Genomic DNA, 56,575 nt, shown 5'->3' with positions numbered 1-56,575 from the left:
TCGGCTCGTTAGGTTAGCCTAACCATCTCACTCGGTCGAAGGACCGGTCGTACCCCCCAGAAAGACTTGAAGATGAAGTACTCGCAGCTTTCTTTGTCCCGTCGTGGCCTGCTGGCCGCGGGCGGCGCCGTCGGTGCCGGCGCCCTGCTCGCCGCCTGCGGTGGCAACGAGGAGACGGGTTCGTCCTCGTCCTCGGCCGCTCCCGCTGCCGCCGCCGGCCCCTGGTCGTTCACCGACGACCAGCCCAAGGAGCTCAAGGCCGACAAGACCCCCTCCAAGATCGTCGCCTTCACCGGCACCGCAGCCGCCCTCGCCGACCTGGGCCTCCAGGACAAGATCGTGGGCGTCTTCGGCGAGACCAAGAAGGCCGACGGCACCGCCGACCCGCAGGCCGGCACGCTGGACATCGACAAGGTCCAGATCATCGGCAACAAGTGGGGCGAGTTCTCCGTCGAGAAGTACGCCGCGCTGCAGCCCGACCTGCTGATCACCCACATGTACGACCCGGGCGCCTACTGGTACCTGCCGGACGAGAGCAAGGACCAGATCCTCAAGGTGGCCCAGGCCGCCACCATCACCGTCGGCCGGGTTCCGCTCAACAAGCCGATCGAGCGGTACGCCGACCTGGCCAAGTCGCTGGGCGCCGACCTCAGCGCGCCGAAGGTGACCGAGGCCAAGGCCCGCTTCGAGAAGGCCGTCGCCGACCTGAGCGCGGCCGCCAAGGCCAGCGGCGGCATCAAGGTGCTGGCCGGCTCCGGAGCCGCCGACATCTTCTACGTGTCGAACCCGAAGGTGTCCGCCGACCTGATGTACTTCAAGGAGCTCGGCGTCGACATCATCGTCCCGGAGAAGACCGACGGCGGTGACTACTTCGAGTCGCTGAGCTGGGAGAACGCGAACAAGTACCACGCCGACATCATCTTCCTCGACTCCCGGGCCGGCGTCGCCCTGCAGCCCAACGACCTGGCGTCGAAGCCGGGCTGGAGCGCCCTGCCCGCCGTCAAGGCGAACCAGGTCGTCCCGTGGCAGTCCGTCCCGATCTACTCGTGGGCCGGTTCCGCCCCGCTGATCGAGGCGCTGACCGAGGCGATCAAGAAGTCCAAGAAGCTCGCCTGACCTCAGGGCGGTGACGGCCCCGTTCCCGGCCCGCGCCGGGGCGGGGCCTCGCACGCCCCCCTCCGGCGGCCGGTTCCGTGGCAGCCTGCCCCGGCATCGTTCCGGGACAGGTCAGGAGTGGTGGGGCGGGCGGAACCCGGCGCCCGCGGGCAGGTCGATGCCGAAGTGGTCACGGTAGGCGGTGAGCAGGGGCGCGCCGGACTCCAGCGGGGTCTCCGAACGGCCGTCGCCGGTGGTGACGATCAGGGTGCGGTCGCTGATGGTGACCCGGCCGTGCGCGGTCAGCCGGGTGCAGACGGTCTTGCGGGTGAAGTGCGAGTCCGGCGACGTCTGGTGGTACCAGCACATGGTCTCGAAGAAGGCCAGGCCGCGGGCGCGGGTCTCCAGGCGATACTGCAATCTTCCGTCCCGGAGCACGTCCACGTCCCCGTCCGGAGTGTCGGCGAGCACGAAGCGGCCCGCCGGATCGTCCTGATCGGCCCGCGATGTGAGATCCAGCGGGTAGACGCTGTGATCACCGAATCCGACGTCGGCCAGCCACCGGCTTCCGGATTCGGCGGGAGCGGAGACCACCAGGGCGAGGTGCGACGGCGGACCGAGACGCGCACCGTCCGGAACCCGGGCCGCGACCCGGTCGACGCGGTAACCCGATCGCTCCAGAAGCAGCGCGAACAGGCCGTTGAGCTCGAAGCAGAAACCGCCGCGGCCACGCCGTACGACCTTGTCGAAGAGATCCTCCGGGGCGAGTGAGAGCCGTACGCCCCGGTGGATGTCGAGGTTCTCGAAGGGAACCGTGGTGAGGTGCGCGTGGTGGAGCGCGCGCAGCCGGGCCAGGTCAGCCGATCCGGTGCGCGGCGCCCCGATCCGGTCGAGGTAGGCGTTGACGTCCATGCGCCCAGCATCGAACCTCAAGTTCGGTTCACGTCAAGCGCCGACCTCGCCCGGCGTCGTCCAGTAGACGAGCAGTTCCTCGCCGGTCATGCGCCGGTGTACGCCTTGAACGTGTTCTCCGCCTGCGCCCGGGCGCGCGACGGCTCGGTGCCGAACGCGATGTCCGCCTCGGCCCACGCGTCCGCGCTGAGCCGCATGAACGCGATGCCGTCCGGGGAGGCCGCCCACGCCATCGCCGCCTCCGGGGTGATCGGGGCGTCCGGAGTCGCGAGGTGATTGGCCAGACCCCAGAAGGCGCCCTCCCAGCCGAGGCCGACCGCGCCCGGGCCGTACTGCTCCCAGTGCTCGTCGTCGACGTGCGCCACGTGCTCGAGCTCGAACCGGGTGCGGCCGTCGCCCTCCGGCGTGAGCCGCACCTCGACCCAGCTCATCCCGCCGTTGAACTCCCAGGTGGCGGCCACGGCGCGGGGGCGGTCGCACTTGGTGATCGTGCCGCCGGCGTTGCCGTCGAACTGGTATCTCCCGCCCTCGCGCAGGTCGCCGGAGATCGGCAGGAACCAGCGGGGGATCCGTTCGGGATTGGTGACGACGTCCCACAGGTCGTCCACGTCGGTGTCGTAGGCCTGGCTGATCGTCATCACCCGGGCCTCACCGGCCTCGAGCGTCCGGGCGCCGATCGTACGGCGTACCTCACTGATCTGCTCTTTGACGTCGATCATCGCGCGCTCCTCAGGTCGGGATGCTCCTCGCCGGCGGCCAGGCGCCGCAGGCGCTTGCCGCGGGCCACCTCGGTGGCCATCGCGGCGAGGTGCGGCGCCCAGAACCTCCGGAACGGCGCCAGCCACTCGTCCACCTGCCGCAGCGCGGTGTGATCGACCGCGTAGAGACGGCGCGCCCCATCCGGGCGCACGGTGGCGAAACCGTTGTCGCGCAGCACCTTGAGGTGCTGGGACACGGCCGGCTGGGTGATGCCGAACTCCGTGCGGATGACGGCGGTCACGGCGCCGGAGGTCTGCTCGCCCTCGGCGAGCAGCTCGAGGATCCGGCGCCGGACCGGATCGCCGAGTACGTCGAACGCATGCACGAGGGCACCCTATCAGAATACGCTTATATAAGTATGGGCTATCAATAAGTGATTCCGGTGCTGAAACGAAGAGCCGGGCCCGCCCGGTGGAAGGGAGGCGGACCCGGCGGCTTCATCAGGCGCGCAGGCGGTTCCGGAGCAGCGCCCCGGACTCGGTCAGCGAACCCGTCCCACTGAACGTGCCGGCGTTGCAGGTGCCCGGCTTGAGTGCCGCGCTGCCCTCGTTCGCGTCGGAGAACGTCCAGTTGGCGTAACCGATCTGCAGCCGGTCCAGGAGGTTGAACCAGGCGTTGCTGCTGGCCGTGTCGACCGCGCCGTCACCGGTGTAGGTGACGGTGCCGAACTCGGTCACGAACAGCGGCAGCGAGGCCGCGGCCCGCTCCACCTCGGCGCGGTAGTTGTCCTTGTGGGACGCCGCGTAGTAGTGGAAGGTGTACATCACGTTCGAGGCGTTCACCGGGTTGTTGACGATCTCCGAGGAGTTCGAGCCCTCCGAGACGCCCAGCGACGACCAGCCGCGGGTGCCGACGATCACGACGGCGTCCGGGTCGTTGGCCCGGATGACCGGGATGACCTGCTCGGCGTACGCCTTGATCTGCGCCCAGCTCACGCCGTTCGGCTCGTTGGCGATCTCGTAGATCACGTTCTTCTTGGCGGCGTTGCGGGCCGAGACCTCACGGAAGAAGGTCTTGGCGCGCTCCAGGTTGTAGGCCGGGTCGCCGGGGTTGAGGATGTGGAAGTCGATCATCGCGTACATGCCGCGCTCGGAGGCCTCGTCGACCAGGCTGTTCACCCTCGCGGTGAAGGCGGCCGGGTTGGTCTCGTAACCCTGCTCCTGCACGTACATGGCGATGCGGAACAGGTCGGCGTTCCACTCGTTGGCGAGCACGTCGAGGGAGGCGTCGTTGTAGCAGTTCGGGAACCACTGGAGGCCGTGCGTGCTCATGCCCTTGAGCTGGACGACCTTGCCGCTCTCGTTGCAGAGCTTGGTGCCGCAGACCTTCAGCTGCCCGTTGACCGCCACCGGGGTGCCGGTGGCCGGGGGAGTGCTGGTGGACGGCGAGACCGACACCGACGGCGAGACCGACGCCGACGGTGAGACCGGCACCGACGGGGAGACCGACGCCGAGGGCGAGGCCGGTACCGACGGTGAGGCCGAGGACGGCGACGTGGTGGGGCCGGTCGGCGTCGTCGTCCCGGTGCAGGCCTGACCGTTGATCAGGCAACTGGTCGGGCGGCCGTTGCCGTTGACGATGAAACCGAAGCTGGTCGACGCGCCGGCCCCGATCGTCGCGTTCCAGCCGGCCGGCGTGAACGTGTAGGTGTTGCCGGAGGTGGCGAGCGTCGAGTTCCACGCCTGGCCGACCGACGAGCCCGCGGGGAGGGTCAGTTCGACCTTCCACGTGGTGATCGCCGACGACGACGTGTTGCTGACCTTGATCTCGCCCTGATATCCGCCGTTCCACGTGTTGGCGACGGTGAACGCCGCCGTCTCCGCGTTCGCCGGAAGGGCGAAGAAGGCAGCGGTCGACGCTGCGGCCACGGCCAGGGCCGTGGTTAGGATTGCTGCTGTTCGGCGTTTCACGAGTCATCACCTCAAGGGATGGGCACGGGCCGCCGCTGGGGAACGGCAGTGGGGGAACCCGTGCTGGGAGCGCTCCCAGGGTCTCCGACTGTAACGCCTGCGCTAAACCCCGTCTATCCGAGGGCGACCGGCTGCCGCAGGAGGCGAGGGGCCCCGTCCGCGTCCCCCTGGCGGGAGGGGCGCGAACGAGGCTCGACCGGACAGTGTCCGGTGATCTACCAGAGGTTGCCTCAGTGTGACCTGGATCTCATCCGGCTCTCCCGTCGGGCACGCGCCCGTCCTGTCGCGGTCCCGGCCCTCCAGGTTCTGCTCGGCCTGGTGTCACCGCTTCCGAGCGTGCGGCGGTACGGCTGACCCGTGTGCCGTTTCGGCCGTCGTGCGCGCCGTGGGCCCACAGGTGGGTGCGGTTGTCTCGCGCCGGCGATCCACCCGCGGCCGGTTTCAGGCGAGCGCGGGGCGGCTGCGGTCGGTGGCCAGCTTCACCGCGATGACGCCGAGCACGCCGCCCATCAGGTACCGCTGGATCCGCAGCCAGGCCGGGCGCCGGGCCAGGAACACCGCGATCGCGCCGGCCGCCGCCACGATCGTCAGGTTGACGGCCAGGCTGACGGCGATCTGCACCCCGCCGAGCAGGAAGCCCTGCGCGATCACGTGACCGTTCTCCGGGCGGACGAACTGGGGGATCAGCGACAGGTAGAGCACCGCGGCCTTCGGGTTGAGCAGGTTCGTCAGCAGGCCCATGGTGAACAGCCGGCGCGGTGAGTCCGGCTCCAGCGGGCGCGGCTCGAAGACCGACGCGCCGCCCGGCCGCAGGGTCTGGAACGCGAGCCACGCCAGGTACGCCGCTCCGGCGATCTTGATGGCCTGGTACAGCTCCGGGACGGCCACGAACACCACCGACAGCCCCAGGTTGGTGGCGGTCAGGTAGACCAGGAACCCGAGTCCCACCCCGGCCAGCGACACCAGTCCGGCCCGGCGTCCCTGGGTGATGCTGCGGGACACCAGGTACATCATGTTCGGGCCGGGGGTGAGGACCATGCCCAGCGCCAGCGCGGAGACGGCGAGGACCGATGACAGCGTGACCATGCCTGCGAGTCTCGCCGCCCGGACCGGGCCCGGCGAGGGCCAATCAGTCCCCGGCGGCCTCCAGCACCTGCTTGAGGCGGGCCAGGTCGGCCTGGACGCTCTCCGCGTCACGGTCGAAATCCTCGTCGGTCATGTCCGGCAGGCGCCGCAACGTGAACATGATCTCGGAGCGGTCGCCGTCCGGGATGACCCGCATCGGCGCGTACACCTCGGCGCCGCCGGGCGGCCGCACCCAGTGGTCGAGCACGCCCAGGTCGTTGCGCGGCGTGAAGATCAGTTCGGCGCCGTCGTCGCCGATGACCCAGCGGTCGTCCTCCCTCGTCACCGTCGTGGCCAGGCCGGACGCCCACCGGGGCAGGTTGGCCGGGTCGGCGGCGAACGCGTAGACCGTGTCGGCGGGGCGGTCGATACGCTCGCTGAGATAACGGGATGCGGAAGTCACCTCGGCATCCTCGCAGAAATTCCGGCCCCTTGACGGCGTACCCATTGATCGACATAGTCCGTATCCATGAATGTGACATCGTTCCGTCATCGGAAACGATCGGCGACGGTCATCTCGGTCACCGCCCTGGTCACGGCACTCGTCACGCCGCCCACGGCCGCGCCGGCCGCCCCGGCCGCAGCCGGTCACGGGTTCGCTGATCACGGGGTCGCCGGCTACGCCACGACGATCAACGGCGACAGCGCCGACGTCTACCATCCGCGGTACGGCAACCGGCTCAAGGTCGCGCTCGTGCTCCAGGGCGCCAACGTCGACAAGTCGTGGTACTCCACCTACGCGAGGAAGCTCGCCGCGTACGGCTTCGTCGTCGTCGTGCCCAACCACTCCCGCACCATCTTCGGTCGGAGCGGCCTCTTCCCGGAGGGCGCGCAGGCCCGCTGGACCGTGGACTGGGCCGCGGCCGAGGACGCCGACGCCACCTCCCCGCTCCACCAGCGGATCAGCGAGGACGAGCTGGTCATCGCCGGCCACTCGTTCGGCGCCGCGGCCGCGCTCAGCCTGAGCACCGGCCGCTGCGCCATCCCGTTCTGCACGGTTCCCGAGGCCGCGCCGAGCGAGCTCGAGGCGATCGTCACCTACGGCGGCAACAACGTCCCCACCGGCGGCACGGTCGCCCTGCCGGTGGCCAACACGGTGCCGGTCGGCTACATCCAGGGCCTCGCCGACGGCGTCGCGACCCCGGCGGAGGGCGAGAGCACCTACCGGGTGACCACCGGCAGGCCGAAGGCGCTGATCGAGGTCGCCGGCGCCAACCACTACGGCATCACCGACGTCCAGAACCCGGCCGGCGCCGCGCCGGACACCTCGCCGCAGACCCTCCGCCAGGCGGTCGGCGTCGAGACGGTCGCCCGCTGGTCGGCCCAGTGGCTGCTGGCCCAGACCGGCGACAGGGCCGCGAGGTGGTACGTCTACGGCGTGGGCGACGCCATCGACCGCACCGTCACCGTCACCTACGTCAGATAGGTACCGCCTCGGGCCCCGCGGGTGCGTACCGGAAGACGGTCCTGATCGTCAGGTGCGCCCGCGGCGGCCGCGCCTGACGCCGCGCGGCGGGGGAGGGGCGGCCGTGAGATCGGCGGGCCAGGTGGCGCGGACCGTGCCGGTGGCCTCGAACTCGGCCGACATGTCGGTCAGCAGGCGGACGGCGCCGGTGACCTGGTCGCCGGTCCACGGGAAGCCGTCGGTCTCCCGGGAATCCCAGGCCTTGCGGGCCAGGGGCAGCGCCTGATCCGGGACGCCTGTCTCGACCGCGTGGTGGATCACGCCGGCGAGGGCCTCGGCGACACTCAGCGCGTGCTTGTTGGCGTCCAGGATCAGTTTGCTGCGGGCGGCCGCGTCGTGGCGCGGATGGCCGCTCATCAGGCGCATGTTGGAGAAGACCGCGCCGGCGGCGATCGAGCCGAAGACACCGCCGGGCATCCCGAGCGTGCGTTCGGTGGCGAAGTGGGCCAGATCGTGCGGCACCCGGTGCCTCCGGTCGTAGCCGGGCAACTGCAGCACCACGCCGTCGCCGCGGTGCAGGGTGGCGACCGTGGAACCGGTGCCGCTGTGCGCGAACACGACCAGCATGCCGCCATCCTGCCATCCGCTGTGGGGCCGGAGAACCGTCCGGACGGGCGACCCTAGGGTGCGGTCGCGACCACCAGGAGATGCGAGCCGGCCGCGATCAGAGCCGGCTCGGTGCTGTAGAGGCGGGCCATCTCCAGCGCGGCGGTCAGCAAGGTCTCGTCGGACGGGCATAGGCCCCCGGCCCGCCGCTGTCGTCTCGTCCACGGTGGACTCCTGGCTCACCGGGGCAGTGGCGGAAAGCGATTTCTCAGCGCAGGCCCTCCCGGGCGCGGGCCTCGGACGGAGCGTTGCAGGCGGTCAGCGTACGGGCCGTGTCGATCAGCGGGACGTGGCTGAACGCCTGCGGGAAGTTGCCGACCAGGCGGCCGGCCTCGGTGTCGTACTCCTCCGACAGCAGGCCCACGTCGTTGCGCAACGCCAGCAGCCGGGCGAACGTCTCCCGCGCCTCGTCCTGCCGGCCCATCAGCGCGTAGTTGTCGGCCAGCCAGAACGTGCAGGCCAGGAACGCGCCCTCGCCCGGCGGCAGACCGTCCACGTCGACGTCGTGCCGCTGCGTGTACCGCTGGACGAAACCGTCGACCAGCAGGTTCTCCTCGATGGCGGCGACCGTGCCGGCCACCCGCTCGTCGCCGGCCGGCAGGAAACCGACGAGCGGCACCATGAGCAGGGCGGCGTCGAGTTCGGCCGAGCCGTAGTACTGGGTGAACGTGCGGCGCTCCGGGTCGTACCCCTTGGTCAGGATGTCCTCGCGGATCTCGGCGCGCAGGTCGTCCCAGCGCTCGCGCGGGCCCGGCAGCCCGAACTCGTCGACCGCCTTCACCGCCCGGTCCGCGGCCACCCACGCCATCAGCTTCGAATGGGTGAAGTGCCGGGGCTCGCCGCGTACCTCCCAGATGCCCTCGTCCGGGTCGCGCCAGTGCTCCTCGACGAACTCCATCAACTGGACCTGCAGACCCCAGGCCGGGTCGTCGGCCTTCAGACCGGCCCGCCGGCCCTGGTGCAGGGCGTCCATCACCTCGCCGTAGACGTCCAGCTGGAACTGGTCGGCGGCGGCGTTGCCGATCCGGACCGGGTTGCCGTCGTAACCGGTGAGCCAGTCCGCGACGTACTCGTCGAGGCGGCGCTCACCGGCCACCCCGTACATGATCTGCAGCTCGTCCGGGTTGCCGGCGATCGCCCGCAGCAGCCACTTGCGCCACGCCTTCGCCTCGCTCTGGAACCCGGAGTACAGCAGCGACTGCAGGGTGATCGTGGCGTCCCGCAACCAGCAGAACCGGTAGTCCCAGTTCCGCACGCCGCCGAGCCTCTCCGGCAGGCTGGTGGTGGCGGCCGCGACGATCCCGCCGGTCGGCGCGTACGTCAGCGCCTTCAGCGTGAGCAGCGAGCGGATCACCGCGTCGCGCCACTCACCCTCGTACGTGCACGCCGACACCCACCCACGCCAGTAGCCCTCGGTGACCCCGAGCTGGTGCACCGGGTCGATCGTCTCCGGCGGCGGCAGGTGCGACGGGCGCCAGGTGAGCACGAACGGCACCCGGTCGCCCGCCTTCACCCTGATGGTCGCCCTGGTCGACAGGTTCTCGCCGTGCAGCCGTGCCGGCGTGTGCAGCCAGGCCGAATCCGGCCCGGCGACCGCGACCAGGGCGTCCTGCTCGCGGTAGACCCACGGGACGACCTTGCCGTAGTCGAACCGCAGCCGCAGCGTCATCTCCAGGTCGACCTGACCGCGGACGCCCTCCACGATCCGGACCACCGACGGCGACTCGGTCCGGTCCGGCGTGGCGGTCCGGGGCGGCATGAAGTCGATCAGCCGCACCACACCGCCGCCGGTCTCGAACTCCGTCTCCAGGACCATCGTCTCGTCCCGGTACCACCGTCGCACCGTGTGGTCGCCGGCCGGCGCGATCGTCCAGTGCCCGTTCTCCGCGTCACCCAGCAGGGCCGCGAAGATCGCGCCGGAGTCGAATCGTGGCACGCAGAGCCAGTCGATCGACCCGTTGCGCCCGACCAGCGCACACGTCTGCGTGTCCGCGATGATCGCGTAGTCCTCGATCGGGAGGGCCATGGTCCCGGTCAGCCCGGGATGGTGTCCCCGTCGCCGGTGCGTTTCTGCGCCTCGTCGACACCGCGGTCCACGTGCTGCGAGTACTTGCCGCCGGTGCGGTCGTCGATCTGGTCGCCGCCCTTCTCCAGAGCCTGGTCCACCTGCTCGTCGTGCTGGTCCGCGAACTCTTTCGCCTTGCCGAGGAAGTCACTCATGCACCGGTCATGCCCGCTCCCGCGCGGGTCAAACGAGAATGCCCGTCGAACGGCGCAGGTCCGCCTCCACCCGGACCGCAGCGCGCGGAGCCTTCGTCATGAACGGCGCCCACACCACATGGCAGGGGATGACCTCGTACGTCTCCTCACCCCGGAACACCCGTAGGAAGAACCGGCGGCCCGCCTCGTCCATCTCGATGCCGGTGATCTCGTCCAGCGGGATCCGGTGACTCCTGGTGACCCAGAACTGGCTGACGGCCTCGTCGTCGATCACCGTGCGAACCCGGAACTGACCCGCCACGAAGAACAGGAACAGGGCGATCGGGACCAGGAACAGCATCGCCTTCACCCAGTACTCGTAGGTGCCCTCGTCGATCGCCCGATCGATGATCGTCGCCGCCGTCCCGCCGGCGAACAGCAGGACCAAGGCGCTCACGACGAGCCACGGCACGTGCCGGTAGGTGCGGATCGACATGCGCACATGATGCGATGCCGTGTCACGCTTGGTTCATCCGACCCCGTCGAACGCGGAGGACCTGATGACCGACGCGAGTTTCGCCCGGCCGCGTGCCGAGACCTTCGAGCACGCGGGCGCCACCGTCGAACTGGTCGACGCGTCCACCCTGCTCGCCGCCGCCCGGGTCAACCCGGTCGAGCTGCTGCGGCGGGCCTCCTGGCCGCCACCGGTGCAGCGGGTCGACCTGACCGTCGACGGGACCGGCGGGCCCGAGCACGTCTTCACCGCCCGGATCACCGCGGTGCCGTCCGCCAGCCAGGCGCAGAAGATGATGCGCGGCTTCGTGCTCAACATCGACCCGCTCGGCCCGATGCTGGCCCGCCGCATCGCCGACGGGGACCAGGTGGTGACCCGTCTCGTCGACGGCGTGGGCACGGCCGCCGCGGCGGCGTACCGGAAACTGGGTTTCGACAAGCCCGTCGATCGCGAACCGGAACTGCTCGCCGACGCCGCCGCCGGGATCGAGGCGACCGTGACCTACGAGGCGGGCGTCGCCACCCTGCACAGCCGGGTCCCGCGCGACGAGGTCGGCGCCGCGCACCTGCGGGCGTTCGTCACCCTCACCCTGCAGGTGGTGACCGAGCTGGCCGGGCCGGACGCGCTGGCCGGGCGGCACTACGTGATCAGCCGGGAAGGCTTCGCCAAGACCCCGGCCACCACCCGGACCGTCACCCTCGACATGGTCGGCGGGCTCACCGACGTCGTCGCCGAACTACGCCAGATCGCCGTCTCGTTCCGGCATCCGGAGGCGATGGCGCGGTGGGGCGCGCGGCGCCCGCAGGGACTTCTGATGTACGGGCCGCCCGGCACCGGCAAGACCATGCTGTCCCGGGCGCTCGCCAACGAGATCGGCGCCGACTTCCGGGAGATCCGCACCCCGGAGATCCTCGACAAATGGCTCGGCGGATCCGAACGCAACATCAGACAGATCTTCCGGGACGCCCGCCGGTACCGGACGCCGACGCTGATGCTGTTCGACGAGTTCGACTCGATCGTCAGTTACGCCGGCATGGGCGGGGACGCGGCCAGCCAGGCGCTCAACGCGGTCGCCGGGATCTTCAAACAGGAGATGAACGACCTCATCGAGGAGAACCCGAACGTCATCGTCGTCGCCACCACCAACTTCCCGCAACGGGTCGACGAGTCGCTCATCCGATCCGGCCGCTTCGACGTGAAGATCAGTGTGCCGCGGCCGGACGAGGCGAGCCGCGCGGAGATCTTCCGCAAGATGATCCGCGGATTGATCAGCGCGCACGAGACCTCGGGATTCCGGATGTTCGGCGACGATCTCGATCTGCCGGCCCTCGGCGTCGCCAGCGGCGGAATGACCGGGGCGGACATCAAGGAGGTGCTGCGCCGGGTGCAGCTGGCCAAGGCGATGCAGGACGCGCGGGGCGGCCCGGTCACCCCGATCTCCCAGCACGACCTGATCAAAGCCATCGAAGCCCTCCGCGGCAGCTGATCCGCTCCGGGCCTCCCGTCCGGCGATCTCCCGTCCGGCGGCCTCGTCGTCCGGCGGCTGATCTAGTTTGGACACATGACGATCCTCGAATTCCCCGAGCCGCCCGCACCGAACGGATTCAGTCCCGCCGTCGTGGTGGCGGCGGGCAGCCGGATCGTGCACACCTCCGGGCAGGTGGCGATCGGCACGGACGGCGTGGTGCCGGACGGCTGGGAGGAGCAGACCCGGCTGGTCTTCCGGAATCTCGGTGCGGTTCTCGCGGCGGCCGGGGCGACCTGGGCCGACGTGATCAAACTGACCTACTTCGTGACGGCGACGACCGACCTGCCGACCCTCCGCCGGGTCCGCGACGAGTTCGTCGACGTGACCCGCCCACCGGCGAGCTCCCTGGTCCGGGTCGCCGGCCTCTTCCGCGACGACCTGCTGATCGAGATCGAAGCCGTCGCCGCCATCCCCTCCTGACGACCGTCTCTCGCCTCCGGCCGTCGCGTGGTCAGTGTCGCGGCGGGACAGGGCGCCCGTCTCCCGCCTCCGGCCGTTGTGCGGTCAGGTCGGGTGGCTCGCGGCCGGCCAGGGTCACCGCCTCGGCGCCGGTGGCCGCCGACTCCACGGTGAAGCCGGCGAACCGGAGGGCTTCGGAGAGCAGCTCGCGGACGGTCGCCTCGTCGTCCACCACCAACAGTCGCTGCATGCCTGCGAAACCAGCGTCCACCCCCGCCATTTCCCGGCTTCTCTGGGAGAACTCTCAGAGACGTGGTCTCGTGACATGGTCGATCGACCGTGGCGTGAGCACACCGACCGGGAGCGGGAGGCGTTCGGCGCCCGGTTTGCGACGGTGTTCGGGATCGCTCCGCCGGAGGACGACGACGAGCACGACCACCCCGGGCGGCGCGGCGTTCACCACGCGCCCGGGCTGGGACGACGACTCTCCGCTGGAAGGGCTTCCGGGAGCGATCGATCTGATGAAGGGTGTGCGGACGGCTAGGAGACGGCGCGCCGCTCCAGGAAGTCGTACACGTCCCGGTTGTCGACGCCGGGGAAGGTGCCCGGCGGCAGGGCGGCGAGCAGGTGCGAGTGCACCCGGGCGCTGGGCCAGGCGTTGCCCGCCCAGCGATCCACCAGGCCGGTGGGCGGGCGGCGGCAGCAGTCGGGGTCGGGGCAGTTCGAGGTGGTACGCCCGGACACGTCCCCACCGCGGAACCAGCGGGCGTGCTCGTACGGCGTGCCCACGGTCACCGAGAACAGCCCGGAGCTGGTCGCCTCGACGTGGACGGTGCACCAGTACGTCCCCGCGGTCGTGTCGGTGAACTGGTAGAACGACGAGTACGGGTCCTCGGCCTCGAAGACGGTCCGGGACGCCCACTTGCGGCACACCGGCTGTCCCTCGATCGCCCCGGTCACGTCCGACGGGAAGCGCACGTTGTCGTTCTCGTACGCCTTGTAGACGATCCCGCTCTCGTGCACCCGCGCGAAGTGCACCGGGATGCCGAAGTGGTGGGTGGCCAGGTTGGTGAACCGGTGGGCGGCCGTCTCGTACGACACGCCGAACGCGTCCCGGAAGTCGTCGATGGCCAGGGCCCGGTCGGCCTTGGCCTCGGCGAGGAAGTCGACGGCGAACTTCTCCGGCATCAGCAGCGCCGCCGCGAAGTAGTTGACCTCGACCCGCTGCCGCAGGAAGTCGCCGTAGTCGGCCGGGTCGGCGTGCCCGAGCACGAAGTGCCCGAGCGTCTGCAGCACCACGGCCCGCGGGTCGTGACCCTTGCCGCTGGCCACCTGGGGCAGGTAGATCCTGCGGTTCTTCAGATCGGTGACGGACCGCGTCGACGTGGGCAGGTCGTTGACGTAGTGCAGGCTGAACCCGATCTGCGCGGCGATGTCGAGGATGCCGCGCTGGGACAGCGGGCCGGTGGTGTGGCGTACCGATTGCAGGACCTCGGCCGCCGCCACCTCGATCTCGGCGAAGTAGTTGTTGCGGCGCCGCATGTCGGCGCGCAGCTGGGCGTTGGCGCGCCGTGCCACCTCGGGGGTCGCGCTCTGCTCGGTGAGCACCCGGTTGATCTCGCGGTGCAGGCCGATCAGTGACTCCAGGGCGTCGGCCGGCAGGCGCCGCCCGGCTTTCACCACCGGCAGGCCGAGCGCGGTGTAGGTGGGGTTCTGCTGGAAGTGGGCCAGTTCGATCTCCAGGGCGGCGCGCCGGCTCGGCGCCTCCGGGCGCAGAAGATCCTGCAGGGGTACGCCGAGCGCGCTCGCGATCGCCTGGAGCACCGACAGCTTCGGCTCGCGTTTGCCGTTCTCGATCAGCGAGAGCTGGGAGGGCGCCCGGCCGACGGCGTCGCTGAGCTGGTCGAGGGTCATGCCGCGGGTGCGCCGGAGGTGTCTCAGGCGCTGCCCGAGGGTCACCAGGTCGACAGCGGGATCGTCAGAAGGTGAAGCGGTCACGGGTTTTACGGTAACAGAATTTTCGCGATTCTTTCCTCGACCTACCCCTTCATTGGGGCTGGTGGGATCCGTGAGAGTGAAGTTCTTCCACGAGGAAGAACGCGGAAGAAAAGCGACAGGGCAGGAAAGGGATCTTGAGATGACTGAGTTCGAGAACCGGGGCGGTACCGCTGAGGACCTCACCCGGGAGTGGGCCAGTAACCCCCGCTGGGCCGGCGTCAAGCGTGACTACACCGCGCAGGACGTCGTGCGGCTGCGGGGCACCCTGCAGGAGCGGCACACCCTCGCCGAACGGGGCGCCGCGAAGCTGTGGGACCTGCTGCACACCGAGGACTACATCAACGCTCTCGGCGCTCTCTCCGGTGGCCAGGCGACCCAGATGGTGCGCGCCGGCCTCAAGGCGATCTACCTGTCCGGCTGGCAGGTCGCCGCGGACGCCAACCTCTCCGGCCACACCTACCCGGACCAGTCGCTCTACCCGGCGAACTCGGTTCCCGCGGTGGTCCGGCGGATCAACAACGCGCTGCTGCGCGCCGACCAGATCGACACCTCGAACGGCAGGTACGAGCGTGACTGGTTCGCCCCGATCGTCGCCGACGCGGAGGCCGGCTTCGGTGGCCCGCTCAACGCGTTCGAGCTGATGAAGGGCATGATCGCGGCCGGCGCCGCGGGTGTGCACTGGGAGGACCAGCTGGCCAGCGAGAAGAAGTGCGGCCACCTCGGCGGCAAGGTGCTCATCCCGACCCAGCAGCACGTGCGCACCCTGAACGCCGCCCGCCTCGCGGCCGACGTGGCCGGGGTGCCGACGCTGGTCATCGCCCGGACCGACGCGCTCGCGGCGGACCTGCTCACCACCGACGTGGACGAGCGGGACAAGCCGTTCGTGACCGGGGAGCGTACCTCCGAGGGCTTCTTCCGGGTCACCCCCGGCGACGACGCGGCGATCGCCCGCGGTGTCGCCTACGCCGAGTACGCGGACATGCTGTGGGTCGAGACCGGCAAGCCGGACCTCGCGTTCGCCCGCAAGTTCGCCGAGGCCGTGCACGCCAAGCACCCCGGCAAGCTGCTCTCCTACAACTGCTCGCCGTCGTTCAACTGGAAGAAGAACCTGGACGACGACACCATCGCCCGCTTCCAGAAGGAGCTCGGCGCGATGGGCTACAAGTTCCAGTTCGTCACCCTGGCCGGCTTCCACGCGCTCAACCACTCGATGTACGAGCTGGCCCGCGGTTACGCCCAGACCGGCATGAGCGCCTACGTGAAGCTGCAGGAGGCCGAGTTCGCGGCCGAGGCCGACGGCTACACCGCGACCAAGCACCAGGCCGAGGTCGGCACCGGTTACTTCGACGCCGTCTCCACCGCCCTGAACCCGGACAGCTCCACCACGGCGCTGTCGGGTTCCACCGAAGCCGAGCAGTTCTAGTCAGGACGGGACAGAAGACCATGGGCGCCGAAGAGATCACCATCACCGGTACGACCGCAGGCCGTTACTCCGAGATCCTGACCGCTGAGGCTGTCGAGTTCATCGTGGCGCTTGACCGCGAGTTCGGCGCCCGCCGGGTTCAGCTGCTGGAGCGCCGCCGGCGCCGCCGGGCCACCCGTACCACCGACCTGGACTTCCTCACCTCCACCCGGCACATCCGGGACGACCTGTCCTGGCAGGTCGCCCCGGCCGCGCCGGATCTCCGTGACCGCCGGGTCGAGATCACCGGCCCGCCGGAGCGGAAGATGACCATCAACGCCCTCAACTCGGGCGCCAAGGTCTGGATGGCCGACTTCGAGGACGCCACGTCCCCGACCTGGGACAATGTGATCCTCGGCCAGCTCAACCTGCGTGACGCGCTGGACGGCACGCTCGATTTCACCGCCGCCGACGGCAAGCGGTACGAGATCGGCGCCGGCACGCCGACGATCATGGTCCGGCCGCGTGGCTGGCACCTGCCGGAATGCCACCTGCGCATCGGCGGCCGGGCCGTCTCGGCCTCGCTGTTCGACTTCGGCCTGTACCTGTTCCACTGTGGGCAGCGGCAGATCGACCGGGGCAGCGGACCGTACTTCTACCTGCCGAAGATGGAGTCGCACCTGGAGGCCCGCCTCTGGAACGACGTCTTCGTCTTCGCCCAGGAACACCTCGGCATCCCGCGCGGCACGATCCGGGCCACCGTCCTGATCGAGACGATCAACGCGGCGTTCGAGATGGAAGAGATCCTGTACGAGCTGCGCGAGCACTCGGCCGGCCTGAACGCGGGCCGCTGGGACTACCTGTTCAGCATGATCAAGAACCGTCCGGACGTGGTCCTGCCCGAACGGTCCCAGGTCACCATGACCGCGCCGTTCATGCGGGCGTACACCGAACTGCTGGTCCGCACGTGCCACAAGCGCGGCGCCCACGCGATCGGCGGCATGGCCGCCGTGGTCCCCAGCCGGGACCCGGTCGCCGCGAAGCGGGCCCTCAACCAGGTCCGCCAGGACAAGCGGCGCGAGGTCGGCGACGGCTTCGACGGCTCCTGGGTCGCGCACCCGGGCCTCGTCGAGACCTGCCGTGAGGTGTTCGACCAGTGGCTCGGCGACGAACCGCACCAGATCGTGCGCAAGCGCGAGGACGTGCGGGTCACCGCCGCCGACCTGCTCGGCATCAAGAACACCACGGTCACCGTCAGCGAGGTCGCGCTGCGGACCAACGTCAGCGTGGCGCTGCGCTACACCGCCGCCTGGCTCGGCGGCCGGGGCGCGGTGGCCCTCGGCGGCCTGATGGAGGACGCGGCGACCGCCGAGATCTGCCGGGCCCAGCTCTGGCAGTGGATCTCGACGGGTACGCCGACCGACTACGGCGTGCCGGTCACGGCCGCCATGGTCAACCGGATGCTGCGTGAGGAACTCGACGTGCTCAGCGAGACCGGCGCCCTGGACGAGGAAGGGGCCCGCTGCTTCGGCCAGGCGCGCACCCTGCTGAGCGTGTTGCTCTCCGAGCGGACCTGCCCGGAGTTCCTGACCCTGCCGGCCTACCTTCGGCACCTGTCCGGCGGGACGGCGGCTCCGGTCACCGAACAGGCTACTGTCGCGGCCTGATCGGTGAGAGGCGGGGCGGGGTGGTCTCGGTCCACCCCGCCCCGCTTCGCCATGCCCGTTCTCAACCGCGCTCCTGCCAGGTGCACAGGCACACCCGGTTGCCCTCCGGGTCGGCGAGTACCCAGAAACTCGGCGCCGCCTCGTCGCTGACCAGCGTGCCGCCGGCGGCCAGCGCAGCGTCGATCCGGGGCTGCACCTGCGCCGGATCCAGCCACAGGTCGGGGTGCCAGCGCTGGCGCGGCTCCTCGCTGCCGGACTCCTGGAACCAGACGGTCGACAGCCGTCCGGCCGGATCGACGACCTCACCGGACCGTTCCTCCCCGGCCAGCAGGGCCCGCCAGAACGGCAGCACCTTCGACGACTCGGGCGTGTCCAGCGCCCACTCCAGCAGCACCGCGCCGGCCGGCTCGAGGGCGACGCCCGCCGCGGCCGCGAGCTCGTTGACCGTCGCCGCCAGCCGCAGATCCCGCCCGGTGATCCCACCGACGTCGTGGCTGCTCAGCGTGACGTCCAGATAGGTGTAGCGCAGATCCAGGTCGGGGTGGTGATCGGCCTTCTCGGCGGCGGCGCCGATCGCGTTCACCAGCTCCAGCCCGGCGGCGAAACCCCCGGTCCGCAGCCGGGTCCGCAGCATTCCCGGCAGCGCGACCCAGCCCTGCGGCGCCCGTTCCGCCGCCTCCCGCACAGTCAGCTTCGTCATACGCCCATGCTGCCGGGAACCCGATCAGCCGGCCAGCTTGATCGGGAAGCCGCCGCCCTTCGGCGTGACGATCCACGTGATCGGGTCGCCGTCGGCCTGGCGCAGCCCGGCGACGGGGTCGACGCGCAGGGTCCCGGCCCGGAACGACTCCGGCACGTCGATGTAGACGCCGTAGGATTCCAGGCCACCGAGCGCCTCCGCCTCGACGGACGCCTTCTCGGCGGGATACCGCTTACCGTCGGCCGTCGAGACGGTGAAGAACCGGTGCGTGTAGACCTGGTAGCCGATCACCGACCCGATCGCGCCGGACACCGACCTGGTCGAGTCGAGCCCGGTCCCCGGACTCCTCGGCGGGTTCCCGGCGAGGGGGTGACCGCCACGCCGGTCCGGAGCTGTCCGCCCGCCCGTGCCGGCCGGCAGCGATCCGGGCTCCGGGGGCGCGGAAACGGAAGCGGGCTCAGGGGTGCGGTGGGCGGATGCGGAACCCGCCGTCGGGGGCGGCAGGCGGGCGGGAAGCGGGCCGGTGAGGGGCCGGTGAGCGGGGGACGGTCGCCAGGCGGGCGGTGAGCCAGCCGCGCAGGTGGTCGGCCTCGGGGGCGGCGAGCCGGAGGCAGAGTTCGAGGAGGGCGGGGAAGGCCAGGCAGAACGCGGTGATCACCAGCATGACGACCGGAGCCTGCCAGGTGAGCCCGCGGGAGTGCAGCGAGCCGATGGCGAGGATGGTGACGGCGAGCCAGGAGCCGGCCGCCGTCAGGAGCAGGACGGCGGCGAGGAGCCGGTACCGCAGGCGCACGCCGAAGTGCCCATGGAGCCGGCTGCCGGAGCCGTCGGGCGTGATGTGGCCGATCAGATGTGTTCGGAAGTCGTTGCCCACGTGCGGGCGGGCGGCGGTGATCGCCATGCCCCGGTCGTCGGCACGGCCGATGATCACGAATTCGGCATCGGCGAAGAGGGCCTGCGGCACGCGCCGGCGGTGGCGGGCGTCGATGCCGGCGCGGAGGTGGCGCAGCAGGGCGTCCGGGGGCGCCGGTGAGCTGAGGGTGATCCGTTCGGTGCGCCAGGCGGTGACCCATCGATGCACGTGGACAGTGTCCCGCATTCCGGCAAGTACCTTTACTCCTATCGGTTCGATGGATAATGTGCGACTGCACTTCCACGATCCACAGGAGATGACGTGACCAACCGTGGGACCACCAGGCGTGGTGTCTTCGGCGCCATCGCCGGCGCCGCCGCCGCGACCACCCTCGCCCCGGAGGCGGCCCTCGCGGGCGGCGACCGGCAGGGGCAGGAGAAGCCGTTCAAGGCGCATCCGGGCAGCTCGAAGCGCCCGAACATCCTGTTCATCCTCGCCGACGACCTGGGCTGGGGTGACCTGAGCAGCTACGGTTCGCCGCTGATCAGGACGCCCAACCTGGACCGGCTGGCCCGTGGCGGGGTGCGGTTCACCAACGGCTACTCGGCGGGCGCGGTCTGCTCGCCCACCCGCGTCGCCCTCTACACCGGACGGTTCCCGGGCCGCACGCCCGGCGGCCTGCCCGAGCCGATCAGCGCCGCCAACGCCACCGACGGCATCCCCTCGTCGCATCCGACCCTGCCGTCGCTGCTGAGGTCGGCCGGATACACCACCGCCCTGCTCGGCAAGTGGCACGGTGGCTTCCTGCCGCACTTCAGCCCGCTGCGGGCCGGATTCGACGAGTTCTTCGGCAACTACTCCGGCGGCCTCGACTACTACTCGAAGATCAGTGGGAACGGCCACGATCTGTACGACGGCGAGACGCCGGTGGAGTCGGACCAGTACTACACCGACCTGATCGCGGACAAGGCCGAGGCGTTCGTGCGCCGTTCGCACACCAAGCCGTGGCTGTTGCACCTGAACTTCACCAGCCCGCACTGGCCGTGGGAGGCGCCCGGCGACCGGGCGATCAGCGCGGAGATCACCGCCAAGGTGAAGGCCGGTGACGGCCGTGCGCTGTTCCACTACGACGGTGGGTCGCTGGAGACCTACACCAAGATGGTGGAGAACCTGGACACCCGGATCGGGCAGGTGCTCGACGCGCTGCGCAGGACCGGCCAGGAACGCGACACCCTGGTCATCTTCCAGAGTGACAACGGTGGCGAGCGGTTCTCGTACAACTGGCCGTTCACCGGCAACAAGGCCAGCCTCAGCGAGGGCGGCATCCGGGTTCCCGTGATCGTCCGCTGGCCCGCCCGGATCCGGTCCGGCCAGGTCAGCCACGAGCCGGTGGTCACCCACGACTGGACCGCCACGCTGCTGGAGATCGCCGGCGCCAAGCCGCACGCCGACTACCCCCTGGACGGCGCGAGCTTCGCGGGCTATCTGTTGCGCGGGGCGGCCGCGCCCCAGCGGGATCTCTTCTGGCGTACGCGTTCCGGCCGCGCCCTGCGCCGCGGAAAGTACAAGTACCTGCGCCTGACCACGGGCGGCGCCGACGCCCTCTACGACGTCGAGGCCGACCCGCGCGAGCAGGCGAACCTGGCGGCGAAGAAGCCGGAGCTCGCCGCCGCGCTGCGGCAGCGCTGGGAGGAGATCGACGCCCCCCTGCTGCGTTACCGCTGACCGAGGGGGCGGGCGGCGGCGCCCGTCAGCCGGCGACGTTCTCCGGGACGCGCCGCCGGCCGGCGAGACGCTGGAAGACGGCGAGCGACACCACCACCACGGCCACGCCGAGGAGCAGCCCGGCGACGACGTCGCTGGTCCAGTGCACGCCGAGGACCACCCGGCTGATCGCGGTGCCCACCGGGATCACGACGGCGGCCACCCGGAGCGGCAGGCTGTGCGGGAACAGCACCAGGAAGATCGCGATGCCGAGGACGCTGTTCAGGGCGTGACCGGACGGGAAGGCCTGGCCGACGGCCGAGGAGACCGGCTCCAGCAGCTCCGGGCGGTCCCGGCCGACCAGGAGTTTCAGCAGGCCGCCGAGCAGGCCGCCGGCGATCATCGTGACGGCGACCCAGACGGCCGGGCCGCGGTTCCCGTTCCGGACCAGCCAGATCACCAGGCCCAGGGCGGCCAGCCGGAAGACGTTGGGCTGGAAGATGTTCGTCCACCAGGTCATCGCCGTGGTCAGGGCGGGATGGTCCAGGGCGGCTCGGTTCAGGCTGTCGGTGACCGAGCGGTCCAGGTCGTGCAACGGCGCCCAGTCGCCCGCCACCAGGGCTGCGAGCAGCACGAACGGAACCAGGAGCAGGATCGCCACGGCGGCCGCCGCGCCCGCCCGTACCTCCGGAAGATCAGACCGCATCACCAGCCATTACCCCATATCGGTCAGAACAACTCCATCTCGGTGTCCGTCGATGCGGCCGGCCCCTCGGTGAGACGGGTCCGGTCGGCGGAGAAGTCGTCGATCTGGCTGATCGCGGTGCGGACCTGATCGACCAGGCCGCTGATGGACTGGTGCTGGGCGTCGGCGACGGTACGGACCTGGCTGATCGCCTCCCGTACGCTCGCGATCGTGTCCGTCATGGTGGCCACCGCGCCGGACACGTCGGTCGCCGTGGTCGTCAGCGTGGCGAGGGTCGCGGTGATCCGCTCGGTGGACTCGGCGGTGTCGTCGGCGAGTTTGCGCACCTCGTCGGCGACCACCGCGAAACCGAGACCCGCGTGCCCGGCCCGGGCCGCCTCGATGGTCGCGTTGAGGGCCAGCATCCGGGTCTGCCCGGCGATCGAGGCGATCATCGCCACCATCTCCCGGGTCGCCGGCAGGCTGACGGTGAGCGCCTCGGCGGCCTGATCGGCGCGGGCCGCGTGGCCGGCCATCAGCTCGGTCGCGGAGTGCGCGGCGGCCGCCCCCTCGTTGATCTCCTGCACCGAGGTCTTGACCGCGTCGACGCCGCGGACCGCGTCGCCGAGCTGGTACGCCACCCCGCCGATGATCTGTTCCGACTCGGCCTCCACCCGGCGTAGCGTCTCCTCCCGCCGTTGTTCCTGCTCGGCCAGCTCGCGCATCCGCTCCTCCTCCTGCTCGGTGCGCATCTCGACGAGCTCGACGGCGTGCCGGGCGATCGAGGCGAGCATCTCGTTGATCGCCTCGCCGATCCCGTCGATGTCCGGATCCCCGGACGGCGGCATCCGCAGCGCCAGGTCACCCGACTTGCGGATCCGTTCGGTGGTACGCCGCAGCGGCTGCACCCGGCGGCGGACGGCACGGCGCATCGCCACGCTGATCGCCACCCCGGCGATGATCACCGCGAGGACCACCACGATGCTGAGCTGGAGCAGGGTCGTCTGGGCCTGGCCGCGGATCGGGCGGTCGTTGAGCCCTTCGAGGGTGACTGCGGCCCCGTCCACGCCGGTGATCGTGCAGGCGACCGCGATCTTGTCGCCGACGGCCGCGGTGGTGACCTCGATCGTGCCGAACAGGCTGTCCAGCGAGCCGTGCGGCTGCGCGCCGGCCCGCGGCCGGTCCCGCAACGTGATCTCGTCGTCGGTCTGCCCGGCCAGCGAGGCCAGGCCGGGCCCGTCCAGGATCCGCAGCAGGATCAGCGACCCGTTCGGCGAGCCCACCCCCTCGTCCTGGTAGACCGGGAACGAGCAGAACTCGGCCGGGGTCCCGGTCACGCTGGTGAGCCCGCAGTACGACTCCCCGGCCCCGGCTCCGTCCCGGAGGTACCCCCGTAACACCCCAGGGTCGTCCAGCGGCGCCGGCAGGGCCGTGTACCGCGAGCCGTCGATCAGGCCGCCGCCGCGTACCCGCCCGTCCGGGCCGGCGATCACCGCCGCCGAGATCTGGTACTGCTTCACCAGCAGCGCCGGAGGCACGTCGACGGCGAACCGTTTCCCGTCACCGGCGGCGACGTCCTCGTACAGGGCGGTCCAGATCGAGTTGGTGACGCCGAAATCCGTCAGCCGTTGCGCCTGGGCGCTGATCGCGACCCGCAGCTCCTCGGCCTCCCGGCTCAGCTCGGAGCGTTCCAGCCGGTCGAACGCGGGAACCGTGATCAGGTAGACCGGCACGCCGAGGAGCAGCAGCATGACCGCCACCAACCCCAGTGCGGGCAGCAGTTCACCCTGACGCAATCGCCCCACACGGAATGGTTCGGCATTTTCCCGGACGTACTGAGCCCGTCGCCTCAACTGCGGCCGGGCCCGGTCGATGGCGAAGAACGTGCTGACGAGGGTGTCGTTGTGGGCGGGCTGGCTGGCGGTGGCGGTCGTCGCCGCCCTGTGCTTCCCGCTGTTGCCCGACGACTCCCTGCAAGCCAAGATCTACGTCAACGCGGTGGGGCTGTCGTCGGTCGCCGCGATGCTCGTCGGCGTCCGGCGCAACCGGCCGGAACACCGGGGCGCCTGGCTGCTGTTCGCGGCGGGGGTGCTGACCTTCGTCAGCGGGGACATCACGTACGACGTGACCGAGTCGCTGCTCGGCGAATACCCGTACCCGTCCTGGGCCGACGCCCTGTACCTGGGCGCGTACCCGCTGCTCTGGGCCTCGCTGGCGAGACTCGGCCGCGGTCACGGCGACCGGGAACGCGGCGGCCTCGTCGACGCGGCGATCATCTCCACCGCCATCGGCCTGATCTTCTGGGTCTCGGTGGTCGGGCCGACCCTCGCCGACGCCGGATCCCCGCTGCTGGAACGGCTCGTCACCATCGCGTACCCGCTCGCCGACGTGCTGCTCACCACCGCCGTCGCCCGGATGCTGACCCGCCCGGAGAACCGCACCCCCAGCCTGCGCCTGCTGTCGATCGGCGCGATCCTGATGCTGACCTGCGACCTCGTCTACACGACGATGTCCAGCACGGCCGAGTACACCGGCGGGTTCATCGACTCCGGCTTCCTGGTGGCGTACGCCTGCTGGGGCGCCGCCGCCCTGCACCCGTCGATGCGGCAGCGGCCGGACACCGCCCTCGGCGCGGACGGCATCGGCCGCTCCCGTCTGACCACGCTCGCCCTGTTCACGCTGATCGCCCCCGGCCTGCTCTTCCTCCAGGGCGCCACCGGCCCCGCGCAGATCGCGTGGGTGTCCCTCGGCTCCGGCGCGATGGTGCTGTTCCTGCTGGTCGTGCTCCGGATGTGGGGTCTCGTGCAGCAGGTCCGGGCGCAGGCCGTCCGGCTCGGTGACCTGGCCATGCACGACGAGCTGACCGGGCTGGCCAACCGCCGCGCCTTCGAGGAGCGGCTCGCCGGCGCCGTCGCGACGGGCTCGCCGACGGTGCTGCTGCTGGACCTCGACGGGTTCAAGGCGATCAACGACCGGTTCGGGCACGCCGTCGGCGACGATCTGCTCGCCGTGGTCGCCGAGCGGATCCGGGCCGAGGTGCCGGCCGGGGCGGTGGCGGCCCGGATGGGCGGCGACGAGTTCGCCGTGCTGCTGCCCGCCTGCGCCGTCGCCGGCGAGGACCTCGCGGTCCGGCTGCGGTCGGCGATCCACCGGCCGGTCCACGCCGGCGGGCACGACCTGCTGGTCGGCGCCAGCATCGGCATCGCCGACGGCGGCGACCGGGTGGAGATCCTGCGCCGTGCCGACGTCGCCATGTACGCCGCCAAGGCCGACGGCGGCCGGCACCGCCGGTACGCGCCCGGCCTCGACGACCGCACCGACGAGGAGGCCCGTCTCGGCGCCGAGCTGCGCACCGCCCTCGACCGGGGCGAGTTCCACCTGGTCTACCAGCCGATCGTGGAGCTTCCGCACGGTGACGTCGCCGCCGTGGAGAGCCTGATCCGCTGGTGGCATCCGGAACGCGGGTACGTCAGCCCGGACGTCTTCATCCCGGTCGCCGAACGCAGCGGTCTCATCGTCGAACTGGGCGAGTGGATCCTGCGGACCGCCTGCCTGCAGTATGCCGACTGGTGGCGGCACGGCGTCGCCCCCGAACGGTTCGGCGTCAACGTGTCCGCCCGGCAGCTCGCCGAACCCGGCTTCGCCGCTCTGGTGGCGGCGGTCCTGGCGGAGACCGGCGTGCACCCGGCCCGGCTCGTCGTCGAGGTCACCGAGACCGCCGTCTTCGGCGGCGGCGCCGCCGTCCGGGCCGTCCAGGAGCTCAGCGACCTCGGCATCGCCATCGCCCTCGACGACTTCGGCACCGGCCACTCGTCACTCGGCCTGCTGCAGACCCTCCCGGTCCGCGTCCTCAAGGTCGACAAGTCCTTCGTCGAGAACGTCACGATGGCCGGCCGGCACGCCGTCATCGCCACCTCGCTGATCCAGGTCGCCAACGGTCTCGGCCTGGTCGCCGTGGCGGAGGGCGTGGAGACGGCCGAACAGGCGGCCGAGCTGTACCGCCTCGGTTACCGCCGCGCCCAGGGTCACCACTTCGGCCGCCCGGCCCCGGCCCGGCCCACCTCGACCGTTGAGGTCTCACGCGTCTGAGAGCTCGATGGTCACCGACGCGGTGTCGCCGGCGGTCAGGGACTCGGCGGTGCGGATCGCGCGTTTGACGGGCAGGACGTAGGCGTCGCGGGCCTTGTCGGGGAAGATCGACGTCGTCCAGGAGCTGCCCCCGATCGAGGCGCGGACCCGCACCGAACCGAAGCCGCGGGTCAGCCCGCTGGTCAGATGCCGGATGTCCTCGGACACGTCCGCCGGCAGGCTGACGAACGTCCACGTCTCGTCGCGGCGTGCGTCCCAGATCCACAGCTCGCTCTCGAACTTCACCTTCACGAGCGCAGCATGCCATCCGGGTACGACAGATCAGGCGGGACGCCGGCGCACGGGTCCATGGACACGGGACGAGCCTGAGCGTGCGGCAACCCTAAAGAATCCTTAACACTGTTTACAGTTAGGTGTCTTTAATTTACGTTGGTGAACACGTCCCCCTGATGCGGTCCTGGACAAGGAGCAGTTCATGCGACGCAGGTTCACACTTCCCGCGCTGACCGTCGCGGCGGTCGGCGGATCCCTGATGGTGGCCGTCGCCCCGGCGTCCGCCCACGGCTACGTCTCGTCGCCGCCCAGCCGGCAGGCCAACTGCGCCAGCGGCGCGGTCTCCGGCTGCGGCGACATCGTCTACGAGCCGCAGAGCGTCGAGGCCCCCAAGGGCTCTATGCAGTGCAACGGCGGCACCAGCCGGTTCACCGTGCTCAACGACGCCGCCAAGAGCTGGCCGGCGGCGAACGTCGGCACCAGCGTCACCTTCAACTGGGTGCTGACCGCCCGCCACTCCACCTCGACGTGGGAGTACTTCATCGGCAACAGGCTCGTCGCGTCGTTCAACGACGGCGGGGCGCAGCCGGGGGCGACCAAGTCGCACACCGTCAACCTGTCCGGGTACAGCGGGCGGCAGACGGTGCTGGCCCGGTGGAACATCTCCGACACGATCAACGCCTTCTACTCGTGCGTGGACCTCAACATCGGCGGCACCGGCGGCAACCCGACCCCGACCCCGACCACCCCCACCCCGACGCCGACCACCCCCGGCCCCACCCCGACCGTGACGCCGACCAGCAACCCGACCCCGACGCCCACGGCCACGTCCGGCACGACGACGTGGGCGGCGGGCAAGGCGTACCGGGTGGGCGACCGGGTCACCTACAACGGCGCCTCCTACCAGTGCCGGCAGGCGCACACCGCGCTCGCCGGCTGGGAGCCCCCGCACACCGCGGCGCTGTGGGCCGCCGTCTAGCACCCTTCGGCGTGGGGAGTTCGGGCGCGCCTGGCGGCCGAACTCCGCACGCCGGTCTGCGGTTCGTCCTGGTGTGCCTGCTGGTGCTGCTGTCGGGGGCATGTGGCACCCCGGCGGCGGACGCCCCGCACAACGACACCGACGTGATGTTCCTGCAGATGGGGCTCGCTCAGATCGCCGAGGGGGAGCGGCTGGCCGGGATCGCCGAGGCCGGGGCGGGGAACACCGAGATCCGTACGATCGCCGCGGAACTGCGGACCCAGTGGAGCGCCGAGGCCGCGACGATGCGGGACTGGCTCCGCGGCTGGGGCCGCCCGGAGGCCGCCGACCCGTCGGCCGGGGCGCACGCCGGGCACGGCGATCTGCACGCGCTGCGCGAGGAGGACTTCCAGGGGCTCAGCGGGCATCGGGGCGCCGACTTCGACCGTGCGGCCGTGGCGCTGCTGCTCGGCAATCTGCACAACGGCATGGAGACCATCCGGATGGAGGTCGCCGGTGGTTCGTACCCCCGGGCGGTCGATCTCGCCGAACGCATGCGCGCGGCGCGGCAGAAGCAGATCCAGCGCCTTCTCGCGCTCGCCGCGGGCTGACCGTCACGCCGCGGTCAGCGGGGCGGCGGGCAGCGCGCCGACGGTCTCGTGCAGCATCCGCAGCAGGGTCCCCACCAGCGGGTCGGTGCGCCGCCGGCGGCTGGTGGCGACGCCCACGTAACGGCACGGACCCGGCGGCAGCAGGCGGGCCGCGGTCAGTCCGGACGCGTCGGCGGTGAGCGCCACCTCGGGGATCATCGAGATGCCCACGCCGGCCCGGACCAGCGACTGGGCGAACTGGTAGTCGGTGCCCCGGCACGCGGTCCGCACCGGGAAACCGGCGAGCGCCGCGTAGTGCTCCAGCATCTCGCCGACCGACAGACAGCCGTGCACCCAGCGCTCCCCGGCGAGCTCGGCGAGGGTCAGGTGGTCGCGCCCGGCGAACCGGTGCCCGGCCGGCAGCACGATCCACATCGGGTCGTCGGCCAGCGGCGTCCACTCCACCCCGGCCGGCATCGGCAGCGGCCCGGTCTCGAAGTGGTAGAGCAGCGCGAGGTCGGCGGCGCCGGCGCGCACCAGCGGCAGGCTGTCCTCCGGCTCGCTCTCGACGACGGTCAGCTCCACCTCGGGGTGCTCGGCGGTGAACCGGGTCAGCGCGGGCGGCAGGATCCGCTGGCCGCCGCTGGTGAAGGTGGCCACGGTGAAGCGCCGGGCGGCGGCGAGCCGGGCGATCTCGCGTTCGGCGGTGAGCAGTTCGGCGGCGATGGTGTCGGCGGTCTCGGTGAGCACCCGGCCGGCCTCGGTCAGCTCGACGCCGCGGGTGCTGCGCCGGACCACGGCGGTGCCGACGGCCCGTTCCAGGGCGCTGATCTGCTGGGAGACGGCGGACGGGGTGAGCCGCAGCTCGGCGGCGGCGCGGTTGAAGCTGCCGTGCCGCGCGACAGCGGCGAGCGCCTGGAGACGACGGCTGTCGATCATCAGTTCTCCTTAACACGGCATCAGTAGGTGACCGCTTCCGCTTACTACCGTACGCGGGCAGGCTGACAGCGTGAATCGTCAAGCTTGGCTCCTGTTCGCCGCGGTCTCGTTCCTCTGGGGCATCCCGTACCTCCTCATCAAGATCGCGATCGACGACCTGTCGCCGGTCCTGGTGGTCGCCGGGCGCGTCGCCATCGCCGCCGCCGTCCTCATCCCGGTCGCCCTGCTGCGCGGCACCCTCGGCTCGCTGCGCGGCCACCTCCGGGTGGTGGCGCTGATCTCGGCGGTGCACATCATCGGGCCGTTCCTGCTGATCACCTACGGCGAGCAGCACATCACCTCGTCGCTGACCGGCATCCTGATCGCGGTCGAGCCGGTGGTCATCGCGCTGCTGCTGTCGAAGACCGAGCCGCTGACCCGGATCCGGATGGCCGGGCTGGTCGCCGGGTTCGCCGGGGTGGTCGTGCTGGTCGGCCTGGACCTGGGCGGTGACGCGTACGGCCTGCTCGGCGCCGCGATGGTGCTGGCCGCCGCGGTGAGTTACGCCTACGCCACCATCCTGGTGCAGCGCCGCGCCTCGGACCTGCCGCCGGAGGCGCTGACCGTGGGCACCACCGTGATCACGTCGCTGGTCCTACTGCCGGTCAGCCTGCTCGCGCTGCCCACCGAACCGGTCAGCGGTCGGGCGTGGGCGTCGCTCGCGGTGCTCGGCGTGTTCTGCACGGCGGCCGCGCTGCTCGCCTTCTACCGGCTGATCGCGCTGGTCGGGCCGAACCGGGCGGGCCTGGTCACCTACGTCAACCCGGTGGTCGCGGTGCTGCTCGGCGTGATCCTGCTGAACGAGCCGATCGGCCCCGGCACGATCGCCGGATTCGCGCTCGTGGTCGCCGGGTGCTGGCTGTGCACCCGGCCGGCACGAACGGCGCAGAGGCGGGGAGACCGGCTCGAAGACCGGGCCGATCTCCCCATCTGATCGGCTCTGACCAGGACCTTTGTATAACGGATCACGAAGCTTCGGGGGTGATAGGGCAAAAGATCCCCCATCAGGAGACCAAACGGCGTTCCCAGGCCCACGCCGCGATCTCCACCCGGTTCCGGGTGCCGAGCTTGCCGTGGATGCTGCCGAGGTGGGTCTTCACGGTGCCGACCGAGATGAACAGCTCACCGGCGATCTCCGCGTTGGTCTGGCCGCGGGCGGTCAGCCGGACCACCTCCAGCTCCCGCGGGGACAGGCCGCCGTCGCCGCCGGACGGTTGCGGAGCCGCCAGGTGACGCAACAGCCGTACCGTGATCGACGGGCTGACCAGGGCGTCCCCGGAGGCCGCCGCCCGGACCGCCTCGATCAGCAGCGCGGGGCCGGAGTCCTTGAGCAGGAACCCGGCCGCGCCGCCGAGCAGCGCCTGATGCACGTACTCGTCGAGGTCGAAGGTGGTCACCACGACCACCTTCACCGGATCCGCCACATCCGGGCCGGCCAGCAGCCGCAGCGCCTGCAACCCGTCCATCCGCGGCATCCGGATGTCCATCAGCGCCACGTCCGGTCTCAGCCGCCGCGCCTCGGCCACCGCCTCGACCCCGTCGGCGGCCTCCCCGACCACCTCCATGTCCGGCTGCGCCCCGATGATCATTCCGAAGCCGGTCCGGACCATGGCCTGGTCGTCGGCGATCATCACCCTGATCACGATTCACTCCACTCCAGCGGCAGCACCGCGTCGACGACCCATCCGCCGCCGACGCCGGGCCCCACGGTGATCCGCCCACCCACCGCGCGGACCCGCTCGGCGAGGCCGACGAGACCATAACCCTGCCGGTCGCGAGGGGTCTGCGGGCGGGGTGCGGGTCCGTCGTTGGTCACCCGGACCATCAAGTGCGTGGGGGTACGGGTGAGCCACACGTCCACCACCGTCGCGTCCCGCGCGTGCTGCCGGGCGTTCGTCAGCGCCTCCATCACCACCCGGTACGCCGACGTCGACACCTCCACCGCCAGCCCCGACACGTCGGCGTCCAGGTGCAGCCGGGCCGGCGGCCCGCCGGCGGCGGTGAACTGCTCGACGAGCGCGTGCAGGTCACCGACCCCGGCGATCGGGGCGAGCGGCGCGTCCGGCCGCGACTCGGAGTCCCGCAGCACCCCGACCATCCGGCGCATCGACGCCATCGTCTCCGCGCCCGCCTGCTCGATCTGCTCCAGGGCCAGCAGCACCCGCTTCGGATCCTGCTCGGCGATGAACCGGGCGCCCTGCGCCTGCACCACGATGCCGGTCACGTGGTGGGCGATGAAGTCATGCAGGTCGCGGGCGAACTCGGCGCGCTGCTCGGCCCGGACCGCGTCGACGGCCCGCTGCCGGTTGCCTTCCAGGGTGCGCAGGTAGACGCCGATCCCGATGGCCGCGGTCCCGGCGAGCGCCTGCATCAGGCAGTACACCAGGCTCTGACTGGGCGAGAAACCGGCCCGCAGCGGTGTCGCCGACACGGCCATCAGCAGCACCGCCACCGCGGGGACGGCGAGCAGCGTGCGGCCCCGGCGGGCAGTCACCATCAGCACCCCGAGCAGCGCCGCGGACTCGGCCAGGCCCCAGATCGAGTCGCCGTCGGCGCGCCGGTGGAGGAACGCGGTCAGCAGCAGCGAATGCGCTCCCAGCACGAGCCCGGCCCGGGGCAGGAACATCGAGTCCGGCCGGTGCGCGGGAAGCCAGACCGCCGCGGTGCCGATCGCTGTCGCCACCCGCCACAACCCGACGTCCACACCCTCGGCGGTGATGCCGCCCTGCACGTCGATCAGGCCGAGCACCGCCAGGGCGCCGAGGGCGGCGAGCTGGCCCATCCGGAACAGGGTGTGGTTCATCATCGTCACCCAGCGTAGGCGTCGGAGGGCCCGCGCCCATCGGCCGAAAGTAAGAGAGGCCTCCCTGACGCCGGGGGGATGTGGTGGTTGCGGCGATCAACCAGGATCCATCGAGTCGTTTCCCAGCAAGCTTGGAGCATTCATGCAGAGGCAGTCCTCACCCGTGGCGGACCGTGACGGCCTGGCGGCGGTCGCGGCCGTGGACCTGGTGAAGGTGTACGGCGCCGGCGACACCGCGGTCCGCGCTCTCGACGGCGTCACCGTGGGCTTCGAGCGCGGCCGGTTCACCGCCATCATGGGCCCGTCCGGCTCCGGCAAGTCCACCCTCATGCACTGCCTCGCCGGGCTCGACACGGCCACCTCCGGCCAGGTGCTGCTCGGCGGCACCGACCTGACGAAGCAGCCGGACAAGGCGCTCACCAAGGCCCGCCGGGAACGGATCGGGTTCGTCTTCCAGTCGTTCAACCTGCTGCCGCAGCTCACCGCGGCCGCCAACATCACGCTCCCGCTCGACCTGGCCGGCCGCAAGCCGGACGCCGAGTTCCACGACCGGCTGATCACCACGCTCGGCCTGGCCGGGCGGCTCGGCCACCTGCCCAGCGAGCTCTCCGGCGGCCAGCAGCAGCGGGTCGCGCTGGCCCGGGCGCTGGTGTCCCGGCCCGAGGTGGTGTTCGCCGACGAGCCGACCGGCAACCTGGACTCCCGGGCCGGCGCCGAGGTGCTGAACCTGCTGCGGAACTCGGCGCGGGACCTGGGGCAGACGATCGTCATGGTCACCCACGATCCGGCCGCGGCGGCGTACGCGGACCGGGTCGTGATGCTCGCCGACGGCCGCCTCGCGGGCGAGATCCAGCAGCCGAGCATCGCCACCGTCACCGAGGCCCTGCAGAACCTGGCGGCCGGCCGATGAACGTGGTCCTGCGCACCCAGCTCGCCGGGGTCGGCAGACGGCCCTCCCGGCTCCTGCTCACCGGCCTGGCCGTGCTCGTCGCCTCGTTCGTGGTGTACGCGACGGTGCTGGCCCAGCAGATCACCGAGCGCAGCGTCCTCAACGGGCTCAGCGGCACCCCCGAGACGGTCGACCTGGTCGTCACCGGCGGTGGGCTCACCACGAAGCAGCTGACCGCGATCGGGGCGGTGCCCGGGGTCGCCGAGGTGGCCGCCCGCAACGAGGCCGGCTCCCGGACCCCGGCCGGCCCGCTGGTGATCCAGACCGACCCGGGCAGCGGCCCGCTGAGCGTCGTCACCGTCGCCGAGGGCCGGTTCCCGGCGGCGACCGGCGAGATCGCGGTCACGCCGCGCACCGTCGAGCGGATGGCGCTGCGCGTGGGCGCCGGCGTCACGATGGAGAGCAGCGACGGCAAGAGCGTGAAACTCACCGTGGTCGGCGTGGTGAAGACGCGCGACGACTTCGGCTTCCTCGCGTACGGGTCGGTGGCGACGGTCAACCGGCTCAACGGCGGTGAGTGGCTGAACCGTCTGGACGTGCGCCTCGACTCCGGCGCCGATGCGGACGCGGTCGCCGCGCAGCTCCGCGCGCTGACCGCGAACAAGAATCCCGAGCTCACGCCGGAGGTGGCCACGGGGGCCGACGTCCGGCTCGAGGAGGCCCGCAACGCCGCCGAGCAGATCGACCAGCTGTTCATCGTGGTCGGCGTGTTCGTGGCGGTCGCCGTGGTGGCGGCCGGCCTGATCGCCGCCTCCACCTTCCGGATCGTGTTCGCCCAGCGGATGCGGCAGCTCGCCCTGCTCCGTGCGGTCGGCGCCGGCCGGGGTGCGCTGGCCCGGGCCCTGGCCGCCGAAGGGGCGCTCACCGGCCTGGTAGCCGGGGTCACCGGGGTACTCGCCGCCCTGGCCGTCGGCCACCTGCTCCCGCCGGTGCTCAGCGCCTTCGGGTTCACGGTGGCGCGGCCCGGATATCCCCTGGCCGAGGCGGCCGGGACGATCCTGCTCGCGGTGGTGATCACGATCCTGGCCGTGCTCGCCCCGGCGTTCTCCGCGGCCCGGGTGGCGCCGCTGGAAGCGCTGCGGTCCGCCGCGAGCACCGGCGCCAAGCAGGGCATCGGCCGGCTGCGCGGAGTCACCGGGCTGCTGTTCGCGCTGGCCGCTGCCGGTGTCGCCGGTCTGGTCCGGGCCAACCTGCCCGGCCCGAACGCGGAGGACTATCCGGCGGAGAAGATGCTGCTCGCCGTCGTGGCGTCCGGCGCTCTGGCGTTCATCGCCCTGATCGCTCTCGGCCCGGTGCTGGTCCGGCCGGTGCTGGTGCTGGCCGGAAAGCCCCTGAGCTGGTTCGGCCCGGTCGGGCGACTCGCCGTCGGCGGCGTCGGTGGCAGCGCCCGGCGGGCGGCGGCGGTGTCGGTGGTGGTCTCGCTCGGTGTCACCCTGGTCGCCGGGGTGCTGGTCGGCGGCGACTCGATCCGGGTGCTGTCCGAGCGCGAGACGGTGGCGTCCGCGCCGGCCGACTTCGAGCTCAAGGGCACCGACGGGACCACGCTGCGGCCGGGGATCGTGGAGCGGGCGGCACAGAGTGGCGAACTGGCGCACGTCGCGGCGTACCGGTGGGTCGAAGGACCCAAGGTCGGCACCCTCGAACAGGCGATCGTCACCGACGTGTCGATGACGGCCGTGCCCCGGTTCAGCCAGCTCGACGTCCGGTCCGGTGCGATCACCGACGCCGGCCCCGGCAAGGCCGTGATCGCCGGCTGGCTCGCGGAGATGGACGGGCTCGGCGTGGGCGACCAGGTCACCGTCTCGCAGAAGAGCAAGCAGGTACGGGTGACGATCGCCGCCGTCCTCGGCGGCGACGCCCCGCTGCACAGCCAGATCGTGCTCGACCCGTCCGACCTGACCGGTCTCGGTGTGCCCGCCGCGCCGACCGGGCTGCTCGCCGACGCGTCCGGCGCCGGCGAGGACGGCCGGACCGAGGGGCTGCGCGTGCTGCGGACCGCCGCCGCGGCCCAGCCGGAACTCAGTGTCGAGGTCCTCGCCGACCAGCGCGACCAGGTCTCCGAAGCGTTCACCATGCTGATGGTGATCGCCCTGGCGCTGATCGGGCTGACCGTGCTGATCGCCGTCGTCGGGGTGGGCGCCACCACCGCGCTGTCGGTGGTCGAACGGGTCCGGGAGTCCGGCCTGCTGCGCGCGGTCGGGATGCCCCGCGGCAGCCTGCACGCCATGCTGACCACCGAGTCCGCCCTGTACGGGGTGATCGGCGCGGTCCTCGGGCTCGTCCTCGGGGTCCCGTACGCCTGGCTCGCCGTCTCCGCCATCGGCCTGGACGCGCCGCTCACCTTCCCCGGGTGGCAGCTTCTCGCGGTGTTCCTGGTGCTGGTGGCGCTGACCGCGCTGGCCGGAGTGCTGCCGGCCCGCCGCGCCGCGAAGGTGAGCCCGGTGACCGCCCTCGGCACCGACTGACCGTCCATCCCCGTCACCGAACGGCCGGCCGGGGTCGACGGCCAGACCCCGGCCGGTTCTCACCGCTGTCCCAGCGCCGCTGACACAGCCGTGGGAACCGGCCGGGGTAACCGCGGGACGGAACGGGGCCGGACCGTCCGGTAGCGTTCACGCCCACAACGGATGTCGATCGACGCGGGGGACACGGGAATGCAACGGAAGCTGGCGATCGGGGTGGGCGCGGCGGTGGCCGTGCTCGCGGCGGGCGGGGGTGTCGCGATCCTGAACCGGACGTCGGCGCCGTCGTCCGCGGAGCCCGCGACGACACAGGCGGTGGCGGTGGCCGTGCCGGCCACCGACCGGGAGGTGGAGCCGGTCACGTTGCCGAAGCCGGCCGGCACCACGGCGCCGCCGAAGGCCGAGACGGCGCTGCGCTCGCTGGACATCGCACCGAAGACCACCACGGCCACCAAGCTCGACGTGCCGCAGCGCTCCACCGAGACGTTCAGCATGCTCGGCATCGCCTGGACCGACCCGGCCGCCGTGCCGGCCGGCGCCATGCAGGTGAAGACCCGCAGTGCGGCGACCGGCCGCTGGTCGGACTGGCGGACCCTCGAGGTGAGCGAGCGCGGCCCGGACCGGGGCAGCGAGGGGCAGCGGCCGGGCAGCGGGGCGACCTCGCCGCTGTGGGTCGGCCCGTCGAACGGGGTGGCCGCGCGGATCGTGCCGGCGGCCGGGAAGGTCGAGCCGCTGCCGGCCGGCCTGCGGATCGCCATGATCGACACCGGCCGGGAGGCGAAGAGCACCGGCGGTCAGGGCGGCGGCATGGCCGCACCCAGCGGATCGCCGTCGGCGCAGGCCACCGCGGCCGCGGCTCCCGCTGCCGTCCCGGCGCTCCCGTCCTACGTCTCCCGCGCCCAGTGGGGTGCCGACGAGAGCATCGTGGTGCCCGACATCACCGTCGGCAGCGCGGTCCGGGCGGTGTTCGTGCACCACACGGCCGACCCGGCGGGCGACGACTACACCTGCGACCAGTCCGACGACATCGTCCGCGGCATCCAGCGCTGGCACGTCAACGTCGAGAAGTGGTCCGACATCGGCTACAACTACCTGGTCGACAAGTGCGGCACCCTCTTCGAGGGCCGGGTCGGCGGGGTGGACAAGCCGGTGATCGGCGCGCACACCTACGGCTTCAACACCGACACGACGGGCATCGCCGTCATCGGCACCTACACCTCGATCGAGGCGAGCGCGGCCGCCCAGGCGACCGTCGCCAAGGTGGCCGCGGCCCGGCTCGGCGCGTACGGCTTCGACCCGATGACGACGGTCGAGCTCACCCAGCGCGGCACCGAGGGCAAGTGGCCGGAGGGCACCGTGCACTCTTTCGAGCGGATCTCCGGGCACCGGGACGGTTACGCCACCGAGTGCCCCGGCGACAAGCTCTACGCCCAGCTGCCGTCGCTGCGGATCCGGACCGCCGCGAACTTCGCGGCCACGCCGCTGACCGGCGCCACGATGATCGACGGTGCGCCGTACGTCCAGAAGTCGGTGACCGCGAACTGGTCGTACACCGACAACCCGGCGGCCGGCCTGACCGGCTTCGACCTGCTGGTCGACGGCACGAAGGTGGGATCCGCGCCGCCCGCTGCCCGCAGCGCCGCCGTGGCGGTCCCGGCGGGCAAGCACACAGTGTCGGTCCGGGCGGTCCACTCCTCTGGTGTCACGCTGCCCGGCGCGGGCTACCCGGTGACCGGTGACCCGACCGCCCCGACGTTCACCACGTCGCCGTTCACCGTCCTGCGGACCGGCACCTACAGCGCCACCGCCGCTCCGGTCACGGTCTGGTTCCGGGCCACCGACAACGTCAAGGTCAGCTGGATCCAGGTGACCCAGCCGCAGACGGCGGCCCTGGCCGGCACCGCCACCAGCTGGTCGCCGACCGTCAAGCCGGGCGTCGCGACCGCGTACAGCCTGACGGCGCGGGACCACGTCGGCAACGCCCGCCCGTTCCCGTACACCCGCACCGTGGTCCTCGCCCCGGAGACGTCGGCGACCCGCACGGGCACCTGGTCGGGGGGCGGCGGAACCTCCAACCTGAACAGCAACGTCCTCTCGACGAAGGTCAAGAACAGCAAGCTGACCTGGACCTTCACCGGCAACTCGGCGGCTCTGCTGTTCCAGAGGACCAGCGTCTCCGGCCTGGCCGACATCTACGTCGACAACGTGAAGGTGGCGACCGTGGACCTCAAGTCGTCGGCGACGCTGTACCGGCAGGCCGTGTGGACCCGCAACCTGGCGTACGGCAAGCACACCGTCGCCGTCGTCGCGCAGGGCACCGCCGGCCGCCCGTGGGTGATCTCGGACGGGCTGGCGTACGTCAAGTGACCGTCACCCGGAGCGGCGCGTACCTCCGCGCCGCTCCGGGCCGGTGTGGTCCTGAGCCGGCGGCAGCGTGAACCAGAACGTCGCGCCCCGGCCGATCTCGCTCTCCGCCCAGATCTCGCCGCCGTGCCGTTCCACCGCCCGGTGCACGGTGGTCAGGCCGATGCCGGTGCCGGGGAAGTCGCGGGCGTCGTGCAGCCGGGCGAACGGGCGGAACAGCGAACCCGCCTGCTCCGCCGGGAAACCGGCGCCGTTGTCGCGCACGTAGTAGCGGTCGCCGTCGCTGCCCACCTCGACGGCCGGATGCTCGACCCGGCCGCTGAACTTCACCGCGTTGTTGATCAGGTTCTCCAGGATCACCCGGACCAGGCCCTCGTCGGCGTCGGCCGTCATGTCCTCCCGTACCGTGAAGTCGACCTGGCGGTCGGGGTCGCGAGCCGCGACCTCGGCGACCACCTGGCGTGCCGTCGCCGTCATGTCGAACTCCGCCCGGCGCAGGTCGCCGCGGCTGGCGCGGGCCAGGATCAGCAGCGACTCCACCAGATCGGCCATCCGCATCGCGGCCGCGTGGATGCGGGTCAGCCGGTGCCGGGTGATCTCGCCGATCGGTTCCTCCTCCTCCTCGAGCAGGTGCTCGGCGAAACTGCTGATCACCTGGAGCGGGCCGCGCAGGTCGTGGGAGACCGAGCCGGAGAACGCCTCCAGCTCCCGGTTGCGCCATTCCAGCTCCTCGACCAGCGCCGCCCGGGTCTCGGCGAGCTGCCGGGCGGCCCGTTCCTCGGCCGCGTCCAGCTCCCGGCGCATCAGCTCCTCACGGATCCGCCGGGCCTCGTCGTGCGACTGCTTGCGGCGGATCTGCGCGCGCACGTGGATCCGCAGGCCCTCCAGCACGTCGCTGTCGCACACGTAGTCGTCGGCGCCGGCCGCCAGGCAGTCCAGCATCCGCTCCTCGGCCCCGGTCATCACCAGCGGCAGGTGACCGATCTCCGGGACGGCGCGCAGCTTCCTGCAGTCGTCGCGGGCCCGGTCGATGTCGTGGTCGAAACCGAGGACGATGCAGTCGACCGGCTGGGCGGCGAGCAACTCCAGGGTCTCCTCGATGCCGGTGGCCCGGACGACGTCGTAGCCGTCGGCGCGCAGCGAGTCGCCCCACAGCTCCAGCGCGGTCCGGTCCGGGCTGACGGTCAGCACCTTGCCCGGCCCGTGCACGCCACCGATCGCCTCGATCGGCAACTGCTCGGCGCTCTGTCGCAGCACCACCGCCAGCTTGGCCAGCACCACCGCGAGGTCCTGCTGCTTGCGCACGAACGCATCGGCGCCGGCGTCCAGCATCTGCATCTCGGTCGCGTAGTCGTCGGCGGCCGTCATCAGCAGGCACGGGGTGTCGCGCAGGGCCGGGTCGAGGCGGATCCGGCGGATCACGGTGGCGCCGTCGATGCCGGGCATCACCCCGTCGACGATGATCGCGTGCGGGCGGCGGTCGGCGGCCATCCGCAGGCCCTCCTCACCGCCGGTCGCGGTCAGCACCGTGTAGCCCTCGGGCTCCAGCAGGTCCCGCAGCTCCTCCCGGAACGTCATGCTGTCGTCGATGACCAGGACGGTGGTGCGGTCGGCGGCCCGGTCCGGGTTCTCGCCGAGCAACTGCCGGGTACGGGCCACCACGTACCCCGCGTCGTAGGGCTTGCCCACGTACTCGTCGGCGCCGATCCGCAGCCCGGCCAGCCGGTCGTTCACCTCGTTCTCGCTGGACAGCAGCATCGTCACCACCCCGTCCCGGCCCGGGGTGTGCCGCAGTTCGGTGAGCAGTTCCAGCCCGTCGGCGTCGGGCAGCAGCACGTCCAGCACCGCCGCGTCGAACGGCGCCCCGGCGAACGCGCTGCGCGCCTCGGCCCCGGTGGCGCACAGGATGGTGGCGAACCCGTCGTCGGAGAACGCCTCGTGCAGATCCATCCGCACGGTCAGGCTGTCGTCGACGATCAGCACGGTCGGTTTCATCGGCGTACCGCCATGACGTGCAGTTCACCCAGCCGGGAAGCGATCCGGGCGGGCGGCAGCACATGCTGGGCCGCCCCGATCAGCGCCGCCTCCCGCGGCATCCCGTACACCGTGCAACTGCCCTCGTCCTGAGCGAAGGTGACCGCGCCGCGCCCGCGCATCTGCAACAGCCCGCTCGCGCCGTCCCGGCCCATCCCGGTGAGCAGGCAGCCGGCCGCGGTCGGCCCGAACTCCTCGGCCACCGACTCGAACAACACGTCCACCGACGGCCGGCAGGAGTGCCGGGGCGGGCCGACGCTGAGCCGCAGCAGCTGGTCGCGGACGAACAGGTGCCGGTCCGGGGGAGCGAGCAGGATCTGCCCGCCACACCTGCCGATCGGGGTGCCGTCGACCGCGTACCGCACGTCGCGCGACGTCTGCCCGCCCAGCCAGTCGGAGAACGCCTCGGCGAACTGCTCGCTCGCGGCGATGTGCTGGACGCACAGCACCGGCGGATGGAAGTTGCGGGGCAGGGTGCGCAGCAGTTCGGTGAGGGCGGCCGGCCCACCGGTGGAGGCGCCGATCGCGACGACGGACAGGCTGCCGCCGGCCGCCGGGATCGGCACCGGCACCGCCGCCGGGACCGCGGAGGGGATCCGGCCGTCCAGCCGGGCCCGCGGATGGGTGATCACCCGGATCCGGGCGACCAGCCGCAGCGAGGTACGCAACCGCATCGCCCAGTCCGCGTCCGAGTCGTCCCCGCGCGGCTTCTCCATCACGTCCACCGCCCCGGCGGCGAGCGCGTTGTACGTGCTGAACGACTCCTCCCGGTCCGCCGACGACACCACCAGGATCGGGGTCGGGTGCTCGGCCATGATCTGCTCGGTGGCGGCCAGCCCGCTGATCCCGGGCAGCATCATGTCCATCGTGATCACGTCGGGCCGCAGCCGGGCGGTCATCTGCACCGCCCGCAACCCGTCGGCCGCCTCCCCGATGATCTCCAGCTGCGGGTCCGGGGCGAGCGCCTCCCGCAGGTGGTGCCGCATGGTCGCGGAGTCCTCGACGATCAGCACCCGCGTCATGACTGTGCTCCGTGGGCCATGCCCTCGCTGCCCTCACCGGCGGCGTCTCCGGCATGTCGCGGTGGCTGCCGTTCGGTGCACTCGGTCATGACCGCACCACCAGCCTCCTGATGTGCGACAGCAACTGCACCTGGTCGAACTCGCCCTTGACCACGTAGGCGCTGGCTCCGGCGGCCCGGCCGCGGTCCCGGTCGGCGGCGCTGGCCCGGGAGCTGACCAGGATGGCCGGGACCCCGGCCAGCCTCGGATCGGCGCGGGTGCGTTCGACGAACTGGAAGCCGTTGATGCCGGGCATGTCGATGTCGGTGAGGAACAGCCCGTACCGGCGGGCGCCGGCCTTCTCCAGAGCCTCCTCACCGGACGCGGCCAGGTCGACCTCGTACCCGGCCGACTCCAGGATGCTGCGCTCCAGCATCCGGGTGGTGAGCGAGTCGTCCACCACCAGGATCGGCAGCGGCGCCGAGGCGGTCGCCTCCGTGCGGGCGCCGGCCGCGTGCCCGCGGGCCACCTCGTCGGCCAGCCCCTGCGGGTCCAGCACCAGGCGCGGATTGCCGTCGGCGTCGACCGACACGCTACCGATCACCGGCGAGGCGGGGGCCAGGTCCGGCAGCGGGCGGGCGACCAGGACGGACGTGCCCGCCAGCCGGTCCACGCCGACCGCGAACAGCCCCGCGTCGCCGTTCATGACGACGGCGGCGCCGAGACCGGGCGCGTCGCCGGGGACGGTCGAGCCGGCGTACAGGGCCTCGGTCAGCGGCAGGAAGGGGGCGGCGCTGCCGTCGTACACGATCCGGCCGGTGATCGCCGCGCTCGCCGCCTCCTCGGCGCTCAGCCGCACGCAGCCGCGCACCACGTCCAGCGGCACGGTGGCGAGGGTGCCGCCCGCCTCCACGTTCAGCCCGGTCATGGCGAGCAGCGCCAGCGGGAACACCAACTCGACGACGGCGCCCGCGCCCGGTTCGCTGCGTACCTGCACCTCGCCCTTCAACTGGGCGGCGACCTCCCGGACCGCGTCCATGCCGATGCCGCGCCCGGACACCTCGGTGACCGCCGGAGCCGTGCTGATGCCGCCGTGCAGCACCAGATCGAGCAGGTCCCGGGTCTCCGGCGTGGTGCCGCCGGGCGCCAGAAGACCACGAGCCTGCGCGGTACGCCGTAACGCCTCCAGATCGAACCCGCGCCCGTCGTCGGCGCACCGGAACGCCGCGTACCGCCCTCGCCGCTCCACTTCGAGGGTCACCGTTCCCTCGGCCGGTTTCCCGGTCGCCAGCCGGACGTCCTCCGGTTCGATCCCGTGCACCACCGCGTTGCGCACCACGTGCAGGAACGCGCCGCTGACCGGCCCGAGCAGGTGTGCGCCCATCCGGATCTGGCCGCCCCGGGCGTCGAACCGGACCCGTTTGCCCTCCGCGTCGGCCGCGTCCCGGACGGCCCGCCGCAGCGCGGTGAAGATCGTGCTGACCGGCACCAGCCGCAGCCCTTCGGCCTTGGCCCGGACGTCGTCGAGCTCCCGTTCGATCTGGTCGACGGCGTCGATGAACCGGCGGCTGGCCGAGCCGAGCTCCCCGGCCAGCCGTTCCGCCGACGCCTGCGCGCCCGCGCCGGTACGCCCGGCCCGTAACTGGTCGGCGAGCCCTTCGGCGGTCCGGTGCAGCCGTTCGACGGTGTCGCATCCGGTCCGCAGCGGCGCCATCCGGGTGTTGGTCTCGCCGATCGCGTCCAGCAGATCGTCGAGGTCCGCGGTCGCCGCCCGCGGGTTGACCGTGATCTCCTCCCGCTCGGGCACGGCGGGCGTCTCGGCCGGGCCGGCGGCCACGGCGGGCGGCGCCGGCGGTTTCTCCAGCGCGCCGACCCGGGCCGCGATCTCGTCGTTGAGGCGCAGCAGCTCCCGCATCTCCTCGGCGGCCATCGGCACGGCGGCCTCGCCGCGGTGCGGGACGAGGATCTCCTCGAACGCGTGCGCGTGGTCGGCGATCTCCTTCTGCTTGACCACCCGGGCGGCGCCCTTGAGGGTGTGCGCGGCCCGCAGCAGCTGTGCCACCGGTTCCGGGCCGGGCCGCTGGTCCAGGTCGAGCACGCCGGAGCTGATCTGGTCGACCAGTTCCCTCGCCTCGATCCGGAAGTAGCGCAGCGGATCCTTCGCCTCAGGCATCGGCGCGGCCCATCAGTGGCGCCCGGTGCCGACGAGTTCGAGCAGGTCACCGGAGAGGGTGGAGAGGTGGGTCGCGGTCTGCTTGGTCTGCACGGCGCTGGCCTCGGTCTCCCGGGACACCCGTGCGGTGTCCGAGGCGGCCACGTTGACCTGCTCCACCGCGGTGGTCTGCTGCTTGGTGGAGAGCTCGATCTCCCGGGTGGCGTCGTTGGTGGTCGCGACCAGTTGCGCGATCTGCCGGAAGCTGTGGGTCGCGTCGTCGAACTGCCGGGCCCCGGCGTCGACCGCCTTCGCCCCGATCTCGGTGGCCATCACCGTGGTGTTGACCGCGCCCCGGACGTCCTCGATCAGCGCCCGGATCTCCTTGGCCGACCCCGCGGTACGGTCCGCCAGCTTCCGGATCTCCTCGGCCACCACCGCGAACCGGCGCCCCCACTCGCCGGCCCCGCTGGCCTCGATGGTGGCGTTGATGGCCAGGATGTTGGTCTGTTCGGCGAGCTCCGACACCAGGTCCACGACCAGCCCGATCTGCTGCGACTTCTCCCCGAGCGCGAGCATGTGCTGGACGATCTGGTCGACCTGGGACCGGATCGCGGTGATCGAGTTGCGGGTCTGGTCGATGGTGGCGTCACCGGCCCGCGCCGCCGCCTCGGTCTCCTCGGCGATCTTCGAGACCCGCTGCGCCGCCTCGGCGATCTGCCGGGAGGTGATCAGCAGCTCGCTGATCGTCGTGGTGATCTCGTTCATCGCGCTGGCCTGGTCCCGGCCGCCGCTGACCTGCTGCGCGGCCGCCGCCTCCAGCTGCGCCGACGAGCTCTGGATGTGCCCGACCGCCGCGCCGACCTCGCGCCGCAGGTCCCGGGCCAGCCGCCAGGCCACCACGATCGCGCTGACCGTGGTCAGCATGCCGAGCCCGATGACCAGGGCGATCATCTGGGTGGCCCGCTCCGACGACGCCTTGCGGTCGGCGTCGACCTGCGTCTGGACCCGTTCGATCAGCCCGGTCAGCGCGTTCTGCAGCTGTTTGCGGATCGGCACCACGTCGGTGTCGTTGATCCGGTTGATGGTGGGGATGTCGGCGTTCTCGGCGCGCGCGTTCATCACCGTGAGGCTGGCCGCCGCGTGCTGGTCGTCCAGGGTGGCGATCCGGTCCAGCATGGCCCGCGAGGCCGGGTCGGTGACGGTGCCGCGCAGGTCGTCGAGCTGGCGGCGGAATTCCGTGTGGTGGTCGTCGGTCAGGCTGCTGTTCTCCGCCGAGGCCTCCAGCAGGTACGCCCGGTAGTCGGCGATCCGTGCCTCCATGGTCCGGCTGAGGTTCTCCGCGCCGGCCAGCTCGCCGGTCGCCGACGCGATCGCCGCGTCCTTGGCGTTCACCACCAGGACCAGGCCGACCACCGCGGCGGTGATGGTGAGCAGGGTGCACACGACCGTCACACCGACACCGGCGGCCAGTTTGCCGCCGTACGTTCGTCCAGCCATCATCGGATCTCCTCGGGGACGGGCCGCTGTCCGGCCAGTTCGTGGACGAGTGCCCGGGTCGCCGGCACGTCGACGATCGCGCGGTCGCCGTCCGGCAGCCGGACCACGCCGCGCAGGCAGCCGTCGCCGATCACGCTGTCGATCACGCAGTCGACGGGCACCCGCAGGTGCCGGTCCAGCCCGTGGAACGCCAGCGCCAGCGGCGGGGTGCCGGCGGTCAGCAGCAGCCACCGGGGCCGGTCCGGGATCGGGTGGCCGAGCAGGGCGGCCAGGTCGTAGACGGGCACCACGATGCCGGCGAAACCGGCAACCCCGAGCAGGGGCCGGACGGTGGTCGGCAGCGCGGTGACCGGGCGGTCCGGGTGGACCCCGGCGGCCTGGGTGAGCTTCAGGGCGTACGGGCGGCCACCGGCTCTGACCGCGAGCAGCTCGATCGACTCCCCGCCGGACACCCGGGCCGGCTCGGCGAACGACCTGTCGAAGTCCTCCCGCAGCCGCGCCACCCGCTCGGCGACCGTGAGCTCGCTCATCGCCGTACCCCGCAGGCGTCCAGTTCGGTCCGGCACAGCGTGGTCAGCGCGAGCCGGCCGAACCCGCCGCCGAACAGCCCGATCCGCTCCTCCGATTCCCGGATCAGCAGTCGCAGCGCGGCTTCGAGGTGATCGGCCGCGCCGCGCATGTCGCCGCGCCGGCGGGCGAGCAGGCCCATCCGCAGCCGCGGCATGGCGAACAGCGGATCCAGGTACGCCGCCAGCCGGTACTGCCCGACCGCCTGGTCCGCGCAGTCCAGCTCGTGGCAGACGCCGAGCAGTTGGTGGGCGTCCGGCTGCGGCCCGCCGGCGTCGATCAGCCGGTGCGCGGTGGCCCGCGCCTCGGTGACCCGCCCGAGCTGGGCCAGCAGCACCCCGCGCAGCAGCATGTCGTGGTCGCCGACGACTTCCAGGGCCTCGGCGAAGCGGTCCTCGCGCAGCAGCCCGAAGGCGCGCCGCCAGTCGTCCGGTATCGGCGCGGGCCGGGCCACCGGATCCGCCGCCCGGGTCACCGGAGCCGTGGAACCGGCCGCCGCCGTGGCCGCGGAGGCGGCCACGGCCGGGTCGGCCCGCCGCCGGTAGTAGACGGTGCCGCCGGCGTGGCACACGGTGAGCCCGTCGGGACGGCTGCCCAGCGAGTCGGTGTGCCCGAGGAAGAGGTACCCGCCCTCGGTCAGCGCCCGGGTCGTCTTCCGCACCAGCGCGGCGGCCACCTCACCGGTCAGGTACATCAGCAGGTTCCGGCAGAAGATCACGTCGTAGCGCCCGGGATGCCAGAGCTGCGGGTCGTCGGTGGCGACGTTGTGCTCGGCGAACCGGACCGTGGACGTCACCTCGGGCACCACCCGGAAGCCCTCCGGAGTGTCCTGGAACCAGCGTTCCCGTACCTCCGCCGGGGTGTCCCGCAGCGACCACTCCGAGTAGACCGCCGACCTGGCCCGGGCCAGCATCTCCCGGTTGGCGTCGACGCCGGTGACCGAGACGATCCAGTCCGGTGAGGGGCGGCCGGCGACGGCGCTGATGGCCAGCGAGTACGCCTCCTCGCCGGACGAGCAGCCGACCGAGAACAGCCGCAGCACCCGCTGCCCACCCCGGGCCACCACCAGCTCCGGCAGCACCTCCTCGCGCAGCACCCGGAACTGCTCCTGGTGCCGGAAGAAGTAGGTCTCGGTGATGCTCAGCGCCTGCGCCAGCTCGGCGATCTCGGCGGTCCAGCGGCGGCCGCCGAGCCGGTCCAGGTACTCCCGCGCGGTCAGCCCGTGCGCCTTCGCCCGGGCGGCCAGCACCTCGGTGGCCGGTCCCAGGTCGTTGTCGGCGAACGACCAGCCCAGCCGCCTCTGCAGCAGCTCCCGGAACCGGGTCAGGGTCGCCGGGCTGATCATGGCGGATCCTCCGGCGCCTGCCCGGCGGCCTCCCAGACCTCGTCCGGCACCGCACGGATGCTGCGCAGCAACAGCAGCGGCTCGGCGCCGATCGTGCCGACGGCCGCGATCAGCGAGGTGGAGACGCCGGTGAACAGCGCGGCCGGGCCGTCCGGCGGCGCCACCCGGACGTCCTGGACGCCCAGCACCGGCCCGGTCGCGCAGGCGATCAGCCCGCGGCCCGCCTCCACCGCGACATAGCGCTCGACCATCCCGTCGATGCCGGTGAGCAGCCGGGTCATGTCGATCACCGGGGCGGGGGCGCCGCGCATGATGGTCAGCCCGAGCACGTAGGGCGGGGTCCCGGCGAGCGGCCGGGTCGCCAGCGGCCGCATGGTCTCCACGACCTCGTCCAGCGCCAGTGCGCAGAACACCGGCCCGGCACGGAAGACCAGCGCGAGGACCGCCGAGTCCACCGCCTCCGTCACACCGCCTGGCTGCCCCCCCACGGCCTCAGGTTAGTCAGAGGTTTGCGAGCTTCGCTCGCCTTTCATGCATTAGGTGGGGGTACGCCCCGACACCGTACCCCGGTCGGCCGGTCCCGGCGCGCGGCCGCCCTTCCGCGCACCGGGACCGGCCTGATCAGAGGTGGTTCCCGTCGCCGCCGGTGAACCGCAGCGGCAGCGGGTGCCCGCCCTGGCTCGGCGCGTCCGGCCCGCTCCACGGCACGCCCTCCCACCCGTCGTCGGCCCGGCTCTCCGGCCGCCGTCCGGCCACCGGCATGTCCCGCACGGTCCGCTGGATGGCCGGCTCCGCCGCCGGCACGGTCTCCGGCCAGCCGGCCGGCAGCGGGGTGACCTCGGTGGCCGGCTCCGCCGCCGGCTCCGCCGCCGGGCCGCTCCCGCCGGTCGGCCAGATCCGGGGCCGCCGCCGCGCCGCCAGGTCCTCGGCCCAGCCGAAGACGGCCACCGCCACCGTGGTCAGCGCCACCGTGACGGCGAGCGTCACCGGCGTCTCCAGGGCGCCGAGATCGTCCATGCCGATCCGCTCCAGCACCGGCCAGGTCGCCGCGATCGCCACCCCGTGCCACAGATAGATCGTCACCGCCCGCGAGTTCAGCAGCGTGACCAGCTTGCGGACCGGCGCGGCACGGCCCATCCAGTCCGTCGACGGCTGCCAGCGCAGCAGGAGCAGCACCCCGGCCAGGCAGTACGCGGCCTGCGCCTCGGAGGCGTCGTTCAGATCCCCGCCGGACTCCGCGCCGTCCTGGCCCAGCCAGTACAGGCCGAGCCCGCCGAGGGCCACCGCCGCCGCCACGGTGAGCGCCGGATGGAGCCGGGCCAGCCGTCCGTCCCGGTGCGCGAACCCGGCCAGCCAGCAGGCGCCGTAGGTGGTCAGATCCCACAGCGCCGACTCGACCGCCGCCGGCATGCCGAAGTCGCCGCGCCCCAGCAGCGCCATGCCCAGCAGCGGCGCCGCGAGCAGCGGCCAGCCGATCCGTTTGAACAGCGGGTACAGCAGCGGGGAGAGCAGCACCAGCCACAGATAGGTGCGCACGTACCAGAGCGCGTCCCAGACGAAGGCCGCGTCGTCGCTGCCCGGCGGGTCACCGAGCGGCAGGATCCAGAAACCCAGGGTGGCCGGCTGGAACGGGTGGGTCCCGTCGGTCTCGGCCCGCCATCCGGAATGGAGCATCAGCGGTACGGTCACCAGCCCGAGCAGCCACACCGGGGGCAGCAGGCGGCGCACCCGGGAGGCGACGACCGCGCCGGCGGGGCGGTCGTCCAGCGAGGCGGCGGTCAGCGACCCGGCCACGGCGAACATGACGCCCATCGCCGGGAACACGATGGACAGCCAGGGCCAGCCGTACGAGTGGTAGACGACGACCCGGACGATGGCTGCGGCACGGAGCAGGTCCAGGTATCGATTTCGCACCGGGGAAAGGTAGCGGCGGCCGGGCCGGTCCCGGCACCATACGGGCGGCCGATACATGTGGTCTGAGTGGATTACCCCGATAGGAGGAAGAACGCCGGAATCGTGTGCGACTGTGCGACCCGTGTGCTCGCCGCGCCGTTGGTCAACCGGCGAGCGTCCCGGATCGGCCGGGGCGCCGGCGGACCGAAGGGAATCAGCGCGGACATGCGGAAACCTCTGGTAGTGCTCGGTGCGGCCGTCCTGATGGCGGCGGCACAGCAGGCGAACGCACTGGAGATGAGACAGGTGAGCGACTCCGGAGTGGACCCGATCGTGGCGTCGCGGACCGCGGTCACCGCCGCGTCCGTCTCGACCAGCCCGCAGGCGCCGGTCCAGCAGCAGGTGCTCGCGCTGGTCAACCGGCATCGCCGGGCCGCCGGGTGCGCGACCATCACGGTCGACCAGCGGCTGATCGCGGCGGCCAGCCGGCACGCCGGCGACATGGCCCGGCGCGGCTACTTCGACCACGAGTCGCCCGGCGGGGAGCGGGCCGGCAACCGGGTCTCCGACGCCGGGTACGTCTGGAGCCGTTACGGCGAGAACATCGCCCGCGGCCAGGACAGCCCGTTCGAGGTGATGACCGATTGGATGAACAGCCCCGGCCACCGGGAGAACATCGTCGACTGCCGCCTGGACCAGATGGGTGTCGGCCTGGCCCTGTCGTCCGACGGCACCCCGTACTGGGTGCAGGAGTTCGCCACCCCACGGTGACCCCTTTCCTCAACTGACCGCCCCGGACCGCCGATGGCATACCGGATTCGTGTCACAGCCCTTCCCCGGGCCACACAGGTGGGGCCGCTGTGCTTCGATGTGCGGACATCGGTGAGCGTTGTTCGCGACGGTGGGGCTGCCGGCGTGAGAGTCACGCATGTCGCGCCGTGAGGTCGGTCGCGAACAACGCTCAGTTCCTGGGGAGGAAGTTGTGGCAACGGAACGGGTTACCGTCCGCCTTGCCGGCGCGGCCATGTCGGCGCTGGTCGGCGGCGGTCTCGGCGCGTTCGCGCTGACGCCGGCGAGCGCCGGCGCCGCCGCTCCGGTGACCGCTGCGGTGGTCACCAAGGCGGCCGCCGCGTCGTGCGCGACCGGCAAGTACCAGAGGCAGCTCGAGACGTACCTGAAGAAGGCCGGCGGCTACGGCGCGGTCACCGTGGACGGCAGGCAGTCGGCCGCCGACTGTGCCGCCATCGTGAAGTTCCAGAAGCGATTCGGCATCCAGCCGGCCAAGGGACTGGCCGGCCCGACCACCTTCGATGTCGCGCAGCGGATCGCGGCGTCGAACACGGCGTCCTGCGGCGCCAAGAAGAGCGGCGTCACCTTCTGCGTCAACCTGACCCTGCAGACCAGCTGGGTCATGAAGAACGGCAAGGTGCTCACCGCGCCGACCGTGGTCCGTACCGGCATGAAGGGTTACCGGACGCCGGCCGGCAGCTACAAGATCAACAAGCGGACGAAGAAGGAATGGTCCGACCCGTACGAGGTGTGGCTGCCGTACTGGCAGCGCTTCAAGGGCGGGATGGGCTTCCACCAGACCACGACCTACATCCACGACAAGTGGCGCGGGTCGCACGGCTGCGTGAACCTGCTTCCGGCCGACGCGAAGCGGTACTACGACATCGGCGCCAAGGGCATGACGGTGAAGACGTTCGGGCGCCGTCCCGGCACCTGACAGATCGCCGGCACGCACGGGCCGTCCCCGGTCATCGGGGACGGCCCGTCGTGTTCACCGGCGCGGCGGCCGGGGTGGACGGTCGCGGGCGACGTGGTTAAGGTGGTGACGCGCCCCGGATGGGCCGACACGATGGAGGCAGTCGCTTCAGCCACCGCTGAGCCATGACGCGTTGTGCGTCCCGCTCCCGGTCGAGCCTCATCCGATTCCGTGCCCACCCCCTTCCTCACCGGTGGGCCGTGTCGTCTCGTGCTCGGGCGCGCCCCCGGTGGTCTGCTGTGCCGCTTCCGTCGACACCAGCGACGAGAGGGACCTCTTGACCACCGACATGACCGACGCCGTACGCCGTGAGCACGCGACCGGCGAACCCGACATCACCACCTACCCCGCTCACGAGAGCTTCCCCGGCCCGCGCCCCGCGGTGCTGGTGCTGCCCGGCGGCGGCTACCGGTTCCACGCCGAGCACGAGGGCGAGGGCTATGCCCGCTGGCTCAGCGGGATCGGGCTGCACGCCTTCGTCCTGCGGTACCCGTTGATGACCGGCCATCGTTTCCCCGCACCGATGGAGTCCGGCCGGGCCGCCCTCGACTGGATCCGTGCGGGCGGGCACGGACTGGACGTGGGCGCGTCCGTGGGCGTCATCGGCTCGAGCGCCGGCGGGCACCTCGCCGGTCTCCTGGCGACCGGCACGGTGCTGCGCAGCGAACAGCTCGCCGGGCCGCCGCCCCGGCCGGACTTCGCGATCCTCGCCTACTCCCCGGCGGACCTGCACCTGCTGCCGGACGAGCCGGTGCAATGGATCCTCGACGGGCGGATGGATCTGCGCGGAGAGTTGTCGCCGGCGCGCAACATCGACGCCGCCACCTGCCCGACGTTCCTCTGGGCCACCGCCGAGGACCCGCCCGGCTTCCCGAACGCCCTCGCCTACGCGAGTGCGCTGTTCGACGCGGGCGTCCCCGTGGAACTGCACATCTACCCGCGAGGACGCCACGGGCTCGGCCTGGCGAACGGCGTCGCCTACGGCGAGCACGGCGACATCCACATCCCGCACACGGCCCGCTGGGCGGAGGCGTGCCGGGCGTGGCTGACCGCGGAGGGCTTCCTCCCGGAGAGCTGACCGATATCAACCCCCGGTTGGATGAGGATCGCGGCGCGGCGGCCTACAGTGGCCACTGTGTATCGCAGCCGCTCACGTGCAGTGATCATCGCCGCCGGTGTCCTGGTGCTGGCGCCGCTGACCGCGGTGTCGTGCGACGAGCCGGCCACCGCCGTCCGGCTGGGGTCCGCCCAGCTCGGCACCGTCGACGAGATCGTCGAGGCGCCGGGCTCGGTGACCGCGCGGACCGCCGCCACGCTCACCGCGCCCGCCGCCGGCACCCTGCGCGAGCTCCAGGTGGAGCCGGGCCAGCAGGTGCGCAAGGGCGACGTGCTCGCCGTCATCGACTCCCCGGAGCTGCGCCGGCGCCGGGACGCCGCGCAGGAGGCGCTCGACCGGGCGCCGTCCGGCGGGGGAGTGGGTGCCGGCGGCACCGCCGAGTTCGCCGCCGTCCGGGAGCGGACCGACGCGCAGGCGGCCGAGGCGTTCCAGCAGGCGCGCACCGCCGCCGGCCGGATCACCGACCCGCAGGTGAAAGCCGCCCTGCTGCACCAGGTCGACGCCGCCGAGAAGCAGTACCAGACCGCCTCGGCCGCCTCGGCCGCCGCCCTCCGGTCGGTGCAGCGCGGCGTCGCCTCGCTCAGCCGGGCGATGAACTCGCTCTCCAGCGCCCAGCGGCTGCAGGCCGAGCAGGCGTTCGACCTGGCGGACGCCGCCGTCGACGCGCTCACCCTGAAAGCTCCGGTGTCCGGGGTGGTGCAGCTCGGCGGCCCGGCGCAGAGCGGCGGCGGCGGATCCCTGGCCGACCTGCTCGACACCGGCGGCCAGAGCGTCCCGTCCGGCGCCGGGGTCACCGGCCTCTCGGGAGTCGACGCCGCCGTGCCCGAGGGGGGCTACGTCGCCGCCGGCACCCCGGTGGTCACCGTCGTCGACACCGGGCGCCTCGGCCTGTCCGCCGAGGTCGACGAGACCGACGTGCTGCTGGTCGAGGAGGGCGTGGCCGCCGACATCGAGCTGGACGCCGCGCCCGGCGCCACCTATCGCGCCACGGTGAAGGCGGTCGACCTGCTGCCGACCACCTCGGCCCGCGGCGGCGTGTCGTACCAGGTCCGCCTCGAGCTCGGCGACGGCGACTACCCGGACAGCGGCGAGCCCGCGCCCACCCCACGGCCCGGCATGAGCGCGGTGATCCGGCTCAAGGTGCGGCAGGCCGCCGGCGCCGTCACCGTCCCGGCGTCCGCGGTGGTCAGCACCGGCGGACGGGACACCGTCTGGACCGTCCGGGACGGCCGCTACCAGGCGGTCCCGGTGCGGCTCGGGGTTCAGGGCGAGGAGACCGTGCAGGTCGTCTCCGGCGTCACCGCGGGCGAGCCGGTCGTGGTCGCCGGCGCCGACCAGGTCTCCGCCGGGGAGAAGGCGCCGTGACCACGCCCGCCATCGTCGCCGACGACGTCAGCCGCACCTACGACCTGGACGGCGTCTCGGTGGCGGCGCTGCGCGGCGTGTCGCTGACCGTCGAGGCGGGCGACTACGTCGCCATCGTCGGCACCTCCGGCTCCGGCAAGTCGACGCTGATGCACCTGCTCGGCGGCCTGGACCGGCCCACCGGCGGCACCCTGCTGATCGGCGGCCGGGACGTCGCGAAACTGACCCCCGACGAGCTGGCCGAGCTGCGCAACACCACGATCGGCTTCGTCTTCCAGTCGTTCCACCTGCTGGCCCGGACCACCGCGCAGGACAACGTCGGCCTGCCGCTGGTCTACCGCGGCGCCGGCCGCCGCGAGCGCCGCGACCGCGCCACCGCCATGCTGGAACGGGTCGGCCTCGCCCACCGGATCACCCACCGCCCCAACCAGATGTCCGGCGGCGAGCAGCAGCGCGTCGCCATCGCCCGCGCCCTGGTCACCGGCCCGTCCGTGCTGCTCGCCGACGAACCGACCGGCAACCTCGACTCGGCCACCGGCCAGTCGGTGCTCGCCCTGCTGGAATCCCTCAACGCCGAGGGCGTCGCCGTCGTCCTGGTCACCCACGACCGGGAGGTCGCCGCCCGCGCCCGCCGGCAGATCGTCATGAAGGACGGGCTGATCAGTGCGGCTGGCTGAGGCCTGGCGGGTCGCCCTCGACGCGCTGCGCGCCAACCGGCTGCGCAGCCTGCTCACCATGCTCGGCGTCGTCATCGGGGTGGCCGCGGTCGTCGCCCTGGTCGGCATCGGCACCGGCACCAAACAGCAGATCGAACAGCAGGTCGAGGGCCTCGGGTCGAACCTGCTCCTGGTCGTCCCGGGCCGCCTGCAGGCCGGCGCCGCGCCCACCTCGTCGCCGCTGACCATGGACGACGTCGACGCGATCAGCCGGGTCGTCGGCGACCGCAGCCGGGTCGCGGTCACCATCAACTCCGGCGAGACGGTCCGGGCCGGGTCGCGCTCCGGGTTCGCCAGCATGCAGGGCGTCCTGGAGACCACCCCGACCGTCTTCGTCCGCCGTCTCGACCGCGGCGCCTACCTGACCAGGACCGACGTCAGCACCGGCCGGCGCGTCGCGGTCCTCGGCGCGGGCGTCGCCGGCGACCTGTTCGGCGACGTCGACCCGATCGGCCGGCAGATCACCATCGGCGGCGTCCGGTTCCGGGTGATCGGCACGTTCGAACGGCTCGGCCAGAGCCTCGGCGTCGATCGGGACGGCGAGGTGCACGTGCCGGTCACCGCCGCTCAGCGCCTGCTCGGCACCGAACGCATCGACGGCCTCGCCATCCGCGCCCCCGACCGGGAACGCATCGACGACCTGTCCGCCGCCGTCGTAGCCACCCTCACCGACCGGCATCCGGACACCGACTTCTCCGCCGTCACCCAGGAGCAGATCCTCGGCGTCCTCGGCGACATCCTCGGCGTGCTCACCGGGGTGCTCGCCGCGATCGCCGGGATCAGCCTCCTCGTCGGCGGCGTCGGCGTCTCCAACATCATGCTCGTCTCGGTGCGGGAACGGACCAAGGAGATCGGTCTGCGCAAGGCCGTCGGCGCCCGGCCCCGCGACATCGGCGTCCAGTTCCTGCTCGAAGCGGTTCTGCTCACCACCACCGGAGGGGTGCTCGGCATGCTGCTCGGCGGCGTCACCGCTCTGCTCGTCGACCGTCTCAGCCCGGTCCCGGCCGCCCTGACCTGGTGGTCGATGGCGCTCGCCTTCGGCGTCTCGGCAGCCGTCGGCATCGTTTTCGGCGTCGTCCCCGCCCAGCGTGCCGGCCGTCTCGACCCGGTTGTCGCCCTGCGCACCGAGTAAGGACTCAGATCCGCCGCGTAAGGGCCGAATGAGGGGTCGGACCAAACCCGGAGGAGAACGCCTTGGCCCATCGGCTGCGCGACGAACACGGAGCCGCCCGTGCCGTCGCCTACCTGATGCTGGCCGCGGGACCCTACAACTTCGCCACCGGCGTCCTCATGCGCATCGGCGACCCGTTGCCGCAGCTGATCGCCCTCGGAGTCACGTCGGTCGCCCTCTTCGCCGTCGGCCTGGTCTCGCTACGCCGTCCCGCGGCGCTGCCCGGCGTCTTCTGGCGGCTCGCGCCGTTCGTGACCGCCGCCGTGATCACCGGCCTCAACGTCGCCACCGAGGACGCGAGCATGGGCGCGCAACTGTTCTACCTGTGGCCGCTGCTGTACGCCGCGTCCTTCCTCCACCGGCTGATCATCGCCCTGACCGTGCTCCAGATCTCCGCCGGCCACGCCCTCACCGCGTTCCTGTTCCTGGACGCCGTAGCCGCGCTGCACGACTGGATCGCGATCACCGTGGCGATGACGATGACCGCCCTCGTCGTCGCGGGCCTGCGCGAACGCAACGACAAGCTCCTCGCGGTGCTCAACAGCCAGGCCACCTCGGACGCGCTCACCGGCGCCGCCAACCGCCGCGCCTTCGACGCCGAACTCGCCCGCTCCGTCACCGCCGCCGGAACCGACGACCCGGTCGCCCTCGTCATGATCGACGTCGACCACTTCAAGACGATCAACGACACGTGGGGGCACGCCGTCGGTGACCAGGCGTTGCGCCTCGTCGCCGACGCCCTCCGCGACGCCACCGAAGGCCGCGAGCACATGGTCGCCCGGCTCGGCGGCGACGAGTTCGCGGTCCTGCTGCGGTCCGGCCCGTACGCCGCCTTCCGCTTCGCCGAAACCTGCCGCGCCCTGGTCTCCGCCACCACCGACCTGCCCGGCGGCCCGCCCCGGCTCAGCATCGGCATCGCCGTCACCCCCGACCACGCCGCCACCCCGGAAGACCTCCAGCGGGTCGCCGACGCCGCCCTCTACCAGGCGAAGGAGGCCGGGCGCGGCCGCAGCATGATGGCGCACGCCGGCCCGCCCCACCAGAACGTCGACCGGCTCCCGTCCCGGCCCGCCGGCCACCCGCTGCACACCTAGGCACCCAGGGCGCCTAGCCGCGCGGGCGAACCTCCGGGTGTTCGGCTGTCGTCTCCGCCGAGGCGTCCGCCCGGGCGGGCTCCGCGGCTCTGCCGGACCCGCCGTCCGCAGCCGGGCGGCCGGTCAGCGGTGTCAAGATCTCCGGAGACCTTCGCGGGTACGGGCCCCAGCCGTCCCGCAGCACGTGAATGTAGACCGCCTCCAGACAGACCCCGATCCGCTCGACCAGGTCGGTGTCCTCGGCCGCTCCCAGCCGTACCGCCCGGGCGAAGTGATCGAGCGCCTCCATGTGCCGTCCCTGATCGAAACAGCTGCGCCCGGCGTTCTCGTGCACCACACTGCGCACCGCCGCCGGGACCTCGGCGTCGACCGCCCGCTGGAACAGCCGGTCCGCCTCCATGTAGTCGCCCCGCAACCGCAGCACATGCGCCAGCTCCGCCTGCGCGATCACCTGCGACTGCAGATCCTGCGCCGACTCGGCATGCGCCAGCGCCAGCCGGCTCGCCGCCGCGGCCATGCCCAGCTCACCGAGCAGGCGGTAGACCTCCGCGCGTACGCTCAGCAGCCCCGCCTTGACGATGTTGTCCGCCTCGTCGGCGAGCGGCCCGTCCAGGCGCTCCCCGAGATCCCGCAACGCCTGCCGGTCGTCGACCACCTCACGCAGGGTCGCCCCGTCCAGCCGCCACCGGATCGCCGACAGGTCCGCCGCCGTGAGCGGCAGATGCGGCGCCAGTTCCGGCCCCGGCTCCCGCTCGTCCCCCGCCGCTTCCGTAGCGGTCGCATCCCGCCCGGTCGTCGCCGCTTCCGTAGCGGCCGCATCCCGCTCGGTCGTCGCCGCTTCCGTAGCGGTCGCATGCTGCCCGGTCGCCGCGGCTTCCGTAGCGGCCCCATTCTGCCCGGTCGGCGCTGCTTCCATAGTGGCCGCGTGCTGCCCGTCCGCCACCGGTGAAGCCGCCGGGCCGGTCCTGTCCTGCCCGGCTGCCGCATGCCCGGCTGCCGCATGCCCGGCTTCCTGCCCGGGTGCTGGTCGTTCGCCCTGTTCGCCTGCCGATGCGGTGTCGCCCACCGCCGAGGCGTGCCGCGCCGGCCGGCTCACCGCATCCGGCTCACCCGGCACACCATGCCCGGCCGCCGGGGCGTGCCCATCCGCCTCCGACCCGTTCGCCGGTCCCGCCGCCCGCCGCGTCCCTTCCGCAGCCGTCCCGGCCGAACCCGGTCCGGCGATCAGCGTGGCCTCACCACTGCGGCCCTCATCGCCGTCCACATCTGCCGCACCGGCCGGCGTCTTCGTGACGAACCAGCCACTACCGAACGCGCTCTCCGCGGTCCGTTGCGGTTCGGTCGGCCCCGACATCTCCAGCCGCGCTATCGGCCGCAGATTGTGCAGAGTCCCATCCGGATCCATGTAGGGCCGGTCCGCCTCGGCAGGCGCCTCCTCCCCACCGGGCCGCGCCAGCGGAAACCCGATCCGTTCACGTCCCGCCTCAGCCGGCGTCGCCGCCCCGGACTCGACCACCCCGACGGGCTGCCCGGCGCCGCGAGACTCGATGGCTCCGACGGACCCGGCGGCCGCGCCGGCAACAGGTCCACGCGGCCGGTCCGGTCGCGGCATCGCCACGGTAGGACGTTCACCCGTACGCCCGGAGCCGACCTCGAAGCCCGCCGAACCCGGTGAAGACCGTTCCCCTTCCGCCTGCCGCTGGGCCGGAGGCACTGGCCGCGGCATGACACCACCGGCCACGGGAGGTGACGAGATCGGCGTCGGCGCGTTCCACTCGCCGCCCGCAACCGGCACCCCTTCACCCGCTGTCACCGGGAGACCAGCGACCGCCGCGGTGGAAGCCGGAGCGGGGGAGAGCGGAGCAGCG

At 72.2% G+C, this 56,575-nt stretch carries 51 protein-coding genes; 21 read left to right on the top strand and 30 right to left on the bottom strand.

The window, feature by feature from the left end:
* Nucleotides 1–72 precede the first annotated feature (72 nt).
* A complete protein-coding gene (locus Aut01nite_RS02865; protein ID WP_043533819.1) occupies nucleotides 73–1,116 on the top strand; it encodes an ABC transporter substrate-binding protein in 1,044 nt (347 codons plus the stop codon).
* A gap of 111 nt (nucleotides 1,117–1,227) precedes the next feature.
* Here Aut01nite_RS02865 and Aut01nite_RS02860 read toward each other — a convergent pair whose 3' ends face one another.
* From Aut01nite_RS02860 to Aut01nite_RS02835, 6 genes are all read right to left on the bottom strand, one after another.
* Nucleotides 1,228–2,007 carry an arylamine N-acetyltransferase family protein gene (locus Aut01nite_RS02860; protein ID WP_052164669.1) on the bottom strand — a complete coding sequence of 260 codons (780 nt, stop codon included), beginning with the start codon at nucleotides 2,005–2,007 and terminating at the stop codon, nucleotides 1,228–1,230.
* An 86-nt stretch (nucleotides 2,008–2,093) separates the two neighbouring features.
* On the bottom strand, nucleotides 2,094–2,726 hold the full coding sequence (locus Aut01nite_RS02855) for an SRPBCC family protein (protein ID WP_043533720.1): 633 nt from the start codon (nucleotides 2,724–2,726) through the stop codon (nucleotides 2,094–2,096).
* On the bottom strand, nucleotides 2,723–3,091 hold the full coding sequence (locus Aut01nite_RS02850; protein ID WP_043533721.1) for an ArsR/SmtB family transcription factor: 369 nt from the start codon (nucleotides 3,089–3,091) through the stop codon (nucleotides 2,723–2,725). The genes Aut01nite_RS02855 and Aut01nite_RS02850 overlap by 4 nt, the downstream gene beginning before the upstream one ends.
* A 115-nt stretch (nucleotides 3,092–3,206) precedes the next feature.
* Nucleotides 3,207–4,634 (bottom strand): cellulase family glycosylhydrolase, encoded by a 1,428-nt coding sequence (locus Aut01nite_RS02845; protein ID WP_236643225.1) that lies wholly within the window; start codon nucleotides 4,632–4,634, stop codon nucleotides 3,207–3,209.
* A gap of 483 nt (nucleotides 4,635–5,117) precedes the next feature.
* Entirely contained in the window at nucleotides 5,118–5,762 is a 645-nt protein-coding gene (locus Aut01nite_RS02840) for a LysE family translocator (RefSeq protein ID WP_043533723.1), read from the bottom strand.
* 43 nt (nucleotides 5,763–5,805) lie between these two features.
* A complete protein-coding gene (locus Aut01nite_RS02835; RefSeq protein ID WP_043533724.1) occupies nucleotides 5,806–6,204 on the bottom strand; it encodes an SRPBCC family protein in 399 nt (132 codons plus the stop codon).
* Between the two features lie 66 nt (nucleotides 6,205–6,270).
* On the opposite strand from Aut01nite_RS02835, the gene Aut01nite_RS02830 reads away from it, so the two are divergent.
* On the top strand, nucleotides 6,271–7,227 hold the full coding sequence (locus tag Aut01nite_RS02830; protein WP_043533725.1) for an alpha/beta hydrolase: 957 nt from the start codon (nucleotides 6,271–6,273) through the stop codon (nucleotides 7,225–7,227).
* Nucleotides 7,228–7,275: 48 nt separating this feature from the next.
* On the opposite strand, the gene Aut01nite_RS02825 is transcribed toward Aut01nite_RS02830, so the two are convergent.
* The 4 genes from Aut01nite_RS02825 to Aut01nite_RS02810 form a co-directional block, all read right to left on the bottom strand.
* Nucleotides 7,276–7,833 (bottom strand): hypothetical protein, encoded by a 558-nt coding sequence (locus Aut01nite_RS02825; RefSeq protein WP_043533726.1) that lies wholly within the window; start codon nucleotides 7,831–7,833, stop codon nucleotides 7,276–7,278.
* 247 nt (nucleotides 7,834–8,080) lie between these two features.
* A complete protein-coding gene (locus tag Aut01nite_RS02820; RefSeq protein ID WP_043533727.1) occupies nucleotides 8,081–9,898 on the bottom strand; it encodes a glycoside hydrolase family 15 protein in 1,818 nt (605 codons plus the stop codon).
* A gap of 8 nt (nucleotides 9,899–9,906) precedes the next feature.
* A complete protein-coding gene (locus Aut01nite_RS02815) occupies nucleotides 9,907–10,092 on the bottom strand; it encodes an antitoxin (protein WP_043533728.1) in 186 nt (61 codons plus the stop codon).
* Nucleotides 10,093–10,120: 28 nt separating this feature from the next.
* Complete coding sequence (locus Aut01nite_RS02810) at nucleotides 10,121–10,567, bottom strand: hypothetical protein (protein ID WP_043533729.1); 447 nt, start codon at nucleotides 10,565–10,567, stop codon at nucleotides 10,121–10,123.
* A gap of 64 nt (nucleotides 10,568–10,631) precedes the next feature.
* Between Aut01nite_RS02810 and Aut01nite_RS02805 the strand changes: the two genes are divergently transcribed.
* Together Aut01nite_RS02805 and Aut01nite_RS02800 are read left to right on the top strand one after the other, a co-directional pair.
* Nucleotides 10,632–12,071: an ATP-binding protein gene (locus Aut01nite_RS02805; RefSeq protein ID WP_043533821.1), complete on the top strand. Its 1,440-nt coding sequence runs from the start codon at nucleotides 10,632–10,634 to the stop codon at nucleotides 12,069–12,071.
* Between the two features lie 75 nt (nucleotides 12,072–12,146).
* Nucleotides 12,147–12,533 (top strand): RidA family protein, encoded by a 387-nt coding sequence (locus Aut01nite_RS02800; protein ID WP_043533730.1) that lies wholly within the window; start codon nucleotides 12,147–12,149, stop codon nucleotides 12,531–12,533.
* Nucleotides 12,534–12,564: 31 nt separating this feature from the next.
* Here Aut01nite_RS02800 and Aut01nite_RS02795 read toward each other — a convergent pair whose 3' ends face one another.
* Nucleotides 12,565–12,762 (bottom strand): response regulator transcription factor, encoded by a 198-nt coding sequence (locus Aut01nite_RS02795; protein ID WP_043533731.1) that lies wholly within the window; start codon nucleotides 12,760–12,762, stop codon nucleotides 12,565–12,567.
* Nucleotides 12,763–13,052: 290 nt separating this feature from the next.
* Entirely contained in the window at nucleotides 13,053–14,510 is a 1,458-nt protein-coding gene (locus tag Aut01nite_RS02790) for an XRE family transcriptional regulator (protein WP_043533732.1), read from the bottom strand.
* Between the two features lie 139 nt (nucleotides 14,511–14,649).
* On the opposite strand from Aut01nite_RS02790, the gene aceA reads away from it, so the two are divergent.
* Together aceA and aceB are read left to right on the top strand one after the other, a co-directional pair.
* Entirely contained in the window at nucleotides 14,650–15,933 is a 1,284-nt protein-coding gene (aceA, locus tag Aut01nite_RS02785; RefSeq protein WP_043533733.1) for an isocitrate lyase, read from the top strand.
* Nucleotides 15,934–15,953: 20 nt separating this feature from the next.
* Nucleotides 15,954–17,579: a malate synthase A gene (gene aceB, locus Aut01nite_RS02780; protein WP_043533734.1), complete on the top strand. Its 1,626-nt coding sequence runs from the start codon at nucleotides 15,954–15,956 to the stop codon at nucleotides 17,577–17,579.
* Between the two features lie 61 nt (nucleotides 17,580–17,640).
* Here aceB and Aut01nite_RS02775 read toward each other — a convergent pair whose 3' ends face one another.
* The 3 genes from Aut01nite_RS02775 to Aut01nite_RS02765 all read right to left on the bottom strand — a co-directional run bounded on the left by Aut01nite_RS02775 (nucleotide 17,641) and on the right by Aut01nite_RS02765 (nucleotide 19,360).
* Nucleotides 17,641–18,279 carry a 4a-hydroxytetrahydrobiopterin dehydratase gene (locus tag Aut01nite_RS02775; RefSeq protein WP_043533735.1) on the bottom strand — a complete coding sequence of 213 codons (639 nt, stop codon included), beginning with the start codon at nucleotides 18,277–18,279 and terminating at the stop codon, nucleotides 17,641–17,643.
* 24 nt (nucleotides 18,280–18,303) lie between these two features.
* Nucleotides 18,304–18,591 carry a hypothetical protein gene (locus Aut01nite_RS02770; protein ID WP_043533736.1) on the bottom strand — a complete coding sequence of 96 codons (288 nt, stop codon included), beginning with the start codon at nucleotides 18,589–18,591 and terminating at the stop codon, nucleotides 18,304–18,306.
* 145 nt (nucleotides 18,592–18,736) lie between these two features.
* Nucleotides 18,737–19,360, bottom strand: a complete 624-nt coding sequence (locus Aut01nite_RS02765; protein WP_152629148.1) for a hypothetical protein — start codon at nucleotides 19,358–19,360, stop codon at nucleotides 18,737–18,739.
* Nucleotides 19,361–19,453: 93 nt separating this feature from the next.
* Between Aut01nite_RS02765 and Aut01nite_RS02760 the strand changes: the two genes are divergently transcribed.
* Nucleotides 19,454–20,857 carry a sulfatase-like hydrolase/transferase gene (locus Aut01nite_RS02760; RefSeq protein WP_043533738.1) on the top strand — a complete coding sequence of 468 codons (1,404 nt, stop codon included), beginning with the start codon at nucleotides 19,454–19,456 and terminating at the stop codon, nucleotides 20,855–20,857.
* A 25-nt stretch (nucleotides 20,858–20,882) separates the two neighbouring features.
* On the opposite strand, the gene Aut01nite_RS02755 is transcribed toward Aut01nite_RS02760, so the two are convergent.
* Together Aut01nite_RS02755 and Aut01nite_RS02750 are read right to left on the bottom strand one after the other, a co-directional pair.
* On the bottom strand, nucleotides 20,883–21,542 hold the full coding sequence (locus tag Aut01nite_RS02755) for a phosphatase PAP2 family protein (RefSeq protein ID WP_052164671.1): 660 nt from the start codon (nucleotides 21,540–21,542) through the stop codon (nucleotides 20,883–20,885).
* Between the two features lie 23 nt (nucleotides 21,543–21,565).
* Nucleotides 21,566–23,326, bottom strand: coding sequence for a methyl-accepting chemotaxis protein (locus tag Aut01nite_RS02750; RefSeq protein WP_152629149.1), 1,761 nt, complete (start codon nucleotides 23,324–23,326; stop codon nucleotides 21,566–21,568).
* A gap of 79 nt (nucleotides 23,327–23,405) precedes the next feature.
* On the opposite strand from Aut01nite_RS02750, the gene Aut01nite_RS02745 reads away from it, so the two are divergent.
* Nucleotides 23,406–25,610, top strand: a complete 2,205-nt coding sequence (locus tag Aut01nite_RS02745) for a putative bifunctional diguanylate cyclase/phosphodiesterase (RefSeq protein ID WP_239124587.1) — start codon at nucleotides 23,406–23,408, stop codon at nucleotides 25,608–25,610.
* On the opposite strand, the gene Aut01nite_RS02740 is transcribed toward Aut01nite_RS02745, so the two are convergent.
* Nucleotides 25,599–25,901: a DUF1905 domain-containing protein gene (locus Aut01nite_RS02740; protein WP_043533740.1), complete on the bottom strand. Its 303-nt coding sequence runs from the start codon at nucleotides 25,899–25,901 to the stop codon at nucleotides 25,599–25,601. The two genes, Aut01nite_RS02745 and Aut01nite_RS02740, sit on opposite strands and share 12 nt — an antisense overlap.
* A 184-nt stretch (nucleotides 25,902–26,085) precedes the next feature.
* Here Aut01nite_RS02740 and Aut01nite_RS02735 point away from each other — a divergent pair, with 184 nt between their 5' ends.
* Together Aut01nite_RS02735 and Aut01nite_RS02730 are read left to right on the top strand one after the other, a co-directional pair.
* Nucleotides 26,086–26,862, top strand: coding sequence for a lytic polysaccharide monooxygenase (locus Aut01nite_RS02735; RefSeq protein WP_043533741.1), 777 nt, complete (start codon nucleotides 26,086–26,088; stop codon nucleotides 26,860–26,862).
* Nucleotides 26,863–26,873: 11 nt separating this feature from the next.
* Entirely contained in the window at nucleotides 26,874–27,452 is a 579-nt protein-coding gene (locus Aut01nite_RS02730; protein ID WP_236643226.1) for a DUF305 domain-containing protein, read from the top strand.
* 3 nt (nucleotides 27,453–27,455) lie between these two features.
* Here Aut01nite_RS02730 and Aut01nite_RS02725 read toward each other — a convergent pair whose 3' ends face one another.
* On the bottom strand, nucleotides 27,456–28,370 hold the full coding sequence (locus tag Aut01nite_RS02725; RefSeq protein WP_043533742.1) for a LysR family transcriptional regulator: 915 nt from the start codon (nucleotides 28,368–28,370) through the stop codon (nucleotides 27,456–27,458).
* 70 nt (nucleotides 28,371–28,440) lie between these two features.
* Between Aut01nite_RS02725 and Aut01nite_RS02720 the strand changes: the two genes are divergently transcribed.
* Complete coding sequence (locus tag Aut01nite_RS02720; RefSeq protein WP_052164673.1) at nucleotides 28,441–29,343, top strand: DMT family transporter; 903 nt, start codon at nucleotides 28,441–28,443, stop codon at nucleotides 29,341–29,343.
* A gap of 70 nt (nucleotides 29,344–29,413) precedes the next feature.
* Here Aut01nite_RS02720 and Aut01nite_RS02715 read toward each other — a convergent pair whose 3' ends face one another.
* Together Aut01nite_RS02715 and Aut01nite_RS02710 are read right to left on the bottom strand one after the other, a co-directional pair.
* Complete coding sequence (locus Aut01nite_RS02715; protein WP_043533743.1) at nucleotides 29,414–30,052, bottom strand: response regulator; 639 nt, start codon at nucleotides 30,050–30,052, stop codon at nucleotides 29,414–29,416.
* Nucleotides 30,049–31,215, bottom strand: a complete 1,167-nt coding sequence (locus Aut01nite_RS02710; RefSeq protein WP_052164685.1) for a sensor histidine kinase — start codon at nucleotides 31,213–31,215, stop codon at nucleotides 30,049–30,051. Before Aut01nite_RS02710 ends, Aut01nite_RS02715 begins: the two co-directional genes overlap by 4 nt.
* 139 nt (nucleotides 31,216–31,354) lie before the next feature.
* Between Aut01nite_RS02710 and Aut01nite_RS02705 the strand changes: the two genes are divergently transcribed.
* The 3 genes from Aut01nite_RS02705 to Aut01nite_RS02695 all read left to right on the top strand — a co-directional run bounded on the left by Aut01nite_RS02705 (nucleotide 31,355) and on the right by Aut01nite_RS02695 (nucleotide 36,990).
* On the top strand, nucleotides 31,355–32,122 hold the full coding sequence (locus tag Aut01nite_RS02705) for an ABC transporter ATP-binding protein (RefSeq protein WP_043533744.1): 768 nt from the start codon (nucleotides 31,355–31,357) through the stop codon (nucleotides 32,120–32,122).
* Nucleotides 32,119–34,626, top strand: coding sequence for an FtsX-like permease family protein (locus tag Aut01nite_RS02700; RefSeq protein ID WP_043533745.1), 2,508 nt, complete (start codon nucleotides 32,119–32,121; stop codon nucleotides 34,624–34,626). Before Aut01nite_RS02705 ends, Aut01nite_RS02700 begins: the two co-directional genes overlap by 4 nt.
* A 189-nt stretch (nucleotides 34,627–34,815) precedes the next feature.
* Nucleotides 34,816–36,990, top strand: a complete 2,175-nt coding sequence (locus tag Aut01nite_RS02695) for an N-acetylmuramoyl-L-alanine amidase (RefSeq protein WP_043533746.1) — start codon at nucleotides 34,816–34,818, stop codon at nucleotides 36,988–36,990.
* A gap of 3 nt (nucleotides 36,991–36,993) precedes the next feature.
* Here Aut01nite_RS02695 and Aut01nite_RS02690 read toward each other — a convergent pair whose 3' ends face one another.
* From Aut01nite_RS02690 to Aut01nite_RS02655, 8 genes are all read right to left on the bottom strand, one after another.
* A complete protein-coding gene (locus tag Aut01nite_RS02690; RefSeq protein WP_043533747.1) occupies nucleotides 36,994–38,982 on the bottom strand; it encodes a response regulator in 1,989 nt (662 codons plus the stop codon).
* The gene (gene cheB, locus Aut01nite_RS02685; protein WP_043533748.1) at nucleotides 38,979–40,043 is read right to left on the bottom strand and encodes a chemotaxis-specific protein-glutamate methyltransferase CheB; all 1,065 of its coding nucleotides are present in this window, start codon (nucleotides 40,041–40,043) and stop codon (nucleotides 38,979–38,981) included. Before cheB ends, Aut01nite_RS02690 begins: the two co-directional genes overlap by 4 nt.
* 85 nt (nucleotides 40,044–40,128) lie before the next feature.
* Nucleotides 40,129–42,195 (bottom strand): hybrid sensor histidine kinase/response regulator, encoded by a 2,067-nt coding sequence (locus Aut01nite_RS02680; RefSeq protein WP_043533749.1) that lies wholly within the window; start codon nucleotides 42,193–42,195, stop codon nucleotides 40,129–40,131.
* 12 nt (nucleotides 42,196–42,207) lie between these two features.
* The gene (locus Aut01nite_RS02675) at nucleotides 42,208–43,677 is read right to left on the bottom strand and encodes a methyl-accepting chemotaxis protein (protein WP_043533750.1); all 1,470 of its coding nucleotides are present in this window, start codon (nucleotides 43,675–43,677) and stop codon (nucleotides 42,208–42,210) included.
* A complete protein-coding gene (locus Aut01nite_RS02670; RefSeq protein WP_043533751.1) occupies nucleotides 43,674–44,204 on the bottom strand; it encodes a chemotaxis protein CheW in 531 nt (176 codons plus the stop codon). The genes Aut01nite_RS02675 and Aut01nite_RS02670 overlap by 4 nt, the downstream gene beginning before the upstream one ends.
* Nucleotides 44,201–45,586, bottom strand: a complete 1,386-nt coding sequence (locus Aut01nite_RS02665) for a CheR family methyltransferase (RefSeq protein ID WP_043533752.1) — start codon at nucleotides 45,584–45,586, stop codon at nucleotides 44,201–44,203. Before Aut01nite_RS02665 ends, Aut01nite_RS02670 begins: the two co-directional genes overlap by 4 nt.
* A complete protein-coding gene (locus tag Aut01nite_RS02660) occupies nucleotides 45,583–46,074 on the bottom strand; it encodes a chemotaxis protein CheW (protein WP_084000210.1) in 492 nt (163 codons plus the stop codon). The genes Aut01nite_RS02665 and Aut01nite_RS02660 overlap by 4 nt, the downstream gene beginning before the upstream one ends.
* Nucleotides 46,075–46,207: 133 nt before the next feature.
* Nucleotides 46,208–47,500, bottom strand: a complete 1,293-nt coding sequence (locus Aut01nite_RS02655) for an acyltransferase family protein (RefSeq protein ID WP_084000212.1) — start codon at nucleotides 47,498–47,500, stop codon at nucleotides 46,208–46,210.
* Nucleotides 47,501–47,704: 204 nt separating this feature from the next.
* Between Aut01nite_RS02655 and Aut01nite_RS02650 the strand changes: the two genes are divergently transcribed.
* The 7 genes from Aut01nite_RS02650 to Aut01nite_RS02620 all read left to right on the top strand — a co-directional run bounded on the left by Aut01nite_RS02650 (nucleotide 47,705) and on the right by Aut01nite_RS02620 (nucleotide 54,707).
* Nucleotides 47,705–48,250, top strand: coding sequence for a CAP domain-containing protein (locus Aut01nite_RS02650; RefSeq protein ID WP_152629150.1), 546 nt, complete (start codon nucleotides 47,705–47,707; stop codon nucleotides 48,248–48,250).
* A 253-nt stretch (nucleotides 48,251–48,503) separates the two neighbouring features.
* A complete protein-coding gene (locus Aut01nite_RS02645; protein WP_043533753.1) occupies nucleotides 48,504–49,205 on the top strand; it encodes a L,D-transpeptidase family protein in 702 nt (233 codons plus the stop codon).
* 316 nt (nucleotides 49,206–49,521) lie between these two features.
* Nucleotides 49,522–50,322: an alpha/beta hydrolase gene (locus Aut01nite_RS02640; RefSeq protein WP_236643227.1), complete on the top strand. Its 801-nt coding sequence runs from the start codon at nucleotides 49,522–49,524 to the stop codon at nucleotides 50,320–50,322.
* A gap of 57 nt (nucleotides 50,323–50,379) precedes the next feature.
* A complete protein-coding gene (locus tag Aut01nite_RS02635; protein ID WP_043533754.1) occupies nucleotides 50,380–51,726 on the top strand; it encodes an efflux RND transporter periplasmic adaptor subunit in 1,347 nt (448 codons plus the stop codon).
* The gene (locus Aut01nite_RS02630; protein WP_043533755.1) at nucleotides 51,723–52,403 is read left to right on the top strand and encodes an ABC transporter ATP-binding protein; all 681 of its coding nucleotides are present in this window, start codon (nucleotides 51,723–51,725) and stop codon (nucleotides 52,401–52,403) included. The genes Aut01nite_RS02635 and Aut01nite_RS02630 overlap by 4 nt, the downstream gene beginning before the upstream one ends.
* Entirely contained in the window at nucleotides 52,390–53,574 is a 1,185-nt protein-coding gene (locus Aut01nite_RS02625) for an ABC transporter permease (RefSeq protein ID WP_043533756.1), read from the top strand. Before Aut01nite_RS02630 ends, Aut01nite_RS02625 begins: the two co-directional genes overlap by 14 nt.
* Nucleotides 53,575–53,636: 62 nt before the next feature.
* Nucleotides 53,637–54,707, top strand: a complete 1,071-nt coding sequence (locus Aut01nite_RS02620; RefSeq protein ID WP_043533757.1) for a GGDEF domain-containing protein — start codon at nucleotides 53,637–53,639, stop codon at nucleotides 54,705–54,707.
* A 13-nt stretch (nucleotides 54,708–54,720) separates the two neighbouring features.
* Here Aut01nite_RS02620 and Aut01nite_RS02615 read toward each other — a convergent pair whose 3' ends face one another.
* A complete protein-coding gene (locus tag Aut01nite_RS02615; RefSeq protein ID WP_204037422.1) occupies nucleotides 54,721–56,061 on the bottom strand; it encodes a tetratricopeptide repeat protein in 1,341 nt (446 codons plus the stop codon).
* Between the last annotated feature and the right edge of the window lie 514 nt (nucleotides 56,062–56,575).

The organism is Actinoplanes utahensis, assembly GCF_016862455.1.
GTDB classification, from domain to species: domain Bacteria; phylum Actinomycetota; class Actinomycetes; order Mycobacteriales; family Micromonosporaceae; genus Actinoplanes; species Actinoplanes utahensis.
The sequence above is the reverse complement of the archived record's forward strand: the minus strand, read 5'-3'. Positions and strand labels throughout refer to the sequence as shown.

Bases quoted from the DNA above. Each gene is read 5' to 3' on its own strand.
- cheB (WP_043533748.1), bottom strand. From the start codon at position 40,043: ATGACGCGGGTGCTGATCGTCGAGGACTCCGCGACCATGCGGCACCAC.
- Aut01nite_RS02675 (WP_043533750.1), bottom strand. From the start codon at position 43,677: ATGATGGCTGGACGAACGTACGGCGGCAAACTGGCCGCCGGTGTCGGT.
- Aut01nite_RS02810 (WP_043533729.1), bottom strand. From the start codon at position 10,567: ATGTCGATCCGCACCTACCGGCACGTGCCGTGGCTCGTCGTGAGCGCC.
- Aut01nite_RS02830 (WP_043533725.1), top strand. From the start codon at position 6,271: ATGAATGTGACATCGTTCCGTCATCGGAAACGATCGGCGACGGTCATC.
- aceA (WP_043533733.1), top strand. From the start codon at position 14,650: ATGACTGAGTTCGAGAACCGGGGCGGTACCGCTGAGGACCTCACCCGG.
- Aut01nite_RS02615 (WP_204037422.1), bottom strand. From the start codon at position 56,061: ATGTCGGGGCCGACCGAACCGCAACGGACCGCGGAGAGCGCGTTCGGT.
- Aut01nite_RS02860 (WP_052164669.1), bottom strand. From the start codon at position 2,007: ATGGACGTCAACGCCTACCTCGACCGGATCGGGGCGCCGCGCACCGGA.
- Aut01nite_RS02665 (WP_043533752.1), bottom strand. From the start codon at position 45,586: ATGATCAGCCCGGCGACCCTGACCCGGTTCCGGGAGCTGCTGCAGAGG.
- Aut01nite_RS02710 (WP_052164685.1), bottom strand. From the start codon at position 31,215: ATGATGAACCACACCCTGTTCCGGATGGGCCAGCTCGCCGCCCTCGGC.
- Aut01nite_RS02855 (WP_043533720.1), bottom strand. From the start codon at position 2,726: ATGATCGACGTCAAAGAGCAGATCAGTGAGGTACGCCGTACGATCGGC.
- Aut01nite_RS02695 (WP_043533746.1), top strand. From the start codon at position 34,816: ATGCAACGGAAGCTGGCGATCGGGGTGGGCGCGGCGGTGGCCGTGCTC.
- Aut01nite_RS02865 (WP_043533819.1), top strand. From the start codon at position 73: ATGAAGTACTCGCAGCTTTCTTTGTCCCGTCGTGGCCTGCTGGCCGCG.
- Aut01nite_RS02690 (WP_043533747.1), bottom strand. From the start codon at position 38,982: ATGAAACCGACCGTGCTGATCGTCGACGACAGCCTGACCGTGCGGATG.
- Aut01nite_RS02645 (WP_043533753.1), top strand. From the start codon at position 48,504: ATGTCGGCGCTGGTCGGCGGCGGTCTCGGCGCGTTCGCGCTGACGCCG.
- Aut01nite_RS02775 (WP_043533735.1), bottom strand. From the start codon at position 18,279: ATGACGAAGCTGACTGTGCGGGAGGCGGCGGAACGGGCGCCGCAGGGC.
- Aut01nite_RS02805 (WP_043533821.1), top strand. From the start codon at position 10,632: ATGACCGACGCGAGTTTCGCCCGGCCGCGTGCCGAGACCTTCGAGCAC.
- Aut01nite_RS02680 (WP_043533749.1), bottom strand. From the start codon at position 42,195: ATGCCTGAGGCGAAGGATCCGCTGCGCTACTTCCGGATCGAGGCGAGG.
- Aut01nite_RS02650 (WP_152629150.1), top strand. From the start codon at position 47,705: ATGCGGAAACCTCTGGTAGTGCTCGGTGCGGCCGTCCTGATGGCGGCG.
- Aut01nite_RS02795 (WP_043533731.1), bottom strand. From the start codon at position 12,762: ATGCAGCGACTGTTGGTGGTGGACGACGAGGCGACCGTCCGCGAGCTG.
- aceB (WP_043533734.1), top strand. From the start codon at position 15,954: ATGGGCGCCGAAGAGATCACCATCACCGGTACGACCGCAGGCCGTTAC.
- Aut01nite_RS02815 (WP_043533728.1), bottom strand. From the start codon at position 10,092: ATGAGTGACTTCCTCGGCAAGGCGAAAGAGTTCGCGGACCAGCACGAC.
- Aut01nite_RS02725 (WP_043533742.1), bottom strand. From the start codon at position 28,370: ATGATCGACAGCCGTCGTCTCCAGGCGCTCGCCGCTGTCGCGCGGCAC.
- Aut01nite_RS02800 (WP_043533730.1), top strand. From the start codon at position 12,147: ATGACGATCCTCGAATTCCCCGAGCCGCCCGCACCGAACGGATTCAGT.
- Aut01nite_RS02705 (WP_043533744.1), top strand. From the start codon at position 31,355: ATGCAGAGGCAGTCCTCACCCGTGGCGGACCGTGACGGCCTGGCGGCG.
- Aut01nite_RS02700 (WP_043533745.1), top strand. From the start codon at position 32,119: ATGAACGTGGTCCTGCGCACCCAGCTCGCCGGGGTCGGCAGACGGCCC.
- Aut01nite_RS02755 (WP_052164671.1), bottom strand. From the start codon at position 21,542: ATGCGGTCTGATCTTCCGGAGGTACGGGCGGGCGCGGCGGCCGCCGTG.
- Aut01nite_RS02840 (WP_043533723.1), bottom strand. From the start codon at position 5,762: ATGGTCACGCTGTCATCGGTCCTCGCCGTCTCCGCGCTGGCGCTGGGC.
- Aut01nite_RS02820 (WP_043533727.1), bottom strand. From the start codon at position 9,898: ATGGCCCTCCCGATCGAGGACTACGCGATCATCGCGGACACGCAGACG.
- Aut01nite_RS02825 (WP_043533726.1), bottom strand. From the start codon at position 7,833: ATGCTGGTCGTGTTCGCGCACAGCGGCACCGGTTCCACGGTCGCCACC.
- Aut01nite_RS02735 (WP_043533741.1), top strand. From the start codon at position 26,086: ATGCGACGCAGGTTCACACTTCCCGCGCTGACCGTCGCGGCGGTCGGC.
- Aut01nite_RS02670 (WP_043533751.1), bottom strand. From the start codon at position 44,204: ATGAGCGAGCTCACGGTCGCCGAGCGGGTGGCGCGGCTGCGGGAGGAC.